Origin of the sequence: Streptomyces sp. NPDC002588 (assembly GCF_040295925.1) — a bacterium.
In the GTDB taxonomy this organism is placed as follows: Bacteria; Actinomycetota; Actinomycetes; order Streptomycetales; family Streptomycetaceae; genus Streptomyces.
In genome coordinates this window covers 56,659-113,251 of the sequence record NZ_JBEOWF010000015.1, presented here as the reverse complement: position 1 = coordinate 113,251, position 56,593 = coordinate 56,659, and the positions used below count along the sequence as shown (strand labels likewise).

Sequence of the window (56,593 nt, the reverse complement as noted above, 5' to 3'; positions counted from 1 at the left end):
GCGTGCGTAACCAGGGCAGGTGCGACGGTCAACAGTTGCGGCTGAGTAGCCAGGTCGACATGAATTCAGGAGAATTCTGCAACCGACCGCAAGGCCTAGCCAGTACAGAGGCAGGTTGTGTATGGCAGACTCGGCGGGCCACTACGACAGCGGCGTAGCGACGACTGCCTTCCGGGTGCTCGGGCCACTAGAGGTGAGCGGCAAGCTGGGGCCGATAAACGTGGCACCGGGGCGGCAAGAGGCCGTCCTCGGGGCGCTGGTGCTGCAACTGAACCGGGTGGTGGAGACGACCTACCTGGTGGATGTCATCTGGGCGCACGATCCGCCGAAGACCGCACGCACTCAGGTGCAGATCTGCATCTCCCGGCTCCGCAAGGCGCTGTCGGACGGGGGAGCCGACGCCACCATCGAGACCCGCGCCCACGGGTACATCCTGCGGGCACCGGAGGACACCACCGATATCGGCCACTTCCGTCGCCTGGCGACAGAGGCACATGACCTGGCTCGGGCCGGCCTGAAGGTCCGCGCAGTGGACACGCTCAGCGCGGCGGCAGGCCTGTGGCGGGGCCGGTGCCTGGCCGGCGTGCCCAGCGAAATCCTGGCCGGCGCGGCAGCCCAGTTGGACGAGAAGCGGCTGGAAGCGGTGGAGAGCTGTATGCGGCTGGAGCTGGAACTGGGCCGCCACGACCACCTGGTCGGCAAGCTGCAGCAGCTTGTCGCCAACCATCCGCTGCGTGAGCGGCTGCGGGGGCATCTCATGGTGGCGTTGTATCGCTCGGGCCGGCAGGCGGAGGCGTTGGACGCCTACCATCAAGGCCGCGCGTTGCTCACCGAGGAACTGGGCCTGGACCCGGGCAGGGAGCTGCGCGATCTGGCACAAGCGATCCTGACCCACGACCCCGACCTCGCACTGGCCGAACCGGCCGAGCCACATTTCATTGCGGCGGCACAACTCTCCGAGGCGGCGCAAGACCCTGGTCCCGATCTTGAACGGGTCGTCATCCCCCGGCAACTGCCCGCAGACGTCGGCGATCTCGTCGTTGACGACACGATCGTCTCGGCGGTCTGCGATGCCGTCACCGATGGACAGGAAAAGGGGCTGCTGAGCGTGGTCCTGGTCCTTGGCAGGCCCGGTGTCGGCAAGACCACGCTGGCCACGCATGTGGCGCACCGTCTTGCAACCGAGTACTTCCCGGACGGACAACTTTACTGCAATCTACGGGGGCCGGCCGGACTACCCGTCGACCCAGCGCAGGCGTTGGGCCGGTTCCTCCGGGCGTTGGGCATACCGGGCCAGGCCATCCCCGATTCGCTTGACGAGCGCGCGGAGATCTACCGCAGCCTGCTGGCGGATCGCCAGATCCTGGTGTTGCTGGATGACGCGGTGAGCGAGTCGCAGGTGGTGCCACTGCTGCCCGGAACCGGCAACAGCGCCGTGCTGGTCACCAGCCGCGGTCAACTCACGGCGTTGCCGGGAACGCGCCGGTTCGACTTGGAGCCCCTGGGCCCGGAACAGGCGGTCCGGTTCCTTGGACGGATCATCGGGGAGCATCGGGTCGAGGCCGAGACGGAGGCGGCGCGAGTCCTCATACGTTTGGTGGGCGGGCTGCCGCTCGCGCTGCGTATCATCGGCGCGCGCCTCGCTGCGCGCCCGCACTGGTCACTGACCTCCATGTGGCATCGGCTCGAGGACGAGCACCGCCGGTTGGACGAACTGGCACACGGCGTGCTTTCGATCCGGGCAAGTCTTTCGCTCAGCTACGACGGTCTGGCTGCGGCCGACCGTCGTTTGTTGTCCCTGCTCAGCCTGGCCGAGGGGACGGTGATTCCGAGTTGGCTGGGTGCCGCCCTGCTGGACGACCGCACGCGGCACCCCGCTGACCTGCTGGAACCGCTCATCGACATGCGCTTGCTCGACATCACCGCCATGGACCGGGACGGCGAGTTCCGGTACGGACTGTCGCAGATCGTGCGGACGTTTGCGCACGAGCGGCTGACCATGGAGATTCCCGAGTCGGAAAGCGCCGGAGCGGTGCGACGTATGGTCGGCGGCTGGATGGCGCTCGCGGAGCGGGCACACAAGGAGATCTACGGTGGCGCGTTCACGATCGTGCCGGGCCGGGCCGAACGATGGCATCCTCCGGAGGCTCGGGTCCGACGCTACCTCCGGGACCCGCTCGGGTGGCTGGAGCGGGAGCAGACCAGCCTGTCGAACGCGATCGAGCTGGCGGCCCGGTCCGGGCTGGACGAGTTGTGCTGGGAGCTGGCCACTACCCTGGCGACGCTGTTCGTGGTCAGGGGCAACCCAGACCTCTGGGAGCGGACGCATCGGGTAGCACTGACCGCCGTCCAGGAAGCGGGCAACGAACGCGGCCAGGGGGCGATTCTCGGCTCGCTGGGAACCCTGTACCTGCACCGGGGCGAGCACGAGGCAGCGGTCCCTTACCTCAATACCGCCCTGGAGATCTTCGACCGGGTCGGGGAAGCGAGCGGTCAAGCGCTGTGCCAGCGTGACCTGGCGCGCGTCGAGCGGCGCAGTGGTGACGACGATCGGGCACTGGCCCTCTACAAGAGCGCCGAGCGCAACTTCGTGCGGGCGCAGGACGTCATCGGCCGGGCGTACGTGCTTCGTGAGATGGCACATATCACGATGCTGCGAGCAGACTTCGCGCGAGCCCGTTCGTATCTCGACGAGGCCCTCGGGATCTGCCGGTCGACCGGCTTTGACCTAGGCCAAGCCCCCGTACTGAGGCGACTGGGCCAGATGCTGGTGTACCAAGGGCAGTACGAGGCGGCGCAACGGACCTTGCTCGAGGTTCTCGTCATGGTCAGGGAGAACGGTGACCTGGTCGGGGAGGGGTATGTGCTGCACGACCTCGGCATGGTCAATGTCCATCTGCGTCGCATGGAACAGGCCGTCCATTACTATTCGCAATCAGCCAGGGTTCGGGAGCGAACCCTGGACCACAATGGCGCCGCTGCCGTGCGGGCCGAAATCGCTGCCGTCCTGACGGGCCGATGATGTCGGCTGGACGGTGCCAGCCCTCACCAGAGCGACCAGCCGGATCGTCGGGACCAGCCCGCCATGCGCGATCAGGTCCGGGTCGTCGAACGCGGCGAACAGCGTCGCAGGTCAGCGTGCGCCTCTTCCTATTTCTCCGTCCACAGGCCGATCATTAAGCGGTGGATCGAGGCTGAAATGAGTGTGCTCCAGGCGGCCATCGCGGCTCCATGTCCACGTTATCTCTGTCTTATCGTGGCCCCGTCAAGCCGTGGATGCACTGAGAATGCCGGGCCGATAAGGGGATTCCGGATACTGGTTCCCGTTACCTCGGCGCGCCCCTTTGTGGAGACAGCCTTCAAGGAGTAATCCGATGACCGCAGTAACCCGGGATACGATCGCGTCCGCCTCTTTCGGCGTCCTGGAACCCGAACCACAGCGCAGCGCCGGGGCTCCCGCGACAGCAGCGGTGGACCTTGAAATGTTATGCCGCGGACATGATATGGGCCGGTTGGCCGGCCTTGAGTTCAGGGGTGCCGCACAAGAGGATCCCCGCAGGGGCCTGCGGGCACAGGCGGGAGTCGGTCAGTGATCCCATACTCGGAGATCCTGACCGCACTTGGGGTCGACCACATCCGCCTCGCCTACCACTACGCGGATATCGGCGACGTCGATGGATACGACTCACTCCTCGACACCGACGTGGAGATCGACGCCGCAGGCTTCCTCCACGGCAGCGGCCGGGCGCAGGTGCTGGACCGCGCCAAGCAACTGGTTCCACGACAGAACCGGCATCACATCCACGACATCATTGCGGACAGGCACCGCGTCGTCGTTGTGGGCACCGCCTGCACCCGGCAGCCGGAGGCCACTGTGGAATTCGCCGATGTTTTCACCCTGTCCCGCGACGCGCTGATTTTACGCCAGCGTCGCTACCTGGCCGTCAACGAAAGCAGCACCAGCACCCATGGAAGAGGGATACACCGATGAGCCACATGGTTCCCGACCCCGACCAGATCGAGTTAGGCACCATCGTGATTTCCGATCATGAACTGGTCACCGTTTCCCATGGAGAGAAGGCGCATGCCCCAACACCTCAGCCAACCGGCTCTGCGAGAAAGCTCTGGTGACTCGAAAGGTCCTGGCACCATGATTGCGGTCGAGGAAGGCTTGCCTGAATTCGGTAAATTATTGCGGACGCTGCGCACTGCCAAGAGCATGTCACTGGGTGAACTGGCGAAGAGAGTCAACTACACCAAGGGCCATCTGAGCCGAGTGGAGACCGGTGGGAAGCGGCCTTCGCGTGCGCTGGCCGCCTCCTGCGACCAGGTCCTGAACACCGGTGGCACCCTGGCTCGTGCCCTGCCTGACGACACGCGTCGGCCGGGGCTGGCCGGCGGGCAGTTGCGGCTGGCGCAACTACCGGTTCCGACGGCTTCGTTCGTCGGTCGCCAGGACGACATCGCGCTGCTCGACTTGTTGCTCGCTGATCGGCCCGGGCACGGTTCGGCGCCTCGTTCTCTGCTCATCACCGGTGCGCCAGGTGTGGGTAAGACCGCGTTGGCCCTGCACTGGGCCTCCCGGGTCGGCCACCGGTTCGACGACGGTGTCCTCTACGCCGACCTCGGAGGCTTCAGCGACGAGGAGGCGGAGTCGGCCACCATCTTGGAGGGCTTTCTCCTTGCGCTCGGTCTGACCCGTGATGCCATCCCCGCTGGTTTGAGCGAACGTGCTGGGGCGTACCGCAACCTGTTGGCTTCGCGTCAGGTGTTGGTCGTGCTCGACAACGTTGCCTCAACCGGTCAGGTTCGCCCGCTGATGCCCGGATTGGTAGGGGAATCTACACTGCTCATGACAAGTCGGCGCCTGCTGTCCGGTTTGGCCGTCCGTGAGGGAGTGCCCGCCCTGCCGCTGGCGGGTCTGCGGATGGGCGATGCCGTGGAGTTTCTCCGTTCGGCCGTGGCGAACCACACCGTCATGATGACGCCGAGGCTGGCCACCCGGCTGGCGCAACTCTGTGAGTGTCTGCCGCTCGCTCTCATAGCCGTCGTGCACCATCTGAGGTGCGCCCGGGAAGCCGACGTACCAGCTCTTGTGCAACGCCTGGAGAACGAGCACTCACGCCTGGACGCGCTGGCGGTCTTCGGCGATGCCTCCCTCTCGGTGCGCGACGTGTTCTGGCGCTTCTACCGCGCACTGCCCCGCTCGCTGGCCCGGGCGGTGCGGGTTCTGGGCTTGAGGGCGCCGGGCCGGGTGGACGCCGCTGTGGCCGCCGGCCTGCTCGGTATCACTCCGGACGCCGCGGGCGACCTGCTGCTTGCCCTGGCTGACGCAAACGTACTGATACCGCTGATCCACGGCGGTTACCGCTGGTCGCCGTTGCTGTGCACGTTCGCGGCCGCCGACCTGGTCAACCACGTCGAACCGGACAGCGGGCACTACTTCGCCACCGATTGGGAAACACCGTCGATCGCGAAGGCGCCGTCAGCGCGGGCGGGGACTTCCGCGGAGGAAGACGGCCAGCCCCTTCGCCTGGACTCGTGGGAGGGTACTGCAGGCTCGGTCTTCGAACAGACCAGAGGCCGAGCCCACACAGTCGTAGCGCGCGGGGCCGCACTTACGAGGCAACCATGGGGCCCGGACGACCCCTGGCGTGTCACGGCGATGTGATCCCGCCCGCGGTCGCCGACATCCGGGTGGTGAACCGGGCATCCAGCGCATCGGTTTCGCGCTCAGCGCGCTCGATGACCCGGCGCATCACCTCGACGGCCCGCAGGGGGTGCTGGCCGAAGCCGGTCTCTCCGGACAACAGCAGCGCGTCCGTGCCGCGGAGCACGGCGTTGGCGATGTCGGTCACCTCCGCGCGGGTGGGCCGGATGTTTTGGCGCATCGAGTGCAGAAACTGGGTGGCCACTATGGACAGGGCGTCGCTCTTGACGCACGCGGTCACGATCTCGTCCTGCGCGAACGGAACGTCCTCGTAAGGGATTTCCAGCCCCAAGTCGCCGCGGGCGACCATGAGGCCATCGAACGCATGGGCAAGGTCGCCGAGCGCAGCCAGCCCGGCGGGATGTTCCATCTTGCCGATCAGTATCGCGTCGGGGGTCAGCGCACGCAGGTCGTTGCCGTCCTGGGCCGAGTTGGCGAACGACAGGGCGATCGCGTCCACTCCCAGGCTCGCCGCGAACCGCAGGTCGTCGATGTCGCGGTCGTTCAATCCGTTCGGGATGTCGGTCGCACCCTGGATGGTCAGGCCCTGGCCGTTCCACACGGCCCCGCCGCTGACCACGACGCACCGTAGCTCACCAGGGCTCGACCGGAGGACCGACAGCTCGATGAGCCCGTCATCGAGGAGCACTGCAGTACCCGGGCGTACCAGATCGGCCCGCCATGGCAACCGCGACCGCACAGCATGATCCCCGAGGTTCCCGGCGTCGCCCTCACCGTGGGTGAGCACCACATGGTCTCCGTCAGCCCAGACCGCCTTCGCACCCGGCAGACCGGCGATGCGGTTCTTGCGCCCTTGCAGGTCTGCCATGAGCCGCACCGCGCGGCCGTGTTCGGCGGCTAGTTCGCGGACCAGGCCGACTGCCGTGGCGTGCAGTTCGTGGCTGCCGCTGACCATGCTGAAACGGAACATGTCGACGCCGCCGGCGATCATGTCTCTGATCCAGTCCCGGTTCGCGCTGTTCGCGCCCATCGTGGCGATGATTGCCGTGCGCCGTGGCAGGTGTGCCGGGTTCGGGCTCGGGATGGTCAGCCGTCCGTACATGAGGCACTCCTGGAGTCGGCGGTCGCGACGCCGCACGGGTGGTTGTCAGGGAGCAATGCGGCCCGGAGCCGCGCGCGCACGACTGAGGCCGGGGCGTCCGCGTCGATCTCCTCGATCGGGCAGATGTTCTGGAAGTAACGGGTGAGTTCGCGCCAGCCGGACCGGTAGTGATCGATGCGGGCTTCCAGCTGATGCAAGGTGTCGTCCTGCCGGGGCACGGTGGGGTGTCCGCACAGACCGCAGCGATCGGACGAGCCGGACGCGGGCAGACCGCAGGCCGTGCAGATGCGCCGCCCGTGGGCGCGGCGTAACGCCGTCGCCGACGATACGGACAGCAGCGTCACGGCCCGGATGCGTAGCTGTCGCTGCCGAACGACCTCGTGCCAGTCCGGGCATTCATCGCCGACGCGCGGATAGCCGTCGGCGATCACCGTTGTGCAACCGGGCGGCAGGTGGTCGAGGAAGTGGGCGAACTCGGCGACGACCAAGTCAATCGGCACCTGGTTGCGGTCAATCGCGGTCTTCAACTGCAAGCCCAGCGGCAGGCCTACCGAAGCGAGCCGATAGGCGTAGTCGCGCACCCCGAATCGCGTGATGTTCGGGTATTCGCGGCTGAGCGCCAGCACCGCCGTGGTCTTCCCGGCGCCAGGAGGCCCACTCACCAGGCTGATCTCACGCTGCTGGATCACTGCCCTGCCAGCTCCAGCTTGCGCCGTGTCAACATCTGCTCGAAGGAGTCTCTGACCTGCCGTGTCGATCTCAGCTCAGCCATCAGCGGGCTCAGCCGCGACTGTGCCTCCTCCGGGCTGATACCGGCGGGCAGGAGCGTGCCCATCTCCTCGGCGTTGCTCGGGCAGAGTGTCACCCAGCCCTCGACGGACAGCTTCAACGCGTACATGCCCTCCTGGCAGTACACCGGACAGGTGTCGCAGCGCGCCGACCGGTAAGTGCTGGCGTAGCTGCTCTTGAACCGCACCTGCACCTCTTCGGTGGTGAACCACCCGAACTCGGTACCACGGCGCTGCTGCCAGTCCCCGGAGCCGTAGCGCTGCTCGAAGGCGGCGACGATGTCGTCGAGCGGCACGAACTCGTCCAGCCAGAACTGGCGTGTCTCTTCGCTGAAGTAGAGGTCCAGCACGCTCACGTAGATCGTCCCGCCGGTCTCCCGGCGCATCTGGCGCGTGAAGTCGATGACCTTCTCGATCTCGTCGAGATTCCGGCGCATGGCCACCACATTGACCCCGACGTTCACCCCCGCCTCCAGTGCTGATCGGACCGCGGTGCGTGCCCGGTCGAAGTCGACCCGGCGTCCGCGCATGATCTGGTGGGACAGGTCAGGGTCCGTGCTGTCCAGAGACACCTTCATTACGTCGAGGTGCGGTGCGAGCCTGTCCAGTTGGCGCGGTAGGAATCGCCCGTTGGTGGTCATCTCCACCCGCTGGAAAATTCCGCGAGCGTGCTCGGCAATGATCGGCAGGTCCCTGTTCAGCGTTGGTTCGCCGCCAGTGAAGGAGATCGCGTTGAAACCTGCGGCAGCGATGTGCTCCAGGGTCCTGCAGTAGTCCTCCGTCGACAGTCGGTGGTTGCTGAAGCGTTCCGGGACGAAGTTCTCCATCCCTGTCTGCTTGGGGCAATACACACAGCTGAGGTTGCACCGGTCGGCGACCGATGCACGCACGTAACGAAGAGTCGGGTCTGGCTTGAGTTCTGCCTGCTTGGAGTTCATCTCGTCTCTCTTTGGATGCCGTAGCCGAGGACTCGGCCTGGAAATGGTCAGCGCACATCACAGGGCCGGCAGGTGGCAGCAACAATTCTGCGGTTGCTGCGGCGCCGTGGGCGAGATGTTGTCCGTTGTCTTTCCGGCCGGGAGTTTCGGCAACGGGCGACATACGTGTGCAGACGACGAATACGCCGGAAGTGGGCAAGGATGGTTCGCACTATGCGAGAAAACTTGGATACCAGAAGCGATGAACACACGTGCCAGTTCGCGCTGCCGACGGACGGACTACCGCTGGACACAGAACCGGGCATGTTGCGCGCCTACCGGGCCTCGGACGCACCGGCCCGCGTGTCCGGGATGAACGACGCAGATGTCCGCCGCTGGCTGCCCGTCCCGCGGCCCTACACCGAGGCCATGGCGCTGGATTGGTGCGTCAGGGAGGCCGAACAGCGACGCCGTACCGGAGACGGACTGCATTTGGCGATCGTGGATGAGCGGGACACGTTTCTCGGGGACATCTGCCTCAAACATACCGACTGGCGACTCGGCCAGACCGAGATCGGCTACTGGACGAGCCCACACGCACGCGGCCGCGGCATCGCGACCGCAGCCTGCCGCACGCTGTCCCAGTGGGCGTTGATGACCACTCATATCGTGCGGGTGGTGTTGGTCGCGGCGACGGGAAACATCGCCTCGCAACGCGTGGCGGAGCGGTGCGGCTTCAGCTATGAAGGAACGGCACGGTCGGGAGGCATCCTGTTCGACGATCGCACCGATCTCAAGGTCTACTCCCTGCTGCGGACGGACGTGCCGACGTGAGGAATTGAGCCCCTGGCCGTGCACGCCGGCTTTCAGAGTGCGGGATGTAGCGTTTCGTCGGTCAGCGGGCATCAGGGGAAGTGCGCGATGCGGGAGATCGTGAACGCGATCCTCTGCCAGAGCCGCGGTGCCGGCGCACCTGGAGGAGCAAGAGCGCGAGATCGCCGGACAGGCCGAGGCCGTGCGGGGACGCAGCGCGGAACTCATCGCGCAATTGGAGGAGTTCGCCGGGCTCGCCGAGGAGGTCCGCATCACCCGCAGGACCCTGCCGGCGATGCCTGATCCGTCCCCGCCGACGCCGCCGGCCACGAGGCTGCCGGACCATCCGGGCCTACCGGCAGACATGGCGGTGTTCGCCGCGGCCGACGCCCCGCTGCGGGGACGGGCGGTCTGCGAGGCGATGGATCTGGAGATCGCGTCCGGCAACGTCGACAACGTCCGGCTGAAGCTCGAGCGGCTGGTTGAACTCGGGATCCTGATCGAGCAAGGAGCAGGGGTTGTCCACCCGGCCGCGGCCGTAGCCACCCGGAGAGGCCACCACCAGCCCGACAGCCCCAGCTCCCAGAGCCAAACGGGCAGTACGTCACTTGCCACCCCCTCAGGCGATCACCCGGTCGGTGAAGGCAAGCTGGTGGTCCGGGCCGGCTCCCGCCGCGCGTTGCCGTCACGATCATGAGCGTCTCGCACGGCCGTTCGCATGGTCCGCGCGAGGTGCCGACTGTCGCGCACCACGCCGTTGACCACTGCCACAGCGTCTGTCCACGATCAAAGTGGAACGTGACCTTCGAAGAGACAACGGACAACGGCTAGCCCAGGCCAGATCATCGAGTGAAGGTGATCGGGTGAGCACCGACACTGCAGCGGACACGGACGGCACCGTGCCTGTGACAACAAATGACCTGCTGTTCGGACCGCCGGACATCGATCTGTGCGAAGGCTTCGCCCCCCGCGTTCGGCCACAGCACAATGCCGCCGAACCGATGGATGCGTCGGCGTGACGCGAGATCGACCGGCGCAAGAACCTGTCGCCGGCCGTGACTGCGACCGGGCGGGGCGACAAGATGGTGGCGGAGGAGAGCCTCAAGTTGGCTCCGGCGCCGCTGTGCACGTGGCACGGGCCAGCGGCATGCCGACCAGGCCCCGAGCGCTGTTGGTCGCCTCCGGCGGATCCGGTGACGTCGTCTCCGCGGTGGCTCTGGCCAGGTCGCGCGGCTACCGGGCACCAGTGTTCGCCGCACCGCTGTGGGAACGGGCCATCTTCGATCCGCGTCCTGGACCTCGTGGCGCGGCTGACATCGATCACCTGGACTGGACGCCCGGCGGTGCACGCATCGTGAGCCGTACCCGGCTGCCCGGCGGTTGGTCGCCATTGCCCGAGTTGGTCAGACGGACCGGCATCGAGCTCTACCTACTCGACGTGACCACCGGCGTACGGGGCTTGGCAACGCAACTGCGCGGCATCGTTCATCACACGGGTGCCGACCACCTTGAACTGGTCGACGCCGGTGGCGACATCGTCGCCCGAGGTGACGAGCCCGGCCTGGTCAGCCCCGCACTCGACGCAATGTTGCTTGCGGCGGCTGTGGACTGCGGCACTCAGGGCACCGTGACGGTGCTGGGTGCAGGTCTCGACGGTGAACTCACGCCGCGCGAACTCACGGCATCGGGTTCGGCACTGAAGTGGAGGACAGGCACAGTGATTTCCAGATCTGTCGCCGCCGACGTCTACCGTCAACTGGCCTGGTTTCCCAGCGAGGCCAGCCTACTGATGCTGCTCGCCGCGCAGGGCGTCACCGGCAAAGTAGATATCACCAGCGGCCGGGAACCCGTGGTGCTCGGGGCCGATGCGGCCTGCCCGGTCAGTATGGCCGTGTCCACCGTGGCCCATTTCAACCGCCTGGCCGACGCGGTGCGCAACACGACCGACTTCCCGACGGTGGACCGTATCCTCCGTGATCTGGGCTGCGTGTCAGAGTACGGTCTGGAAGTCGCCAAGCTGCGCCGGCGGTCGATGGCACCGCAGAAGCGGCCATGGGAAGAACACCGCCTCACTGACCTCCTGGGCGACGTTCACCCCGATGCCGACCACGTTGGTGTCCGGCGGATCTACCGCAAACTCGCGTTGACCAGCCGGCGAGAACACCAGGACCTCGTGAGCTGGCTCGCTGACCGGTACACACAGCATTTCATCAATCCCATGCTGTCCCTCTGCGCCCTGTGAATAGCGAACTCCGACTAGATCTGTAGGTGGTAACCCATGCAGCAGATGAAATGGCGGGAACTGGCTGGTGCCGGCACCCTTGGGCGGGAACGCCGGGTGATCATCGGTATTCCCAATGCCGGGCGGCTGCTGGACGAGGTGGTTGGCTTGATGGGCCGAACCATCGGGCTGGCCGGGGGCGATCGTGGGCTGTGGTACGAGTCCGACGAGTTCGTTGTGGTGTGCGCGCGGTCCACCGATCTCCCGCACCTGGCCGGCAGTGGGTTGGTGGATGTCATCCTCACCGGTTACGACTACGTTTTCGAGGCCAACGTAGAACTGGAGGAAATCTTCGACACCGGTTTCCAGCGATGCGTGATCGGCATCGTCGGGAAAACGACCCTAGGGGACTGGCGGCAGCGTCCAGAACTGCATGTGGCCACGCAGTACCCCGGTATTACCACCCAGTTTTTCAGTCAGTCGGGAATGCCGGACTGCCGACTTTTGCCGATCAGTGGTGCGGCCGAACTGTACGTTCGTTCAGGCTTGGTCGACGTCGCAGTGGATGCCTACATGACCGGCCAAACTGCGCACGCCAATGGCCTGGTGTTGCTTGACACCCTGTTCGCCACGTCCGGCCGGGTTTTCACCCGCCCGGGCTGGCAGTCCGAGCGAAAGAACATCGCCCATGCACTGGAAGTCCTGACCAATATATATACCATCGCTTGATGCTGACGCCTTTGGGTCACGGCCGACTGTCGGATTCGTCGGCAGAATCTGAATCCCATGCCTTCAAGCATCGTCAAAGGGGGAGCATTGATCGCCCATTTGCGTGAATTCTGATCACGGTGTCGGGCGGGTTCCGGGTGCTTTTTCTGGTTGCGGGCAGCGGTGATCTCCGGGTGGCCGTCCGATGCGGGGTCTCCGAGGTCTTTCGGGTCGTGGGCGAACAGGGCGGTCGCGTGGGTTACCGAGCCCTTGGGATTGTTGTCCGCTGGTGCGTGAGTGTGAGTCCGGTGCCTGCAAGGCGGCCGTCGATCAGGTCGGGGCGGAGTCGGATGTGGCGCCGGCCCCGGCGGAGGGTGCGTTCGAGGTGTTCATCGTCGGTGAAGACGGTGTTGGCCGGTGGGCCACGCCGTAACGGAGACCAGACGCCCTCGACCGGGTTCAAGTCCGATGCTTCTGAGGGCAGTTGAATGACAGCGAGCCAGTTGTGTTGCGCCGCACTGTCGCGCATTCCGGCGGCCCTGAGGGGCCCCGAAGCAGGGTCATCGCGTGATCGGGATCGGTCCGGGTTCGTCACGTGAGGCCGAGGGCCTGTAGGGGCCGGAGACAGTCGCGGCCGGTGCGGCGGAGGGCGGCGGCGATGTTGGTCTGGCCGTCCTTGCGGAAGACGCTGATGGCGAGGTCGCGCAGGGAAGCCACGGCGCGGGGCAGGGTGCCGGTGCGGACCTGGTCTCCTCGGTGAGGTAGCCGTCATGGACAGCCTGCGCCCCGCGTCAGCCCCCAGCGGCCGCAGTACTGGCTGCCGCAGCCGCGACACTTCCGGCCGGGCCCGGGATCGTCAAGGACTTCGTCAAGTCCCGCAAGCACGACTGGGACCAGGCCTGCTACCTGCCCGACCTCTCCGACACCACCGCCGTTCACCGCGTGGTCTCCCGCTTCGTCGAACTCCAGGAGGACACGCTGACGGGCGGCATCGTGCTGCGCGCCTTCGAACCGCTCCAGCGGGCGGCAGGCGAAGCCAGGGTTCAAGTCCACGCGCAAGTATGGGAAGTCCTTCTCCAGACCGGCGCGAACGCACGGCCGAGCGCCTCGCAGAGCTCTTGCGCTTGGCGCTGGCGAGCGGGTTCGGCGGAGACCGCAAGGACGACGGACACGCACAGACCACTGCCGAAGAACACAAGGGAAGGACCTGACACCATGACCGACCGGCGAGGAGTGGTGGCCAAACGCGCGGAGGACTTGGTGCCCGGCGTACCCTACGTCCGCGGCTGGAACCGCGCACGACGAAGCGCCGGCACTCTCGCCGATCAACTCGTGCTGCTCGGCCTGGACTCCGACTTTCCCGGGTAGCCGACGTGAACGTCTTTGGCGACGGCCTGGTGCAACTCGGGACCGTTCGCCCTGAAGCGGCCGAACTGCTGGCGAAGCTGATCGTGTCCGGGCTGCGAGCAGAGCTGCACGGTGCGACGGCTGAGATGCCTCCGGCCTCTAGGCGGGAAGCGCCTGCGGCATGAACCGCTCCTCAGGACCGAGTTGACCGCGGTCCGAGTTGTCCTAGAGCCCCTGTACGACATCGCTCCCCAGCGCTGTCGTAGGGGGCCTCTTGCTGTCCCGGCGAATTTGGGTGGGCTGCTGCTCGGCCGGGACCGGCGCCCCAGCGTCGCCGCCCGGACGAAGCAGCAGGCCGAAAGCCGCCATCCACTTGGGAAGCTCGGTGATGTCCGTGTCGCTGCGGGGTTGACCTGTGGTGGGAGGGTGTTACGCATTGGGCGGGTCCGTTGATTGCGAGTCCTGCCCCGTCGCCAGAGCCCATTACAGTTCGAAGGCGCCATAGGTTTGGCCCCAGGCTACCGCCAGCTGACGGAACCATCTTGTAGTCCATTTTTCCAAAGCACGATTGCGCGTAGTTCATCTGGCTGCGCCCCATATGTATTGGATCCGCGCCGAACGAAGTATTCGGGCTGCTTGTCGCGGGCGCCTGGTGTGACCAGGCCGTAGGGCGGTCTCTGTCCCGGTTGCACCTCCAGGATGAAGATCAGTTTCCCGTTAAGCCGGTACTCCTTGATCTCGAATTCGGGGGTCGGCTGGACCGTCGCGCGTACCAGGTTTCCGAACTCGTCGCGCATCCTGGTGCTGGATTTGTCTTCGGCGATGCCCGTGATCGTGACCTCGTCGCGGTGGATGCCGAAGACGATGGCACCGCCGTCGCCATTGGCGAACGCAGCCACTGTCTTGAGTGTGCGGCGGTCGTCCCTGGTGGGCAACATCTGCTTGAACTCCAGGCGTGGCCCTTCTCCCGAAGCAATAAGCGCCTCCACCGTGGCCACGGGGTCGACTGGTAGGTCAATCTCCACGTCGGCCCGCTGCAGGTCGCCTGTCCAAGCGGACGAAGGGTCGATGGAGCGGTAGTCGAGCCAGGTTGTCCCGCGCTTCAGCCAAAGCCATGCGTGTGCGGGGAGGCCATGGGGCAACGAAATGATGATGCAGCCGGGAGCGTCGACGCGTTGGACCGTGCGCCCCTTTTCCCCGTAGAGCTCGAGATCGACGCCCTGCACATCCTCGCCCTCAACGGTGACCTTGAGCTCGGTCGGGGTGATGTGCACGCTGCCAATCCAGGCGGCTTGGTCGGCTACGCGAACCGTGGCCAGGTCACTTGATGGAGTGCGCGCTCCGGCAAGCGCGAAGTCGGCCTCGAAGAATGCCCGCCAGGCGCTGTTCGGTTCTGGGAATGAAGGGGCGTCCCCGTCACCCACGAGCATCCCATGGGGCAACTGACGGTCCGCCCGGTCAGTCGGTGCGACCGTGTACTCGGTGACGGGGAATGTCAGCTGCGGTCGGTCACGGAGTGAGTACCCAGGCCGTCGTCCCTTGTTGACCAGACTCGCGGCTCCCGGCGCCCAGACTGTCAGCGGGCCAACCGTCATGCTCGTACAAGCCTCGCTAGAGCACAGCACCGCCAGGTTGGCGGCGGTCGTGCGGACGGCGACGAAGGCGTAGTCCTCATACATCCACACGGTCTCGGCCCAGTCCGGTGGTTCAGCGCCGACCAAAGCCCAGCAGTTGTGGACCACCCAGCGCACCCCTCGCCGCAGGGCTAGGACGCGGAGGTACACGTCCCTGCTCTCGCGGATGAGGGTGTTGGCAACGTCGTTGAGTTCTACGCTGAGTCCCCCCATGCTGGCCCCTCTCGTGCCCCTAGACGCCGTGGCCACCGTTGGTGCCCAGACTCTACGGGGCACCAACGCTTTCCGCCGGCGACGTCGGCAAGGCGCGGTGCGTAGCGGGAGGCATGAATCAGCGCGCAGCTCATCCGATCTTGACCAGGCCGTCAGAACTGGACCCACCGCGATGGCTGGAGGCATCTCCGCCCCTGGGCTGGGAAAACGTTGGAGGCACAGATACGCAGAGGCCCATTCGCGATCAGGTGAATGGGCCTCTGCCCCCGTGCAGGTGGCGGGATTTGAATAGGGAGCTTCGTCAGGTATCCCTGTGCCGTACGAAGGGGTCGGCTGTCCGACAGGGCGAAGGGGAAGTAGAGCGGCCAATTGACTACCTCAGTGAGGTGGTCCCGCAGAGCTCGAATGCCCGGCTCGATGTCCCGTAGACGTTCCTGCGTGAGTGGCGCTTCAACCGCCGATATCCGCCGAGAGGAGCCTGCCAAGCAGGCTCTGGGCCTGATGCACCCCGCTGCCGGCCGTACGTACCTCGGCTCTGCCAGATGATCGTGGATGCGAAAGCCTCACCCGAACGTGGGAGTACCCCACGACTCCTGGGCCGTGGTTCTTGTCCCAGTGCAGAACGAGGTCGCCGGGACGTACCTCGCGGACGAGTGCGTACGACCAGTACTCCTCAGCCCGGTCATTCACTTGGGGTGCGAGCATTTTGGTACCTATGTCTTCGCGGTTGGTGATCTCCAGCCAGTAGCGTTCGGCCGGGTCGTGTCTCCACCACCTGTTTACGGGCACCGTCTCCCCCTGACTAGCAGCCTCTGGGCCCTTGCAGATCTTTCCAGCTTCGCGGTGCAGGGCCGAGTGACCAGTCAAACTACCTGGATGGATCAGGCAATAGTGGCCGGAGTCAGTGCTGTAGGGGGCGTCGTGGTCGGCGCATTGGGTGCGGTGTTAGGCCCCCTGCTGACCCAGAGACGAAATCAAGATCACGAACGGAGCACCCTCACTGATCGAGATGTCCGGGAGGCTCTTGAGATTACGGCGCAACTGCGCACCGCGGGAGCCATGTGGGAACGCGACATGGGGCGGGTCCTGCGAGACGTCAGAGCAGGTCGTTCAGTTGACCTGAAAGAGTTCGATGACTCCATGCGATCCCTGGAGCAGGAGATGAGGCAGAGCGTGAACCGGCTTGTGGCTTACCGCTTGCACGTCTCCGCCCAGGTCAGCGGCCGTGTGTTCCTTCCTATGGGCGAGGCCGAAGACATGCTGCGGGAAGTAGTTTCCGACTCCCACGGATCGATGGATGCGTTGCAGCGGGAGATACCTGGTGCCATCAGAGAGGTTTGGTACATACGCCATGAACTGGACGAGATCCTAGTGCAGGAGGTATCGACCGCCTTCGGGGCAGCCATCACGACGCCGCCGTACCGGTTTCGTCGTCGGGCCTAGAGGCCACGACTTCTTCGTCCCGAAGCAACTTGGGTGGGGGTGCTGCCTTGGGCTGATGTGGCTCTCACCTGCACCGATGGTCCGCAGGCGTTCGCGATTGTTCGCCGTTGTGCGTGGGCGTTGTCACGCAGTTAGACACTCACCTGGTGCGGCTCGCGGTGCGTGGGACCAGCGCACGTCAACTCAGTTCTCCGGGTGCAGGCATAACACGTCCAGTGTGGCAGATCATCTCCGGGACCCCAGGCCAGAGCGGGGTGGGAGTGCTCACCCGTGGGCGTCGACTGTCAGCGTTGGTCGGCCTCGGACGGCCCAGGACTCGGTCAGCCCTCGACCGGCCGTGTCGGGGCAGCGGCGCCACCGCCTTTCACTCCAGCTGTACGGGTACGACCGGGAGCTGTTCCCTGTAGGGCCATGTGAAGGTGCGGTCGGGTTCAAGGTGAGCGTCCCCCCAGTGGATGGCATGGATGCCATTCTCGACGTCGGCTGTGAAGAACACACAGACCAACCTGGTGGAAGCTCCTAGCTCCTCGAACGCTTCGTGCAGCCCCAGGTACTCCTCGGTCGCCAGGTCCACACCGACGTCGAACAGGCCTTCCGGCGGCTGCGGCCCGTGTGCCCGGAACAGCCGGTGCCGAGTGGGCGACGCATTGGCGGGCAATCGGGCTCGGTCCAGGGGCCTCGGCCTGTCCGCGTACCGGAAGGGGAAGAGTGCGTGATCGTTGATCACCGCATACTCGTATCCGCGCACGTCGCGCACGGCCTCCCCCAGCTGCCGTGCCGTCTCCGCCAGGTGCTCGCGGACCAGCCCTGACAGGGCGACGCCGTAGGGACTTCGCTTCTTCAGCCCCGCAGCGAGATGCGCGGCATGAGCCTTCCCGTGCGCCTTGGCCAGTTGCACCGGGACCGCAGCGGCCAGCGCGCCGGCATGCCGCCCAAACCGCTCGACGGCCCAAGCCGACGGCCCTACCGGATAGCCACCCAACACCGACATGCAGTACTCCCCTCCCCCAGGTCCCACCTCTGAACTGTGTGACACGTACACGAAGGGCACGCAAGGGGGCGATCTGGCCATGACGCGGCCCCACGCGCTCGTTATTAGAACAGCCAACGGCTCACGGTCTCGCTGATCAGCGAGACCAACCGCGGATCCCCGCGACATAGCACATCGGATGCAGGATCTGCTGCATCGACTGCTCGGTGTCAGTCCCCTCTGCCATGCTCCGTAGTGCTATACCGAGAAATGACCCAGGGGGGTTCCGTGGCGAAGAAGACGCGACAGCAGACTCGAAAAAAGAAGCAGATAAAGGGGGTGGCAATCTATCACGACATGAAGGTCTACGAGAATTTCGAGCGCTGCGCCCTTCGAATTTTCGAGTGCGTCAGGCAGGCAGAGAAGAGTTCCCCCGGCGCTCCGCGTCTTCTCTACATCGACATCCAAGGACATAGAAATGAGGCTGGCGGATTCGACCACGACGCCTACGAGCTGATCACGAATTTCGCGCTGGAATTCCTTGGGGACTATCTAACAGAGATTAACACTCCGCTCTATCACGCCAAAAACCCGGGCAAGCAGCGCAACGACATTCCTGATATCTTGCGGATCAATCATCCGGATGACGGCAGTAAGTACGGATACGATGCCAGACTGCTAGGTGTTCAGCCTCGCGAAAAGAAGGCGGCCGACCGGAAGACGGCGCCAACCGTGCGGGCCATTGCCGAATATCTAGGCCTCGATGACGCCGCCTGCCTGGTGTGCTGGCGCAAGCCCGTAGAAAGGGCGCACGTAGTACCAAGTGCGCTGGGAGGTTCCATGGACGTGAGGAACTTCGCGCTGCTGTGCCCTGAGCATCATGCCGAGGCCCCAGACGTGGCTGACGCAGAGAGCTTCTGGGCGTGGATTGACTATGCCGAACTTAGAGATAGCCCGGACAAGTGGGTAGACGCACCTGACGAAGTGAAAGGCTTCCTTCGAAAGCGTAATGTCCAGATAGGGAAGGAACCTCGTGACCCCCTGCCCTTCTTCTCTGCCGTGAAGGATGAGCTGAGATCCCTCTACGGCTGGACGGATAGGGATCTCAGGGAGGCCGATTGGCCGGAACTTATGGACGAATTCCACCGCGTCTTGGATACTGCCACGGGCCGACACTTCTCTATCGATAAAAAGGTTTCCACCTACGCATGGGCCTACGACATCGCCTTGAGGCGAATTAGTGGAGATAATGGTCGGGTCGTACGTGATACTCCATGACGTAGGTCGGCGGAGTCTTAATGGCCAAGGCCTCTGCTGGGCCGCTGTCACTGAGCCTTTTCCAACCTCGGCTCGAGCGGGTGACGCGAAGGGTGAGAGTGGAAATGGCCCGCTGGACTTGGCGGCCACCCGCCGAACCGGGAGGAAGTGCCAGAGTAGCAGCGGTACGGGTTCAGCCCTGCGCCGCCTCCACCGCTGAGGCGACGAAGTGCGCGACCAGCCGCCGTCGGTCCTCCTGCCCCCAGGCGAGGACAAGCGCACTACGCGGCGCGTCGGCTACCGGAACATGAACGAGCGCCGGATGCTGTGGCCGGGCCAGCGAACGCGGCAGCACCGCAATCGCTCGTCCCAGCAGGACCATATGCGTCAGCTCAGCGCCGTCGGCGACCTCGGGACCGAACCCGGCGACGGGCTCGATACCGGGCACCCCGTTGCCGCGGACGCCCTTCCAGCGCGGCAGCGTCTCGTGGGCCAGGTCGGCGAGGGTCACCTCGCTGCGGCCGGCGAGCCGGTGGTCCGGCGGCAGGATCGCCACCCGACCCTCGACCATCAGGGTCTCGTGATCCAGCCCGGTCAGGTCGTCGAACGGCACGTACAACAGCGCCACGTCCGCCCGGCCGTCGCGCACGTGATCGGCGCGGTCGGTGGCCCCACCGAACAGGATGTCCACCTGGCGAGCGTCGGGCCGGCGAGAGTAGGCGGCCAGGATGCCCGACAGCAGATCCGCGTCCCCGCCGGGCTTGATCACCAAGCGCAGCCGGGTGTCCCGCTCGCCCGCCCGACGGGCCTTCTCGATGGCCGCCCCGACGGCGAGCAACGCATGCCGGCCGTGGTACTGCAGCGCCTCCCCGGCGGAGGTGAGGGCGACGTGCCGGCTGGATCGCTCCACCAGCGCCACCCCGAGCCGTTCCTCCAGCCGCCGTACCGCCTTGGACAAGGCGGGCTGCGCGATCCCCAGCCGCTGCGCCGCCCGGCCGAAATGGAGCTCCTCGGCGAGGGCGGCGAAGTACTCCAGTTCGCGGGTCTCCGCTTCGGCCATGCCGCCAGAATACTTCCCCAGTCATTCCTTGGAGGAATAGATCCAGAATCTACCGGCCTTGGACTTCACGAAGAACCACCAGTTCAATCGAGGCATGATTCACCACACGATGATTGTTGCCTTCGACGAACCGATTCCCTCGGACGAGCTCGACGAGTACCTGAAGGGGCTGGAAGAGCTGACTATGGGCACCGGCGCCTTCCAGTCCTTCGCCGCCCGCCACCACCTGCGTGTCCCCGGCGACGACCACGCCCCGGTGGCCGTCGCGTCCGCCGTCGTCCAGCTCGGACTGGCCGACCTCGACGCCCTCAACACCGCTTTCGCCCTCCCCGGCATCGGCGCGTTCATCAACAGCTGGCAGGCCCGTCGCCCGTACAAGGCGATATGGGTCAACCACGAGCCCCTCGCCTGACCCGTCACCCCGGCGGGGGTGCCCGCCCGACGCCGCTGGTGCAGTCAGCCTCTCTCAACCTGAAAGCGTTTAGCGCGCGTTGGGCAGTCCTGCGCAACGACGAAGCTCCTGGTAGACGGGTTCTCGACCAGGATGACCCGTGTCCGCCAGGAGCTTCGCGTGATTGTCTACTCATCGTCGATGGATCTCTCCAGCCGCACCCTGCGGTTTCTGACCGGGCAACTGGCTGCCCGGCGGAAGGAGATCGGGACACGGTGGCGTCGTCTGCCGGCCAGTCGCCAGGCCCTCCTTGCCCTGGCCCACCTGAGATGCGGCGACACCTATGCCCAGCTCGCCGCGGGATTCGGTATCGGAATCGCGACCGCATTCCGCTACATAGGCGAAGCCATCGAGGTCCTGTCCGCCATCGCCCCGACACTCACCGAGGCGATGGAGGTGATCCGCGCGAAGGCGTTCGTCATCCTTGACGGCACCCTGCTCCCGATCGACCGCATCGCAGCCGACACCCCGTACTACTCGGGGAAGCACAAACGCCACGGCATGAACGTGCAAGTCCTCACCGACCCGTTCGGACGCCTGCTCTGGGCCTCTCCCGCCCTGCCCGGCTCGACCCACGACCTCACCGCAGCCCGACAGCACGGAATCATCGCAGCCCTCACCGAGTCTGATCTCAAATGCTGGGCGGACAGGGCGTATCAGGGTGCAGGCGGGCCCGTCCGAGTTCCATTCCGAGGACGTCACCTGAAGAAATGGAAGCGCCTGCACAACAGCAGTCACGCCAAGATCCGCTGCCTCGGCGAGCAGGCGATGGCCACTCTCAAGGCCTGGCGCCTCCTGCGAAAGCTCCGTTGCAGCACCAACCGAATCACCGCCATCGTCAAGGCCGTCCTCGTCCTTCACCACGCCTCAACCTGAGGTTGAAAATGGCTCACTGTCAGGCGTCGTGGTTGGCGGCCTCTTCGAGTAGGTCCATGGCATGGTTGTGGAAGCGGCGTTCGGCGTCGCGGCACGGGGCGTTGAAGAAGGCTCGCTGAGCTTGGGCGAGATCGCAGTGCAGCAGGCCCATGGTCACGAATACGGCTTCCACTCCGTGGCACCCGTTGTCCTTGAGGAACTGCTGCAGTGTGTCGGGGTCGCCGGTTGCCTCCCAGACGGGTCGGGCGGTTTCCTGTATGGCGGCGATGCGCGCTGATCGTTCTGCGTCGAAGCCCACTGGGGTCCGCCTCTCTGGTTTGGCCCGCAGGCTATCGCCAGGTAGGCGGGGTGCGCTGGTCCGTTTAGGCGGCTTGGGCGGCGGGTGGATGGAGGGTGAAAGGCCTGTCGTCTCGCAAGAGCGCCCACAGGACATCGGCACGTCGGTGGGCGAGGGCGATGACGGCCTGGACGTGCTTGCAGCCCTCGGCCCGCTTCTTCACGTAGTAATCGCGGTTGGGGCCTTCGCGGGTGATGCTGGTCTGGGCGGAGAGGTAGAAGACGCGGCGGAGGCGAGGTGGCCTGCGTCGGCGTAGGTGCTCAGGTCACCGGCTGCGACGATGAACTCGGCTCCCAGGATGGGGCCCATGCCCGGCAGGGACTCGATGACGTGGGCTTGGGGGTGGGTGCGGAAGGTCTGCCGGATCTGCTGGTCGATGTGCTTGAGCCGGTCGTCCAGGGCGAGGATCTGCGTGGCGATGTCCGCGGCAATGCCGGCGGCGACGTCTTGGCGGGGCAGCGTGACGTGCTGGGTCCTGGCGACCTGCAGGGCGGTGGCGGCGACTGCGTCGGGGTTGCGGACGTTGCGGCCCTTGAGCCAGGCGGTGAGGCGGGCTTGGCCGTGTCGGCGTATGGCTGCCCGGGTCTGATGGCGGGTGAGCAGGATGAGTGCGCCTTTGTGATCGGCGTAGTCGAAGGCTCGTTCCAGTGCGGGGAAGATCCCGGTGAGCACGTCGCGGAGCCGGTTGAGCAAGCGGACCCGGTCGGCGATCAGATCGGTGCGGTGGGCGGTCAACAGAGCCAGATCGGCTGCCAGTTGGGCGGGGACTCTGATGAAGGTGAAGTCCCGCCGCAGCCGGGCCATGTCCGCGATCACGTAGGCATCCCGGGCGTCGGTCTTGGCTTCACCGCGGTAGGACCCGGACATCCGGTTGACCGTCCGGCCGGGCACGTAGATGGCCTGTTGGCCGTGGGCGGCGAGTAAGGCCAGCAACAGGGCGGACGCGGTACCGGCGATGTCAACGGCCCAGTGCACCTGGTCGGAGAGGGCAAGTATCTCGCCGAGGGCGGTCAGAATCGCGCTCTCGTCGTTGGCAACCTTCTTGCTCCAGATCGTTGCCCCGGTTTCGACGGGCGGTCGTCTTCAACGCCCTCGAATATGCAGTGGAGTTGGAGCACCTCACCTCCAACTCGCTGAGCCGCGTCCGGCGCAAGCGGGGCAAGCGGGCGGTGCACGAAGTCGACCGTCGTGTAGTGGTCAACCCGCGGCAGGCTCGGGAACTGCTCACGGCACTCACTTACGTGGGCGGCTACGAGCGGGCAAGCGGCCGGCGGCTGCGGGCTTTCTTCGGATGCCTGTACTACGCGGCCATGCGGCCGGGCGAGGTGCTCGGCCTCCGCCGCTCCGATTGCACGCTTCCGGCGAAGGGCTGGGGCCGTATCGAGTTGGCGGAGACGCGTCCAACGGCCGGGAAGGCGTGGACCGACTCCGGTGAGGCGCACGACCGGCGAGGGCTGAAGCAGCGGGTTCAGGGAGAGGTACGCATCGTGCCGATTCCGCCCCCGCTCGTGCGGCTGCTCCTCGACCACCTGGAGGAATTCGACACGGCGGAGGACGGCCGGCTGTTCTCCAGCGAGCGGGGCAACGTGATCGCGGCCTCTTCGTACTCCCGCGCATGGAAGCAGGCTCGGGAACTGGCGCTCGTTCCGGATCAGGTGTCCTCGGTCCTCGCCTTCCGGCCGTACGACCTTCGCCACGCGGGTGTCTCCCAGTGGCTCAACTCGGGAGTGCCCGCCCCTGAGGTCGCCGCTCGCGCCGGCCATTCGGTGGACGTCCTTCTGAAGATCTACGCCAAGTGCATCGACGGCCAGGAACAGGAGATGAACGACCGGATCATGCAGGGGCTCGGGGAGGACGACACGGAGAGCTGAAGGGAGTCACGACCAACGGACGGTAGCCCCGGAGCGATCCGGGGCTACCGTGTGTCCGGGCGGGCAGTACATCGCTCTCGACGCGCTGGACAGTTGATCGGTTATGGCTGACCGAGAGCCGTCAAGGTCGACGCCGGTTGTGCCAGGCTGTCCGTCATGGAGTATGCGAAGGTCCGGGGACTGACCTTGCCCGCACAACTGATGTCCCTGCTCGACCAGGGCCGGTGGCGCAATCCGGGCGACGCCGAGATGGCGAGACTCATCCCGTGGTTCGAGAGCCCGATCGACTTCCTCACAAGCACGGACCAGATGGAACGGGAGTCCGGATCGTTGGATACCTTCGACGATGATCGGTACGCCGCCTTTCTCCACGTGGCGCGGGGCAGCGGTCAGGAGACTCCGGTTGAACTGCCCTGGCTGGACGTCGAGAAGGCTTTCTTCATCGCGGTGAACCGCATAGTCGGCGATGACGTGGCCCTCGCCCTGGACTACCGCACCAACCCCGTTGACCCGCGGGTCGTGGGTAGCGACGTCTGGACGGCCCCTGTGTCGTACAAGTGGCGGATCGTGGCGCCTACCTTCTCTGCCTTCGTCGCCGCCCTGGGCCTTCAGAGTGCCGAGGGCGCGCTTGTCGTTGAAGAGCCTAAAGACGGCTGGTGACCTGCCGCGAAGCCTCTCAAGATCAACACGCTATTACAACGTGATCACTGGCAAACGGCTGCTTTCGGCGGCACCCGCCTGCACATACGCGAAGACCCCGTCCTCAGCGAAAGCGCTGATGGCGGGGTCTTTGGGCACCTCATACAGGGTGCCCCCGGCAGGATTCGAACCTGCGCACACGGCTCCGGAGGCCGTTGCTCTATCCCCTGAGCTACGGGGGCGTGTCGGGTGTTGAGCGCTTGCTCGTGGCGACGGGTAGAACACTACCAGCTCCCTCCGGGTGTTCATGAACGGGTTTCTGCGGGGTGGGAAGGGGTGCGCGTCGCCCGCAGGGGGTGGAAGTGGGGAAAACCCGGACGCGGTGGCCGGTCCCGACCTACTCTCGAGTTGTGCCAGGCGCGTCGGGTCGGGTGCTTGTTGTGGACGACAACAAGGTCATCCGGCAGCTGATCAGGGTCAATCTCGAGCTTGAGGGTCTCGAGGTCGTGACCGCCTCCGATGGTGCCGAGTGTCTGGATGTCGTTCATCAGGTGCGGCCCGACGTCGTGACTCTCGATGTCGTCATGCCGCGGTTGGACGGCCTGCGGACAGCCTCTCGGCTGCGTTCCGATCCTCGGACGCGTGATCTTCCCCTCGCGATCATCAGTGCGTGTACGCAGTACGAGGTCGAGGCCGGCCTCGAGGTCGGCGTCGACGCCTTCCTTTCCAAGCCCTTCGATCCAGACGAACTCGTCGACCTCGTACGGCAGTTGCTGACCGTGAAGCCGGGACAGGGGGAGGCACAGGGGCAGGAGAGTGGTGGTGGCGGTCTGGGTGTCGGGCTTGGGCTCGGGACCGTTCTCGGTGCCGGGGGTGGCGTCGGGGCGGGGCAGGGGAGTGGGGCGGCTGCGAGTGGAGGGCCGACCACCGCCGACTAGTGCCGCGGCACTGGTGCCGTTGCGTGATGGTCGGTTCGTCTGTGTCCGTGCCGGTCCACATCCCGGGACCTCGTCCAAACCTGCTCGCCTACCCACCCCCCTCCTCCCCTACGCTTGTCCCGTGACCCCCGTCGAGCTCTCCCGTACCGTGCTGTGCGCGGTGCGTCGTGCTGTCGATGCCGGGGAACTGAGTGTGGCCGTTCCTGCGCGGGCCGTCGTCGCGCCGCCGGGGCCCGGGGGCGCCGGGGACTACGCGACCAACATCGCCCTTCAGCTCGCCCGGCCGGCCGGGCAGTCGCCCCTGCGGGTCGCGGAGGTGCTGCAGCCCTATCTCGCCGGCGCCGACGGTGTCACCGGTGTCCGGATCACCGGACCCGGCTTCCTCAACATCAGCCTCGACCACTTCGCCGCCGCCTCCTCCCTCGTCACCCGGATCCTTGGTGAAGGGCTCCGCTACGGCCATGGCGACTCCCTCGCCGGCCGGGTCTACGAACTGCGCGTGCCCTACGAGGTGCGGGCCGAGGTGCTCGCCGACGCACTCGCACGGATCGTCGGCTCCCAGGGCGGGCGGGTCGCCGTTCGGCATCATGGGGCCGAGGCGGCACATGCCCGCCCCTGTGAGTCCGTCGACACCGCCCCCCTCGATCTCCGTCCCCACCCCGCTCCCGAGGACCCCGCCCCTCTCGGTCCGGACGCCGCCTGCTGGGCCCTGCTTCTCCCCGCTCCCCACGACCGGCCCCGCATCACCGCCGACCATCTGGTCCAGCGCGAGAGCAACCCCCTCTTCCGGGTCCGCTACGTCCACGCCCGTACCCGGGCCCTCACCCGCAACGCCGCCGACCTCGGGTTCACCGCCGACCCCGGCGCCGTGGACATGGAGCAGGGGGAAGGGGAGGGAGAGCTCTTCCCGTCACATACCTCCGCCGCCTCCTCGCTCCACCCCTCTCTCCACCACTCGCTCCATCCCTCTCTCCCCTCCGCTCCCCTTCTCCCGCTCCTCGCCGACCACCCCCGCGTCCTCGCCGGCGTCGCCCGCCTTCCGCGGCCGGAAGGCATCGCCGCCCCCTCGCGGCTCGCCCGGCACCTCGTCGATGTCGCCGATGCCACGCTGTCCTTCCTTCCCACCGTCCTTCCCCGCGGCGCGGAGAAACCCTCGGCCGCCCACCGTGCCCGGCTCGCGCTCGCCGAAGCCGCCGGGACGGTGCTGGCCGGCGGCCTGTCCCTGCTCGGTATCGACGCACCCGATCACCTCTGAAAGAGCACGCCCAAGATGAGCCGATCCGCACACCCCGCCGGGCCCCGCCACGCCGACGTCCTTCCCGAGGGCCACTACTCGGCTCCGCCCGCCGACCTCAACGCCCTCGACCCGAAGGTCTGGGCGCAGACCGTCGGCCGGGACCAGGAAGGCGTCGTCACCGTCGGCGGCGTCGACGTCAAGGCGCTCGCCGAGCGGCACGGCACGCCGGTGTACGTCCTCGACGAGACCGACTTCCGGGCCCGGGCGCGGGCCTGGCGCACCGCCTTCGGGGCCGAAGCCGACGTGTTCTACGCCGGAAAGGCGTTCCTGTCGCGGGCCGTGGTGCGGTGGCTGCACGAGGAGGGGCTCAACCTCGACGTCTGTTCCGGGGGTGAGCTCGCCACCGCCCTCTCCGCGGGGATGCCCGCCGAGCGCATCGCCTTCCACGGGAACAACAAGTCCGCGGAGGAGATCCGCCGGGCCGTCACCGCCGGTGTCGGGCGGATCGTGCTCGACTCCTTCCAGGAGATCGTGCGGGTCGCGCACATCGCGCGGGAGCTCGGCAGGCGGCAGCGGGTGCAGATCCGTATCACCGTGGGGGTGGAGGCGCACACGCACGAGTTCATCGCCACCGCCCACGAGGACCAGAAGTTCGGGATTCCGCTGGCCGGGGGGCAGGCGGCGGAGGCCGTGCGGCGGGCCCTTCAGCTGGACGGCCTCGAGCTGATCGGGATCCACAGCCACATCGGGTCGCAGATCTTCGACATGTCGGGGTTCGAGGTCGCCGCCCATCGCGTGGTCGGGCTGCTGAAGGACATCCGGGACGAGCACGGGGTCGAACTGCCCGAGATCGATCTCGGTGGCGGGCTCGGCATCGCCTACACGAGCGACGACGACCCGAGTGAGCCGCACGAGATCGCCAAGGCGCTCACCGAGATCGTGACGCGGGAGTGCGAGGCCGCGCGGCTGCGGACGCCGCGCATCTCCGTCGAGCCCGGGCGGGCCATCGTCGGGCCGACCGCCTTCACGCTCTACGAGGTCGGCACCATCAAGCCGCTCGACGGGCTGCGGACGTATGTCTCCGTCGACGGGGGCATGTCCGACAACATTCGTACGGCGTTGTACGACGCCGAGTACAGCGTCGCCCTCGTCTCCCGGACCAGCGACGCCGCGCCCATGCTCGCCAGGGTCGTGGGCAAGCACTGCGAGAGCGGGGACATCGTGGTGAAGGACGCGTTCCTGCCGGGGGATCTCGCGCCCGGCGACCTGATCGCCGTACCCGCCACCGGGGCGTACTGCCGGTCCATGGCGAGCAACTACAACCATGTGCTGCGGCCGCCGGTCGTGGCCGTGGCCGACGGGGAGTCCCGGGTCATCGTCCGGCGGGAGACCGAGGAGGATCTTCTGCGGCTCGACGTCGGCTGACGCGACCCCGCGCCACAGGGGACGGGGCGGCGGAAGATCTCCTGTTCCGCGGGCCGGTGAGAATGAAATACATATCTCACAATCCGGACCAGGGATAGAAACCCCGGTCCGGTGAGTGAGACTGGACCAACCGTAGACGGTATGAGGAAACGAGGTCGGATGATGCGTACGCGTCCGCTGAAGGTGGCGCTGCTGGGCTGTGGAGTGGTCGGCTCAGAGGTGGCGCGCATCATGACGACGCACGCCGAAGACCTCGCCGCCAGGATCGGAGCGCCGGTGGAGCTCGCGGGCGTCGCGGTCCGGCGGCCCTCCAAGGTGCGCGAAGGCATCCCGGCGGACCTCGTCACCACCGACGCCACCGCCCTCGTCAAACGCGGGGACATCGACGTCGTCGTGGAGGTCATCGGGGGGATCGAGCCCGCCCGGACCCTCATCACCGCCGCCTTCGAGCACGGTGCCTCCGTCGTCTCCGCCAACAAGGCGCTGCTGGCCCAGGACGGGGCCGCCCTGCACGCGGTGGCCGAGCAGAACGGCAAGGACCTCTACTACGAGGCCGCCGTCGCCGGCGCCATCCCGCTGATCCGGCCGCTGCGCGAGTCCCTGGCCGGTGACAAGGTCAACCGGGTGCTCGGCATCGTCAACGGCACGACCAACTTCATCCTCGACAAGATGGACAGCACGGGCGCCGGCTATCAGGAGGCCCTCGACGAGGCCACCGCCCTCGGTTACGCGGAGGCCGACCCGACCGCCGACGTGGAAGCGTTCGACGCCGCCGCCAAGGCCGCCATCCTCGCCGGGATCGCCTTCCACACGCGCGTGCGCCTCGACGACGTCTACCGCGAGGGCATGACCGAGGTGACGGCGGCCGACTTCGCCTCCGCCAAGGAGATGGGGTGCACCATCAAGCTGCTCGCCATCTGCGAGCGGGCGGCCGACGGAGGATCCGTCACCGCGCGCGTGCACCCCGCCATGATTCCGCTGACCCATCCGCTCGCCTCGGTGCGCGGGGCGTACAACGCCGTGTTCGTGGAGTCGGACGCGGCCGGTCAGTTGATGTTCTACGGCCCCGGCGCGGGCGGTGCTCCCACCGCCTCCGCCGTGCTCGGCGACCTCGTCGCCGTCTGCCGCAACCGGCTCAGCGGGGCAACGGGGCCCGGCGAGTCGGCGTACGCCGCCCTGCCGGTGTCGCCCATGGGCGATGTTGTCACCCGGTATCACATCAGCCTCGACGTAGCGGACAAGCCGGGCGTTCTCGCTCAGGTGGCCACCGTCTTCGCCGAGCACGACGTATCGATCGATACGGTGCGGCAGCAGGGACGACAGGACGGGGGCGGCGACGCCTCCCTGGTCGTCGTCACCCACCGCGCGTCCGACGCCTCCCTCACCGGGACCGTCGAGGCGCTGCGCAAGCTCGACACCGTGCGGGGTGTCGCCAGCATCATGCGGGTTGAAGGAGAGTAACCAGCAATGACCCACCAGTGGCGCGGAATCATCGAGGAGTATCGGGACCGGCTGCCGGTATCCGACAACACGCCGGTCGTGACGCTCCGTGAGGGCGGCACGCCCCTCGTGCCCGCGCAGGTGCTCTCCGAGCGCACGGGCTGCGAGGTCCACCTGAAGGTGGAGGGCGCCAACCCGACCGGGTCCTTCAAGGACCGCGGTATGACCATGGCCATCAGCAGGGCCAAGGAGGAGGGCGCGAAGGCCGTCATCTGTGCCTCCACGGGCAACACCTCCGCCTCCGCCGCCGCCTACGCGGTCCGTGCGGGCATGGTGTCCGCGGTGCTGGTGCCGCAGGGCAAGATCGCGCTCGGCAAGATGGGGCAGGCCCTCGTGCACGGCGCGCAGATCCTCCAGGTCGACGGCAACTTCGACGACTGCCTCACCCTCGCCCGCCAGCTCAGCGACAACTACCCCGTCGCGCTGGTCAATTCGGTCAATCCGGTGCGTATCGAGGGACAGAAGACCGCCGCGTTCGAGATCGTGGACATGCTGGGCGACGCCCCGGACATCCATGTCCTGCCGGTCGGCAACGCGGGCAACATCACCGCGTACTGGAAGGGCTACAAGGAGTACGCCGCCGACGGCATCGCCCGGAGGACCCCTCGTATGTGGGGCTACCAGGCCTCCGGATCCGCCCCGATCGTGCGCGGCGAGATCGTCAAGGACCCGTCGACCCTCGCCACCGCGATCCGGATCGGCAACCCCGCGTCCTGGCAGTTCGCGCTGGCCGCGCGGGACGAGTCCGGCGGTCACATCGACGAGGTGACGGACCGTGAGATCCTGCGCGCCTACCGGCTGTTGGCCGCTCAGGAGGGCGTCTTCGTGGAGCCCGCGTCCGCCGCGTCGGTGGCCGGTCTGCTGAAGGCCGCCGAGCAGGGCAAGGTCGACCCGGGGCAGCGCATCGTGTGCACGGTCACCGGCAACGGGCTGAAGGACCCGGGCTGGGCCACCGAGGGCGCGCCGCGGCCCGTGGTCGTCCCGGTCGACGCCGCAACGGCCGCCGGTCGCCTCGGTCTGGCCTGAGAGCGCACGGCGCGGCGCCCGTGGGGTTAACCCCGTAAGGGGTGCACGGGGGGCTTACGACACGCATCGTGCGCCTCCTGTGCGCCCTATGTCGCCGCAGAACCTTCCTTCGATAGGCTGTACTGAACCCGCCCGCCGCATATGCCGCAGCGCCGCGTCGCCCTCGCGGCCCCAGGGTTCTCACATACGTATCGATTGTCAGTGTCGAACAACATTGTCGAATGCCGGTGCCGATGTCGGTGTCGAACACATTCGACAGTCCCGCAGCTCAAGGAGAGTCATCGAGAGATGGCCGGTCCCGCCTTCCGCGCCGCCCCCGTCCGGGTGCGCGTCCCCGCCACCAGCGCCAACCTCGGCCCGGGCTTCGACGCCTTCGGCCTCGCGCTGGGGCTCTACGACGACGTCGTCGTCCGGGTGGCCGACTCCGGGCTGCACATCGACATCGCGGGCGAGGGCAGCGAGACCCTGCCGCGTGACGAGAAGCACCTCCTCGTACGGTCCCTGCGCACCGCCTTCGACGCGCTGGGCGGCCAGCCCCGCGGCCTGGAGATCGTCTGCGCCAACCGCATCCCGCACGGCCGGGGCCTCGGCTCCTCCTCCGCCGCGATCTGCGCCGGCATCCTGGCCGCGCGCGCGGTGACCATAGGCGGCGAGAGCAGGCTCGACGACGCCGGACTTCTCGAACTCGCCACCGAGATCGAGGGGCATCCGGACAATGTCGCGGCCTGTCTGCTCGGCGGTTTCACCCTGTCCTGGATGGAGGCGGGAGCCGCGCGGGCGATCAGGATGGAGCCCGCCGATTCCATCGTTCCGGTGGTTTTCGTACCCGGAAAGCCGGTTCTGACCGAGACGGCGCGCGGCCTGCTCCCGCGCTCCGTCCCGCACGTCGACGCCGCCGCCAACGCGGGCCGCGCGGCCCTGCTCGTCGAGGCCCTGACCAGGCGCCCCGAGCTGCTGCTGCCCGCCACCGAGGACCGTCTCCACCAGGAGTACCGAGCCCCCGCCATGCCGGAGAGCGCCGCCCTGGTGGAGCGGCTGCGCGCCGACGGGATCCCCGCCGTGATCTCGGGCGCGGGACCCACCGTGATGGCGCTGGCCGACGCGGGCACGGCCGACAAGGTCGAGGCTCTGGCGGGCGCCGACTGGGCGGCGAACCGGCTGGCCCTGGATGTGCAGGGCGGGAGCGTTCTTCCGCTCGCGCCCACCGGCAGCGGCGACATTTAGTGCGCGGTTGCCGGATTTCGAGAGGGGGAATGTTTGTTGGATCCGGTAGTGTTAATCTCAAGTCTGCACCCGACCCCACCATGGCGAGGTGCTTCGTGTCCCCGTCAGGGACAGACATTCCTCCGGGAGCTCCCCAAGCCGCACTGCGTTCCGTACGTCGTATCTGGGCAGTACGCCGTACACCGGCGCTGAGCGGACCACGGGGCACGCTCCGGAATCGGTGCTACCACGCCACGTGACACTGGGTGTCACGGCTCGTCGGGGAAGCGCCATCACCAGCAAATTTCCTCCGCCGCATAGGGCGGACCACCGCCCCGGCTTCGCCGCACCAAGGACCGAAGTCGGACAGCACAACCGGTCGCCGAGCCAGACAGGCCGACGTCCGCTCCAGGGAAGGACCCTTCGTGAGCGACACCACCGATCTGATGGGCGCACGTGTCGAGGAGACCGCTGCCGCGCCCGCCACGGACGCCTCCGCGCCTGCCAGCGGTGCCGGCTCCCGGCGGCGCCGCGGTACCGGCCTCGAGGGCATGGTGCTGGCCGAGCTGCAGCAGGTCGCATCCGGCCTCGGTATCAGGGGCACCGCGCGTATGCGCAAGAGCCAGCTGATCGAGGTCATCAAGGAGGCGCAGGCGGGAGGGGGTGCCGCCCCGGCCAAGGCCGAGGCCCCCGCCGAGACCAAGCCCAAGCGCCGCGCAACCTCCAAGGCCCGCACGGGTGACGCGGCCGCCGAGAAGGCGGAGGCCTCCAAGGCCGAGGCGCCCGCCGAGAAGGCCGTGGCCCAGCAGCAGATCGAGATCCCCGGCCAGCCGGCCAGCAATGACGCTCCGGTCGAGCGCCGCCGCGCCCGCCGCGCCACCGCCGAGGCGGGCAGCCCCGAGGCGAGCCCCGAGACGGTCGTGGCCGAGGCCAAGAGCGAGCCCAAGGCCGAGACGCCCGCGCAACCGCAGGCCGAGGCCAGGGCCGCGGACGCCGCCGAGGCCGAGGGCCGCCGCCAGGGCCGCCGCGAGCGCGGCCGTGACCGGGGCGACCGCCCCGACCGTGGAGACCGCCCCGACCGTGGTGACCGCCCCGACCGCGGTGACCGCCGCGGCAAGGGCGACGACCAGCAGGGCGGCCAGCAGCAGCGCGGCCAGCAGACCCAGCAGCAGAACCGCCAGGACCGCAACGCCGGTCCGCAGGACGACGACGACTTCGACGGCGGACGCCGTGGCCGTCGCGGCCGCTACCGGGACCGCCGTGGCCGCCGCGGGCGTGACGAGATCGGCGCCCCCGAGCCGCAGCTCGCGGACGACGACGTCCTGATCCCCGTCGCGGGCATCCTGGACATCCTCGACAACTACGCCTTCATCCGGACCTCCGGCTACCTCCCGGGCCCGAACGACGTGTACGTCTCCCTGGCCCAGGTCCGCAAGAACGGCCTGCGCAAGGGTGACCACATCACCGGCGCGGTCCGTCAGCCGAAGGAGGGGGAGCGGCGTGAGAAGTTCAACGCCCTCGTCCGCCTGGACTCCGTCAACGGCATGGCGCCCGAACACGGCCGTGGCCGCCCGGAGTTCAACAAGCTGACCCCGCTCTACCCGCAGGACCGCCTCCGCCTGGAGACGGACCCGGGCGTGCTGACCACCCGGATCATCGACCTCGTGTCGCCGATCGGCAAGGGCCAGCGTGGTCTGATCGTGGCCCCGCCGAAGACCGGCAAGACCATGATCATGCAGGCGATCGCCAACGCGATCACCCACAACAACCCCGAGTGCCACCTGATGGTCGTCCTCGTCGACGAGCGTCCGGAAGAGGTCACCGACATGCAGCGGTCGGTGAAGGGCGAGGTCATCTCCTCGACCTTCGACCGCCCGGCCGAGGACCACACCACGGTCGCCGAGCTCGCCATCGAGCGCGCCAAGCGGCTGGTGGAGCTGGGCCACGACGTGGTCGTGCTGCTCGACTCGATCACGCGTCTGGGCCGTGCGTACAACCTCGCCGCCCCGGCCTCCGGCCGCATCCTCTCCGGTGGTGTCGACTCGACCGCCCTGTACCCGCCGAAGCGCTTCTTCGGTGCGGCCCGCAACATCGAGGACGGCGGCTCGCTGACCATCCTCGCCACCGCCCTGGTGGACACCGGGTCCCGCATGGACGAGGTGATCTTCGAGGAGTTCAAGGGCACCGGCAACATGGAGCTCAAGCTCGACCGGAAGCTCGCCGACAAGCGCATCTTCCCCGCGGTGGACGTCGACGCGTCCGGCACCCGCAAGGAGGAGATCCTGCTCGGTGCCGAGGAGCTGGGCATCGTGTGGAAGCTGCGCCGGGTGCTGCACGCGCTCGACCAGCAGCAGGCGATCGAGCTGCTCCTCGACAAGATGAAGCAGACCAAGTCGAACGCCGAGTTCCTGCTGCAGATCCAGAAGACGACGCCGTCGCCGGGCAACAACGACTGACGACAGGCAAAGTCCTGGTGAAGGGCCGCTCCCACTGCGGGGGCGGCCCTTCGTCATGTCGGTGGGCGTTGTTACGATCACGCCCTTCGGACGGCTATTCGAGGCCGTACCGATTTGCGACTTCCTGATCCCGAGGGGGGACTCGAGTGGGAACACCCACGCCTGCGAGCGGTCGGCACAGACGCCGGATACGCCTGGCCCTGCCCATCGCCGCGGCCGGTCTGGCCGCCGCCGTCGCCGGTGCGTTGCTGACCACGTCCGCGGACGCGGCCACCGCATCGCCGAAACCCAGCCAGAGCGCGCCGACGGCCGCCGAGCTCGAGGCGCGCATGGCCACCGCGCTGGCCGGTGACGACACCGCGGGGGAGACCTCGAAGGCCGCCCTCAGCGCGAGCACGGGGTCCGCGAGCGTCGACCCGAAGATCATCGGTGGCACCACCACGACCATCACCAACGCGCCGTGGATGGCCCAGCTCTGGTACGGCGACGACCGGGGCACCACCACGACCAGCGACGACATCGGCTTCTTCTGCGGGGGCGCGGTCATCGCCCCGACGAAGATCCTGACCGCCTCGCACTGCGTCGCGGGCTACAACTGGAAGGCCCACGGCGCCGTCATCACCGGCACCGCGCAGCTGCTGTCCGAGGACTCCAGCGGCAACATCGACCTGCACGGCGGCACCGCCAGCGGTGTCTGGCGGCAGTGGAACCACCCGTCGTACAACGAGAACACCATCGACAACGACCTCGCCGTCCTGACGCTGCCGAACCCGGTCAAGGCGAAGCCGATCCCGATGACGACCTCCGGTGACACCGCTTCGTACACGGCCGGCACCACCGCGAAGGTCTACGGCTGGGGCCGCACCAGCTCCACCAGCCAGGACATCTCGGACGTCCTGAAGACGGCCGACCTGCCGATCCAGTCCAACGCCACCTGCTCGGGCTACTACGGTTCCGACTTCATCGCGAACCACATGGTGTGCGCGGGCCAGCCCGCCACCGGCTCGGACACCGGCACCACCTCCGCCTGCAACGGCGACTCCGGTGGCCCGCTGGTGGTCGGCGGCAAGGTCGTGGGCGTGGTGTCCTGGGGCGTGAAGGACTGCGTGGAGGCGGGCGCGTACAGCGTGTTCACCAAGCTCACCACGTACGTCTCGGCCGCCTATCCGCGAGTCGACGACACCAACATCAGCGGTGACCACAAGGCCGACGTGTTCGTGCGCAACTCCTCCACGAAGACGGGCTACGAGCTGGACTCCAAGGGCACCTCGCTGGCCGCCCGCCAGTCCTGGGGCTCGTTCAACGGCTGGAACCTGATCCTGCAGACGGACCTCGACCGGGACGGCTACCAGGACTTCATCCGGCGCCGCAGCTCCGACGGCGACGTCTTCTGGTGGCATTACGTGCCGTCCACGAACTCGTGGAGCAGCAAGCTCATCGGCGACAACTGGAAGACCCGGCTGCAGATCGTCGCCCCCGGTGACGTCACCGGCGACCAGCTGCCGGACGTGCTCTCCGTCGACTCGGCGGGCGTCCTGTGGATCTACCCGGGCAAGGGCAACGGCACGTTCGCCTCGCGGGTGCGGTTCGGCGGGGGCTGGAACCAGTACAACCTGCTGCGCGGCCACGGCGACTTCAGCAACGACGGCCGTACCGACCTGATCGCCCGCAACAAGAGCACCGGCGCGGTCTACCTCTACAAGGGCACCGGCAAGGCCGGCTCGGCCGCGTTCTCGGCCCGCGTCAAGGTGCGGACGTGGAGCAGCTCGACGTACAACGCCTTCGACGCCGTCGGTGACGTCAACGGCGACGGCAAGGCCGACTTCCTGGCCCGTACGCCCGGCGGCACGCTCTATCTGTACAAGGGGACCGGAAAGGCCACCAGCGAGATCTTTGCCACAAGGGTGTCGCTCGGTACCAGTTTCAAGCAGTACGACCTCTTCGGCTGAGCTCGGCCGAAAACGCAGGTGAGCGGGGTACGCCTCGCTCACCCGCGCACGCTCTGTGCCTGATCTGCCCGAGATCGGGCACAGAGCGTTGTGCAACCCTGTCCCGAGTTTCCCCGTCTGACCTGGCGGAGTGACGATGGTGAGGTCGCACGAGAACAGAGGAGCACATGGCCGCCGAGAGCACACCGGAGCCCGGCATACCGGGCGGCGCCGACAGCGGTAAGGGACCGCGCCACCGCAGACAGCGGGGAAGGCGCAAGGGGCTGCTGGTCATGGCATGGACGGCCGCGGGCATCATCGTGCTGGGCGGCACCGGCGCGGGCTATCTCTACTTCAAGCTCAACGGCAACATCAAGAGCGTCGACATCGACCAGGCGCTGGGCAGCGCCCGGCCCACGAAGATCGACGACGGCTCGGAGAACATCCTCGTCCTCGGCTCGGACAGCCGCTCCGGCTCGAACAAGAAGCTCGGCGGCGGCACCGACGACGGCAGCGCCCGCTCCGACACGGCGATGATCATCCATGTGTACAAAGGCCACAAGGCCGCGAGCGTGGTCTCCATCCCCCGTGACACCCTCATCGACCGTCCCGCCTGCACGGACACCAAGGGCGACAAGCACGACGCCGCGTCCGCGGTGATGTTCAACACGGCGTACTCGACGGGCGGCGCCGCCTGCGCGGTCAAGACGGTCGAGTCGATCACCGGCATCCGGATGGACCACTATCTCGAGGTCGACTTCTCCGGCTTCGAGAAGCTGATCGACGAACTGGGCGGGGTGGAGGTCACCACCACCAAGGCGATCGACGACCCCGACAGTCACCTGAAGCTCAAGGCAGGCACGCACACCCTCGACGGGCAGCAGGCCCTCGGTCTGGTCCGCACCCGGCACGGCGTCGGCGACGGCTCCGACCTCGGCCGCATCCAGCTCCAGCAGGCCTTCATCAAGGCGCTGGTCGACCAGGTGAAGCACGTCGGCGTCCTGACCAGCCCGAAGAAGCTGTACGACCTCGCCGACACCGCGACCAAGGCGGTGACCACCGACTCCGACCTCGGCTCGGCCAACTCCCTGATGTCCTTCGCGAACGGGCTGAAGGGCATCAGCGCCTCGAAGATGCACATGGTCACGATGCCGGTCGAGTACGACCCGGCCGACCCCAACCGCGTCATCGTCCTCAAGTCCAAGGCCAAGCAGGTCTGGACGGCCCTGAAGAACGACGAGCAGATCCCGAAGTCGGCCACGAAGGGCAACGCGACGGGCGAGGCGGCGGGGGTCGTGACGTCGTCGTCGTAGACGGCTGCCGACGGCCCGCGGGGCGTCAGGAGAGCCAGCGCTCGCTGTGGCGGTGGCGGCCCAGGCCGACGGCCGAGAACTCGTCCTCGCCGGCCGGGGCGGCCACGCCGAGGCGGCGCAGGGCCTGCGAGATCGGGCTGCCCGCGGGCGGGAAGGGGTCGTCCTCCCCGACGTCCAGCGGCCCCAGCACGAGCCGGCCTCCGGCCCACACGGCGGCCCGCTGTTCGCCCACCCCGCCGAAGAAGTCGGCCTCCACGAAGGCCACCGGGCCCGCCGCCGACCAGGCGGCCAGACGGCCGTCGAAGCCGCCCGGGAGCCAGTGGAAGCCCAGCGGGCGCGTGGCGTCGCCGTTCGTGACGGAGTCGAACAGGTCCTCCGTCATCGGCAGCAGCGACAGGCCCTGCGCGAGCGGCGCCGAACGCGCGGCGGGTACCTCCCGCGCGATGTCCCGCAGCACGTCGGGGCCGGTGATCACGGCCCGCAGCGAGTAACTCATCCCCGTATCCTCCCGCTCCCGGTCCCCCGGGAATAGTTCGCCGCCCGCCCCGGTTTTGGGGGATGCGGCCAGTCCTGGCAGACTGGTACGTCGGCTCCGGTTCACGCTCTCGTATCCCGCGACGGCGACCCGGCGCCCTCCCGAAACTAGGAGACACCTTGAAGCGCGAGATCCACCCCGAGTACGTCGAGACGCAGGTCAGCTGCACCTGTGGCGCCTCGTTCACCACCCGCAGCACGATCGAGAGCGGTTCCATCCGCGCCGACGTCTGCTCCGAGTGCCACCCGTTCTACACGGGCAAGCAGAAGATCCTCGACACCGGTGGCCGTGTGGCCCGCTTCGAGGCCCGCTTCGGCAAGGCTGCCGCCGGCTCCAAGAAGTAGCGAGCCCCATTTCGCCGGTCCACGGTCGCGCCCCGCTCGGGGTGCGCCCGGGACCGGCGTTTTTGGTCGTTCGCCTTCCCTTTTTTCCGCGCAGCACAGCAGTACAGGAGCCCACCATGTTCGAGGCCGTCGAGGAGTTGGTCGGAGAACACGCCGACCTGGAGAAGAAGCTCGCCGACCCGTCGGTGTTCGCCGACCAGGCGAACGCGCGCAAGCTGAACAAGCGTTACGCCGAGCTCACCCCGATCGTCGCCACGTACCGCTCCTGGAAGCAGACCGGCGACGACATCGAGACCGCGCGCGAGTTCGCCGCCGACGACCCCGACTTCATCGCCGAGGTCAAGATCCTGGAGAAGCAGCGCGAGGAACTGACGGAGAAGCTGCGGCTCCTCCTCGTGCCCCGGGACCCGTCCGACGACAAGGACGTCATCCTGGAGATCAAGGCGGGGGCGGGCGGCGACGAATCGGCCCTGTTCGCCGGTGACCTCCTGCGCATGTATCTCCGGTACGCCGAGCGCGTCGGCTGGAAGACCGAGATCATCGACGCCACCGAGTCCGAACTCGGCGGCTACAAGGACGTCCAGGTCGCCGTGAAGACCAAGGGCGGCCAGGGCGCCACCGAGCCCGGGCAGGGGGTCTGGGCGCGGCTGAAGTACGAGGGCGGCGTGCACCGCGTGCAGCGGGTGCCGGCGACGGAGTCCCAGGGCCGTATCCACACGTCGGCGGCCGGTGTTCTGGTGACCCCCGAGGCCGAGGAGGTCGACGTCGAGATCAACCCGAACGACCTCCGCATCGACGTCTACCGTTCCTCCGGGCCCGGCGGACAGTCCGTCAACACCACCGACTCCGCCGTGCGCATCACGCACATCCCCACCGGAGTCGTCGCCTCCTGCCAGAACGAGAAGAGCCAACTGCAGAACAAGGAGCAGGCGATGCGTATCCTGCGCTCCAGGCTCCTCGCGGCGGCGCAGGAGGAGGCGGAGCGGGAGGCCGCCGACGCCCGCCGCAGCCAGGTCCGCACCGTCGACCGCTCCGAGAAGATCCGCACGTACAACTTCCCGGAGAACCGCATCTCGGACCACCGCGTCGGCTTCAAGTCGTACAACCTGGACCAGGTCCTGGACGGCGACCTCGACGCGGTGATCCAGGCCTGCGTCGACGCGGACTCGGCCGCGAAGCTCGCGGCCGCATAAGAGGCGTACGAGGCGTAAGAGGCACCCACGGACAGACAAGTACGACACGGAGGACTTGCGTGCAGCACTCATTTGGGGGGCGACCCCCAAGCACCCGCAGTCTGCTGCTCGCTGAGGTAGCTCAGGCCACCCAGCGGCTGGCCGACGCCGGCGTGCCCTCGCCGCGCAACGACGCGGAGGAGCTCGCCGCGTTCGTGCACGGCGTGAAGCGCGGCGAACTCCACTCCGTGCGGGACTCCGACTTCGACGCCCGCTACTGGGAGGTCATCGCCCGGCGTGAACAGCGCGAGCCGCTGCAGCACATCACCGGGCGGGCCTACTTCCGTTACCTGGAGCTCCAGGTCGGCCCGGGTGTCTTCGTCCCGCGGCCCGAGACCGAGTCGGTCGTCGGCTGGGCCATAGACGCCGTACGCGCCATGGACGTCGTGGAGCCCCGCATCGTCGACCTGTGCACGGGCTCCGGTGCCATCGCGCTCGCCCTCGCCCAGGAGGTCCCTCGCTCGCGGGTGCACGCCGTGGAGCTGTCCGAGGACGCCCTCGTGTGGACACGCAAGAACATGGAGGGGTCCCGGGTGGACCTGCGCCAGGGCAACGCCCTGGACGCCTTCCGTGACCTCGACGGCCACGTCGACCTGGTCGTCTCCAACCCTCCGTACATCCCCCTCACCGAATGGGAGTACGTCGCTCCCGAGGCGCGGGACTACGACCCCGACATGGCCCTGTTCTCCGGTGAGGACGGCCTCGACCTCATCCGGGGTCTGGAACGCACCGCGCACCGGCTCCTGCGCCCGGGCGGTGTCGTCGTGATCGAGCACGCCGACACCCAGGGCGGCCAGGTGCCGTGGATCTTCACCGAGGAGCGGGGCTGGGCCGACGCGGCCGATCACCCGGACCTCAACAACCGCCCCCGCTTCGCGACCGCCCGCCGGGCGATGCCGTGAACACCCACCAGACTTCCGTCCAGCAGTACGTGCACGAGGAGGCCCGCTAGACATGGCTCGGCGATACGACACCAACGACGCGACCGACCGTGTGACCGGTCTGCGCGAGGCCGCGTCCGCCGTCCGCCGTGGCGAGCTCGTCGTCCTTCCGACCGACACCGTCTACGGCATCGGGGCCGACGCGTTCTCCAAGGAGGCAGTCGGCGATCTGCTCGAGGCCAAGGGCCGGGGCCGCAACATGCCCACCCCCGTCCTCATCGGCTCCCCGAACACCCTGCACGGGCTGGTCACGGACTTCTCCGAGCTGGCCTGGGAACTGGTCGACGCCTTCTGGCCGGGTGCGCTCACCCTCGTCGCCAAGCACCAGCCGTCGCTGCAGTGGGACCTGGGCGACACCCGGGGCACGGTTGCCGTGCGCATGCCACTGCATCCGGTCGCCATCGAACTGCTGACCGAGGTCGGCCCGATGGCGGTCTCCTCGGCGAACCTCACGGGTCACCCCGCACCGGAGAACTGCGACTACGCGCAGGAGATGCTCGGCGACTCCGTCTCCGTCTACCTCGACGGCGGCCCGACCCCGGGCAACGTCCCCTCCTCGATCGTCGACGTCAGCCGCGAGATCCCGCTGCTGCTGCGCGAGGGGGCGATCTCCGCGGACGAGCTGCGGAAGGTCGTACCCGACCTCGAGGTGGCGAATTGACAGCCCCTGACGCGGGGCGTGGCATAGGCAACGGGGAAAGTGCCGCGGAGATCACGACCACGTTCGTCGGGCTTCCGCGCGACAGCTTCCGCATCCTCCACGTCAGCACCGGCAACGTCTGCCGCTCGCCGATCACCGAGCGGCTGACCCGGCATTTCGTGTCGCAGCGGCTCGGGATCCTGGGCGGCGGGCTGATCGTGGAGAGCGCGGGCACCTGGGGCCACGAGGGCGCGCCGATGGAGGCCAACGCGGAGACCGTGCTGGCCGACTTCGGCGCGGACGCCTCCGGGTTCGTCGGCCGTGAACTGCTCGACGAGCACGTCATCATGGCCGACCTGGTCCTGACCGCGACCCGCGACCACCGCGCCCAGGTCATCTCCATGGGCCACTCGGCGGGCCTGCGGACCTTCACCCTCAAGGAGTTCACCCGCCTGGTCAACGCGATCGACCCGGCGACCCTGCCTCCCTTGGAGGAGGGTGTGGTGATGCGGGCGCGGGCGTTGGTGCGGGCGGCTGCGGCGTTGCGGGGGTGGCTGCTGGCGCCGACGTTGGAGGCGGACGAGGTGTATGACCCGTACGGGGCGCCGTTGCCGTTCTTCCGTTCGATCGGGGATGAGATACATCAGGCGCTGGATCCGGTGGTGACGGCGCTCACGGGGGTTCCGGCGCGGATGTAGGCGGGCCGGGGTGGGCCGGTGGACGGAGTCCGCCGCAGCGGCCCGCTGCCTGTGAGGCCCTCCGGGGCCGAGCGGTGCGAGGGACGCGTCTGGGACCGGGTCCCGGCGACCCTGCCCCCCTTGGAGGAGGGTGTGGTGATGCGGGCGCGGGCGTTGGTGCGGGCGGCGGCGTTGCGGGGGTGGCTGCTGGCGCCGACGTTGGAGGCGGACGAGGTGTACGACCCGTACGGGGCGCCGTTGCCGTTCTTCCGTTCGATCGGGGATGAGATACATCAGGCGCTGGATCCGGTGGTGACGGCGCTCACGGGGGTTCCGGCGCGGATGTAGGCGGGCCGGGGTGGGCCGGTGGACGGAGTCCGCCGCAGCGGTCCGCTGCCTGTGAGGCCCTCCGGGGCCGAGCGGTGCGAGGGACGCGTCTGGGACCGGGTCCCGGCGACCCTGCCTCCCTTGGAGGAGGGTGTGGTGATGCGGGCGCGGGCGTTGGTGCGGGCGGCTGCGGCGTTGCGGGGGTGGCTGCTGGCGCCGACGTTGGAGGCGGACGAGGTGTACGACCCGTACGGGGCGCCGTTGCCGTTCTTCCGTTCGATCGGGGATGAGATACATCAGGCGCTGGATCCGGTGGTGACGGCGCTCACGGGGGTTCCGGCGCGGATGTAGGCGGGCCGGGGTGGGGTCGTTCGGAGGGGCGTGCGGTGCTGTCGGCTGTGCCCGTCTCGGCTACAGCGGCAGACACAGGGCACAGCCACCCGCCGCGGCCTACATTGGACATACGTCACCGTCGACGCCCCGGAGTCCGTCATGTCGGTCACTCATGCCCCTGCCGCGGTCGATGTCCTGCGTCGGCAGGATCCGGAGATGGCCGAGATCGTGCTGGGGGAGGGGGAGCGGCAGGCGTCGACGCTGCAGCTGATCGCCGCCGAGAACTTCACCTCGCCCGCCGTGCTGGCCGCGCTCGGCTCGCCGCTCGCCAACAAGTACGCGGAGGGGTATCCGGGGGCCCGTCATCACGGCGGCTGCGAGATCGTGGACGTCGCGGAGCGGCTCGCCGTGGAGCGGGCCAAGGCGTTGTTCGGGGCCGAGCACGCCAATGTGCAGTCCCATTCGGGGTCGTCGGCGGTGCTCGCCGCGTATGCCGCGCTGCTGCGGCCCGGTGACACCGTGCTCGCGCTCGGGCTGCCGTACGGCGGCCATCTCACCCACGGCTCGCCGGCCAACTTCTCCGGGCGCTGGTTCGACTTCGTGCCGTACGGGGTGGACGCGGAGACCGGCCTGATCGACTACGAGCAGGTGCGGACGCTCGCCCGCAGTCATCGGCCCAAGGCGATCGTGTGCGGGTCCATCTCCTATCCGCGCCACATCGACTACGCGTTCTTCCGGGAGGTCGCCGACGAGGCCGGCGCCGCGCTCATCGCCGACGCGGCCCATCCGATCGGACTGGTCGCGGGGGGAGCGGCGCCCAGCCCGGTGCCGTACGCCGACGTCGTCTGCGCGACCACGCACAAGGTGCTGCGGGGCCCGCGCGGCGGAATGCTGCTGTGCGGGCACGAGCTGGCGGAGCGGGTCGACCGGGCGGTGTTCCCCTTCACCCAGGCCGGTGCGCAGATGAACACCATCGCCGCGAAGGCGGTCGCGTTCGGGGAGGCGGCGACACCGGCGTTCTCCGCGTACGCCCATCAGGTGGTCGCCAATGCGAGGGTTCTCGCGCGGCGGCTGGCGGAGCAGGGGCTCGCGGTGACGACCGGGGGGACGGACACGCATCTCATCACCGTCGACCCGGCACCCCTCGGTCTCGACGGGCGGGCCGCGCGCGGGCTGCTCGCGGCCGCCGGCATCGTCCTGGACTGCTGTGCCCTACCTCACGCCGACGCCCGCGGGCTGCGGCTGGGCACGGCCGCGGTGACCACGCAGGGCATGCGGGAGCAGGAGATGCCGGGCGTCGCGGCGCTCGTCGGGAGTGTGCTGCGCGGTCAGGTGGAGGGGAAACGGGCACGTGAGGAGGTGCGAGAACTGGCCACGGCCTTTCCGCCGTATCCCGGGTGAAACGGGGTAGACGCAGACCCGTACGCCCCCCTGCGCACCCGAACTCACAGCCACACGTGCAACCATCGTCGCTACCCGGATGTCCCCACACATATGCGCCGCGTGTGAGTCGATCGCTAGGGTGTGGGGCTGAGATGGCCAGCGAGACCTGTGGGGAAGCCCGTGCGTGAATACCTGCTGACGCTCTGCATCACGGCCGCGGTGACGTATCTGCTGACAGGGCCGGTACGGAAGTTCGCGATCGTGGCCGGAGCGATGCCGGAGATCAGGGCCCGTGACGTGCACCGGGAACCCACTCCGCGGCTCGGCGGGATCGCCATGTTCTTCGGGCTGTGCGCGGGTCTGCTGGTCGCGGACCACCTGACGAACCTCAACGAGGTCTTCGAGAAGTCGAACGAGCCCCGGGCGCTGCTCTCCGGCGCGGCGCTCATCTGGCTGATCGGCGTTCTGGACGACAAGTTCGAGATCGACGCCCTGATCAAGCTGGGCGGCCAGATGATCGCCGCGGGCGTGATGGTCATGCAGGGTCTGACGATCCTGTGGCTGCCCATCCCGGGTGTCGGCACGGTCGCGCTCACCCAGTGGCAGGGCACCCTGCTGACCGTCGCACTGGTCGTCATCACGATCAACGCGGTGAACTTCGTCGACGGTCTCGACGGCCTCGCGGCCGGAATGGTGTGCATCGCGTCGGCCGCGTTCTTCATGTACGCCTACCGCATCTGGTACTCGTACGGCATCGAGGCCGCCGCCCCCGCCACGCTGTTCGCGGCGATCCTGATGGGTATGTGCCTGGGCTTCCTGCCGCACAACATGCACCCCGCGCGGATCTTCATGGGCGACTCGGGCTCGATGCTGATCGGGCTGGTGCTGGCCGCGGGCGCGATCTCCGTCACGGGCCAGGTCGACCCGGACCTGATGAACCTGTACACGAACTCCGAGCGCAGTTCGGTCCACCAGATGGTGCCGGTCTACATCCCGCTGGTGATGCCGCTGACGATCATCGCGATCCCGGCCGCCGACCTGATCCTGGCGATCGTCCGCCGTACCTGGCGCGGCCAGTCGCCGTTCGCCGCCGACCGCGGGCATCTGCACCACCGGCTGCTGGAGATCGGCCACTCGCACAGCCGCGCGGTGCTGATCATGTACTTCTGGTCGGCGCTGATCGCGTTCGGCACGCTCACCTACTCGGTGAACGCGGGCGCCATGTGGATCGTCCTCGGCGTGGTGATCCTCAGCGCGATCGGCCTCGTGCTGCTCCTGCTGCCGCGCTTCACGCCCCGTACCCCGCGCTGGGCCGAGGCGTTCGTGCCGCCGCGCTACCGCCGCCGCCGGGCCGCCGGCCTCGCGGCCGAGGCCGCGGTCGCCCTCTCCGGGGAGGCGGGCGAATCCGAGCCGCAGCCGCGTACGCCCGTGGTGGTCGGGGTCTCCGGGGTCAATGGAGCGACCGCCGTGGGCCCTCGTTCGCGGTCGGCAAGGTAAGAATCTGACTAGAGCATTGCCAAGTCGTGGGGGAGTGGTCGCCGGGCAAAGCTCCCCAATACCAGACATGTCGGCGCTGTTTCTGCACAGACGCGCACTGTCACTCTCATGTGTGACAGCGAGCACAGCATCCAGGTAAAGACCTCATCAAATAGTTTGTGATACGGTTCACGAGAACCCCGGACGCAGCCGAAGGACCGTGGTGCGACGGACCTTCGGAGCGAGGTAGGCGTGAGGTCTTTCGCCCCTCGGACCGGGACTACGCTCGTCCATGACGACACCCCTGCCCCCATTGAATGCGGAGTTGCCGCCATGCCGTCCAACGACGTCCGGATCCTGGCCCAGGCCGCCGTGCCCACTGTCGCCGTCGGTGCGATCGCCGCCGTCGTCAGCGGTGTGGTCGCGGGCGGCAAAGGAGCCATCGGAGCCGTCGTCGGCACGGTGATCGTGATCGCGTTCATGGGGATCGGTCTCTACGTCCTGCAGCGCACCGCCAAATCACTTCCGCAGCTGTTCCAGGCCATGGGCCTGATGCTCTACGCGGCGCAGCTCCTGCTGCTGTTCGTCTTCATGGCCGCGTTCAAGAACACCACGCTGTTCAACCCCCGGGCCTTCGCCGTCACGCTCGTCGTCGCCACCCTCGCGTGGATCGCCGCCCAGACGCGCGCCCACATGAAGGCCAAGATCCTTTACGTCGAACCCGATTCGGCCGCTTCTGCCACCTCCTCGAAGAGTGAGAAGTCCGAAAAATCGGGGCACTCGTCGTGAGGGGTAGGGCCGGGATAAAGACGTCTGAGAGATCCTGCTATCGTCCGGTGCCAACTGCGGCATCGCGGGCGCGGGCATCCGAGCTGACGCCTGCTCAATCGCGAGGCGAGATGCCCCCAAGCCGCCCCCACATCCGAAACACCAGTCCCGTGCCGAAACGCGGCCGAACGCCGCGCCGACACAACGAGGTTGCCGTACCTATGCGCCACGACGAAGGAGCCCGCGGTGAGTGCTGACCCGACGCAGGTGCTCGCTTTCGAGACCGACTGCCACCTGTTCGACGGTTGTGGCTTCCCGGCTCCGGGCCTGCACTCGTTCCTGTTCGAGCCGCTCTTCGGCGATGCGGACGGCAACTCGTACTTCAACAAGACGATGCTGCTGGCACTGCTCGGCTCGATCATCATCGTCGGCTTCTTCTGGGCCGCGTTCGCCCGCCCGAAGGTCGTCCCCGGCAAGCTCCAGATGGTCGCCGAGGCCGGCTACGACTTCGTCCGCCGCGGCGTCGTCTACGAGACCATCGGCAAGAAGGAAGGCGAGAAGTACGTCCCGCTCGTCGTCTCGCTCTTCTTCTTCGTCTGGATGATGAACCTCTGGTCGATCATCCCGATCGCCCAGTTCCCGGTCACCGCGATCATTTCCTACCCCGCGGTCCTCGCCGGCATCGTCTACATCGTGTGGGTGTCGCTGACCTTCAAGCGCCAGGGCTTCGTCGGCGCCTGGAAGAACTTCACCGGCTACGACAAGTCCCTCGGCGCGGTCCTCCCGCTGTCGATGACGATCGAGCTGTTCTCGAACCTCCTCGTGCGGCCCTTCACTCACGCCGTCCGACTCTTCGCGAACATGTTCGCCGGTCACACCCTCCTGCTGCTCTTCACGATCGCCAGCTGGTACATGCTGAACGGCATCGGCATCGCCTACTCCGCCGTCTCGTTCGTGATGGTCCTCGTGATGACGGCCTTCGAGCTCTTCATCCAGGCCGTGCAGGCCTATGTCTTCGTCCTGCTGACCTGCAGCTTCATCCAGGGCGCGCTCGCCGAGCACCACTGAGCCGGCCCGAACCCCAACCAGACATCCGGTGGCCAACCCCCACCGGTCCTTGAAAGAGAAGGAAGAACCGGCATGTCCGCTCTCCACGAGACCCTTGCTGCCGTCCAGATCAAGGGCAACCTCGGCTCGATCGGTTACGGCCTCGCCGCGATCGGCCCGGGCGTCGGCGTCGGCATCATCTTCGGTAACGGCACCCAGGCGCTCGCCCGTCAGCCCGAGGCTGCCGGTCTGATCCGCGCCAACCAGATCCTCGGCTTCGCCTTCTGTGAGGCGCTCGCCCTGATCGGTCTGGTCATGCCGTTCGTCTACCCGACCTCCTGATCCGTCGGACCGCCCCTTTCGACGAAAGGCACTGATATGAGCCCCCTGGTTCAGCTGGCGGCTGAGGAAGCGGAAAACCCGCTCATCCCGCCGATTCCGGAGCTCGTGATCGGCCTGATCGCCTTCGTCATCGTCTTCGGCTTCCTCGCCAAGAAGCTCCTCCCGAACATCAACAAGGTTCTGGACGAGCGCCGCGAGGCGATCGAGGGCGGTATCGAGAAGGCAGAGGCCGCTCAGACCGAGGCCCAGAGCGTGCTCGAGCAGTACAAGGCTCAGCTCGCCGAGGCCCGCCACGAGGCCGCGCGCCTGCGCCAGGAGGCTCAGGAGCAGGGCGCCACGCTCATCGCCGAGATGCGCGCGGAAGGCCAGCGGCAGCGCGAGGAGATCGTCGCCGCCGGTCACTCGCAGATCGAGGCCGACCGCAAGGCCGCCGCGTCCGCGCTGCGTCAGGACGTCGGCAAGCTCGCCACCGAACTGGCCGGCAAGCTCGTCGGCGAGTCCCTCGAGGACCACGCCCGCCAGAGCCGCGTCATCGACCGCTTCCTCGACGAGCTCGAGGAGAAGGCCGAGGCGTCGCGATGAACGGAGCGAGCCGCGAGGCCCTGGCAGCCGCACGTGAGCGTCTCGACGCGCTGACGGACTCCACGTCCGCGGACGCGGGTACGCTCGCCGACGAGCTGGCCGCCGTCACCGCGCTGCTCGACCGCGAGGTCGGCTTGCGCCGGGTTCTCACCGACCCGGCGCAGGCCGGTGAGGCCAAGGCCCAGCTTGCCCAGCGTCTGCTCGGCGGCCAGGTCAGCGGCACCACCGCCGACCTGGTGGCCGGTCTGGTGCGCTCCCGCTGGTCGCAGTCGCGCGACCTGGTGGACGCGCTGGAGGAGCTGGCGAACATCGCCGACCTCACCGCCGCCCAGAAGGCCGGCGCGCTGGACGACGTCGAGGACGAGGTGTTCCGCTTCGGGCGGATCGTCTCCTCCTCCACCGAGCTGCGTGCCGCACTGACCGACCGGAAGGCCACCGCCCCGGCCAAGGGCGAGCTGCTGCGCAGCCTGCTCGGCGGCCGTGCCGACGCGGCCACCGTGCGGTTGGTGACGCGCCTTGTGGCCGCGCCGCGTGGACGTAGCCTGGAAGCGGGACTCGAGTCCCTGTCCAAGCTCGCCGCTGAGCGTCGCGACCGCGTCGTGGCCGTCGTCACATCGGCCGTGCCGCTGAGCGACACGCAGAAGCGACGCCTCGGCGCCGCCCTCGCGAAGCTCTACGGCCGCCAGATGCACCTGAACCTCGACGTGGACCCCGACGTCGTCGGCGGAATCCGGGTGCAGGTCGGCGACGAAGTGATCAACGGCTCCCTCGCGGACCGCCTCGAGGACGCCGCCCGCCGCATGGCGAGCTGACAGCAACGCAATAACGCAGCAGTACGTACGCAAGCGGCCCTGGTTGGGCCGTGCAGAAGAATCCTGGGGGTCGCCCCCAGACCCCCTAAGAAACTTCGGGCCCAACAAGGAGAGCAGGGAACCCAGATGGCGGAGCTCACGATCCGGCCGGAGGAGATCCGGGACGCGCTGGAGAACTTCGTCCAGTCGTACAAGCCGGACGCGGCCTCGCGCGAGGAGGTCGGTACGGTCACCCTTGCCGGCGACGGCATCGCGAAGGTCGAGGGTCTTCCCTCGGCCATGGCCAACGAACTGCTGAAGTTCGAGGACGGCACCCTCGGTCTCGCGCTCAACCTCGAAGAGCGTGAGATCGGTACCGTCGTGCTCGGCGAGTTCAGCGGCATCGAGGAGGGGCAGCCGGTCACCCGTACCGGCGAGGTCCTCTCCGTCGCGGTGGGCGAGGGCTACCTCGGCCGCGTCGTCGACCCGCTCGGCAACCCGATCGACGGCCTCGGCGAGATCGAGACGTCCGGCCGCCGCGCCCTGGAGCTGCAGGCTCCGGGCGTCATGGCCCGTAAGTCGGTGCACGAGCCGATGGAGACCGGCTACAAGGCCGTCGACGCGATGACCCCGATCGGCCGTGGCCAGCGTCAGCTGATCATCGGTGACCGCCAGACCGGCAAGACCGCCCTGGCCGTCGACACGATCATCAACCAGCGCGACAACTGGCGCTCCGGTGACGTGAACAAGCAGGTCCGCTGCGTCTACGTCGCCATCGGCCAGAAGGGCTCGACCATTGCCTCCGTGCGTGGTGCCCTCCAGGAGGCCGGCGCGCTGGAGTACACGACCATCGTCGCCGCCCCGGCGTCCGACCCGGCCGGCTTCAAGTACCTGGCGCCGTACACCGGCTCGGCCATCGGCCAGCAGTGGATGTACGAGGGCAAGCACGTCCTGATCATCTTCGACGACCTGTCGAAGCAGGCCGACGCCTACCGCGCCGTGTCGCTGCTGCTGCGCCGCCCGCCGGGCCGCGAGGCCTACCCGGGCGACGTCTTCTACCTGCACTCCCGTCTGCTGGAGCGCTGCGCGAAGCTCTCCGACGAGCTGGGCAAGGGCTCGATGACCGGTCTGCCGATCGTCGAGACCAAGGCCAACGACGTCTCGGCGTTCATCCCGACCAACGTCATCTCCATCACCGACGGCCAGTGCTTCCTGGAGTCCGACCTGTTCAACGCCGGTCAGCGTCCGGCCCTGAACGTCGGTATCTCGGTCTCCCGCGTCGGTGGCTCCGCCCAGCACAAGGCCATGCGGCAGGTCTCCGGCCGCCTCCGCCTCGACCTCGCCCAGTACCGCGAGCTGGAGGCGTTCGCAGCCTTCGGTTCCGACCTGGACGCCGCGTCGAAGTCGCAGCTGGAGCGCGGGCAGCGTCTGGTCGAGCTGCTCAAGCAGCCTCAGTACCAGCCGATGCCGACCGAGGACCAGGTCGTCTCCGTGTGGGCCGGTACCACCGGCAAGATGGACGACGTCCCGGTCGCCGACATCCGCCGCTTCGAGAAGGAGCTCCTGGAGTACCTGCACCGCAAGGAGCAGGGCCTCATGACCTCCATCAAGGAGGGCGCGAAGATGTCGGACGACACCCTCACCGCTGTTGCCGACGCCATCGCCGAGTTCAAGAAGCAGTTCGAGACCTCGGACGGCAAGCTTCTCGGCGAGGACGCCCCGGCCGCGGCCAAGTGACGTAAGGAAGGGACCTGACTCATGGGAGCCCAGCTCCGGGTCTACAAGCGTCGCATCCGATCCGTCACCGCGACCAAGAAGATCACCAAGGCGATGGAGATGATCGCCGCCTCGCGTGTCGTCAAGGCGCAGCGCAAGGTGGCGGCCTCCACGCCGTACGCGACCGAACTCACCCGCGCGGTCACGGCGGTCGGCACCGGCTCGAACACGAAGCACCCGCTGACCACCCAGGCCGAGACGGTCGTGCGGTCCGCGGTGCTGCTCCTGACGAGCGACCGCGGTCTCGCCGGCGCCTTCAACTCCAACGCCATCAAGGCCGCGGAGCAGCTGACGGAGCGCCTCGAGGCCGAGGGCAGGCAGGTCGACACGTACATCGTCGGCCGGCGTGGTCTCGCGCACTACAACTTCCGTGAGCGCAAGGTCGTCCAGTCGTGGTCGGGCTTCACGGACGAGCCGACGTACGCGGACGCCAAGAAGGTCGCGGCCCCCCTGATCGAGGCCATCGAGAAGGACACGGCGGACGGCGGCGTGGACGAGATCCACATCGTCTTCACCGAGTTCGTCTCGATGATGACGCAGACGGCCCTCGACGACCGTCTGCTGCCGCTCAGCCTCGACGCTGTGACATCAGCGGCTGGCGCCGCGGGTGCCAAGGAGGCGAAGCCGCAGGGCGAGATCCTTCCGCTCTACGACTTCGAGCCCTCGGCGGAGGACGTCCTCGACGCCCTTCTGCCGCGCTATGTGGAGAGCCGCGTCTACAACGCTCTCCTCCAGTCGGCAGCCTCGAAGCACGCCGCCACGCGGCGCGCGATGAAGTCGGCGACCGACAACGCCGGAGAGCTCATCGAAACGCTCTCCCGCCTTGCCAACGCGGCCCGCCAGGCCGAAATCACCCAGGAAATCAGCGAGATCGTCGGTGGCTCCGCAGCCCTGGCCGACGCGACCGCGGGGAGTGACAGGTAATGACGACGACAGTTGAGACGGCCGTTGCCACGGGCCGCGTCGCCCGGGTCATCGGCCCGGTCGTCGACGTGGAATTCCCCGTCGACGCCATGCCGGAGATCTACAACGCCCTTCACGTCGAGGTGGCCGACCCGGCCCAGGACGGCGCGAAGAAGACGCTGACCCTGGAGGTCGCCCAGCACCTGGGTGACGGCCTGGTCCGCACGATCTCGATGCAGCCCACCGACGGTCTGGTCCGCCAGGCCCCGGTCACCGACACCGGCACGGGCATCACCGTCCCGGTCGGCGACTTCACCAAGGGCAAGGTGTTCAACACCCTCGGTGAGGTGCTGAACGTCGACGAGAAGTACGACGGCGAGCGCTGGTCCATCCACCGCAAGGCCCCGAACTTCGACGAGCTCGAGTCGAAGACCGAGATGTTCGAGACCGGCGTCAAGGTCATCGACCTGCTCACCCCGTACGTCAAGGGCGGCAAGATCGGTCTGTTCGGCGGCGCCGGCGTCGGCAAGACGGTGCTCATCCAGGAGATGATCTACCGCGTCGCCAACAACCACGACGGTGTCTCCGTGTTCGCCGGTGTCGGCGAGCGCACCCGTGAGGGCAACGACCTCATCGAGGAGATGGCGGACTCGGGCGTCATCGACAAGACCGCCCTCGTCTTCGGCCAGATGGACGAGCCCCCGGGCACCCGTCTGCGGGTGGCCCTCGCGGGTCTGACCATGGCGGAGTACTTCCGCGATGTGCAGAAGCAGGACGTGCTGTTCTTCATCGACAACATCTTCCGCTTCACCCAGGCCGGCTCCGAGGTCTCGACCCTGCTCGGCCGGATGCCCTCCGCGGTGGGTTACCAGCCGAACCTGGCCGACGAGATGGGTCTCCTCCAGGAGCGCATCACCTCGACCCGTGGTCACTCGATCACCTCGATGCAGGCGATCTACGTCCCCGCGGACGACCTGACCGACCCGGCCCCGGCCACCACCTTCGCCCACCTCGACGCGACGACGGTGCTCTCCCGTCCGATCTCCGAGAAGGGCATCTACCCGGCCGTGGACCCGCTGGACTCCACGTCCCGCATCCTGGACCCGCGCTACATCGCGGCGGACCACTACGCCACGGCGATGCGCGTCAAGACGGTCCTGCAGAAGTACAAGGACCTCCAGGACATCATCGCGATCCTCGGTATCGACGAGCTCGGCGAGGAGGACAAGCTCACCGTCCACCGTGCCCGTCGTGTGGAGCGCTTCCTGTCCCAGAACACCCACGTCGCCAAGCAGTTCACCGGCGTCGACGGGTCGGACGTGCCGCTGGACGAGTCGATCACCGCGTTCAACGCGATCATCGACGGCGAGTACGACCACTTCCCGGAGCAGGCGTTCTTCCTGTGCGGCGGCATCGAGGACCTCAAGGCCAACGCCAAGGAGCTGGGCGTCTCCTGAACTCGAACCTCTGAGTTCTGAGCTCTGAGTTCGTGTGAGGGGGCGGGCGCGTCCCGCCCCCTCTTCCACGCCCACGCTGCATTGCCTGGGGGACAACCCCCAGACCCCCAGCCGAAAAGCCGGGGAGCGGCCCCCGGCAAATTGTTGCCCGGAGCCCCACTAGACTTGTAACCAACACCCGGCGAGGCCGCCGGGTGGTGACCCGAGGAGCCACCTTGGCTGCTGAGCTGCACGTCGCGCTGGTCGCGGCCGACCGAGAGGTCTGGTCCGGCGAGGCCACCCTGGTCGTCGCGCGCACCACGTCCGGCGACATCGGCGTCATGCCCGGTCACCAGCCGCTGCTCGGTGTGCTGGAGTCGGGCCCGGTGACCATCCGTACGAGTGATGGTGGAACGGTCGTCGCCGCGGTGCACGGCGGTTTCATCTCGTTCGCGGACAACAAGCTGTCGCTGCTGGCCGAGATCGCCGAGCTGTCGGACGAGATCGACGTCCAGCGCGCGGAGCGCGAGCTCGAGCGCGCGAAGGCGGAGGGCGACGCCGCCGCCGAGCGCCGCGCGGACGTACGACTGCGTGCGGCGGCCACGCGCTGACAACCCGGCGCGGAGCTCTGTGACGTCACTCAGCCGCGGTCGGCACCGGAGGAATCCGGAGCCGACCGCGGCTGAGGCAGATATGGATGTTTTTTCCGTTCCGTGACCTAAATTTACCTGTGTTCGGCATCTAGGAGACGAGGAGGTCGGTGTCGATGGTCCTCGCTCTGACTGTGTGCGGAATCGTCGTGGCCCTGGTGGTGCTGGGGTTGTTCGTCTTCGGTCTGCGCCGCAGACTCATCCAGCGCTCCGGCGGCACCTTCGACTGTTCCCTGCGCTGGGACGTCCCCGAGAAACCGGACCCGAGCGGAAAAGGCTGGAGCTACGGAGTCGCCCGCTACAATGGCGACCGCATCGAGTGGTACCGCGTCTTCTCCTACGCCTACCGCCCCCGCCGGGTCCTGGAGCGTGCCTCCATCGAGGTGGCCGGCCGCCGGCTGCCCGACGGTGAGGAGGAGTTGGCGCTGCTGTCCGACGCGGTGATCCTCGCCTGCACCCACCGGGGCACCCGGCTCGAACTCGCCATGAGCGAGGACGCGCTGACCGGTTTCCTCGCCTGGCTGGAGGCGGCCCCGCCCGGTCAGCGGGTCAACGTCGCCTGACATACCGGGCGTTGTAAGTCCTGTTGGCTGACCACGACTGTGCGGGGTTCGGGTCCCGAGGTCACCGTGATGTTGACGGGCGAGGCGGTCAGAAGGACCGAGATCGCCGCTCCGGTGAACACCCCGGCGGTCGCCGCCATGGGCCGGGGCTGCCGGTTGCCCCCGCGGGACCGGACGGACCTGTTGTTGTGCCTGCGCTTCAACGCTTACCCCCGAGTGAGCCGTGCCGTTCACTGTTGAGACACACATCGTGCCCGGTCACAGGCCTTCTCCCACCGGCCGATCGGCCTGCCGGTCGGGGCCGATCGGCCCGGTGCCGCGTACGCCGGGGGCGCGAGGGGCGCGCGGAAATGGTCCGCCGCGGACCGGCCCGGAGGCCGGCCGCGGCGGGGGCGCGGAAGGGGCGGAGGATCAGCCCAGCCCGCTGTTGATGGCGCTCACCAGCTCTCCGTTGCTGGTGTCACCGCTGAACTCCCAGAAGAACGCGCCGCCGAGACCCTGGGTCTTGGCCCACGCCATCTTCGTACCGATGGTGGCCGGGGTGTCGTACGACCACCAGTTGCTGCCGCAGTGCGCATAGGCCGTGCCGGCGATGGTGCCGGTGGCCGGGCAGGACGTCTTGAGGACCTTGTAGTCCTCGATGCCCTGCTCGTAGGTGCCCGCCGCGGCCCCGGTGGCGGTGCCGCCCGGGGCGTCCTGGGTGACGCCGGTCCAGCCGCGGCCGTAGAAGCCGATGCCGATGAGCAGCTTGCTCGCCGGGACCCCCTTCGCCTTGAACTTGGCCATCGCGTCGGCCGTGGTGAAGCCGGCCGTCGGGATGCCGCTGTAGGAGGTGAGCGGGGAGTGCGGGGCGGTCGGGCCCTGGGCGGCCCAGGCGCCGAAGAAGTCGTACGTCATCACGTTGTACCAGTCGACGTAGCTCGAGGCGCCCGCGTAGTCGGCGGCGTCGATCTTGCCGCCGGTGGAGCCGTCGGCCGTGGTGGCCGCAGTGACCAGGTTGCCCGTGCCGAACTTGGCGCGCAGGGCCTGCATCAGGTTCTTGTAGGCCGCCGCCCCGCTGGTGTCACAGGACAGACCGCAGGCGTTCGGGTACTCCCAGTCGATGTCGATGCCGTCGAAGACGTCGGCCCAGCGCGGGTCCTCGACCAGGTTGTAGCAGGACTGGGCGAAGGCGGCCGGGTTCGCCGCGGCCTGGGCGAAGCCGCCGGACCAGGTCCAGCCGCCGAAGGACCACAGGATCTTGATGTTCGGGTACTTGGCCTTCAGTTCGCGCAGCTGGTTGAAGTTGCCGCGCAGCGGCTGGTCCCAGGTGTCGGCGACACCGCTGACGGACTGGTCGGCGGTGAAGGCCTTGTCGTAGTCGGCGTAGGAGTCGCCGATCGCGCACTGGCCGTTGGTCACGTTGCCGAAGGCGTAGTTGATGTGCGTGATCTTGGCGGCGGACCCGGAGGTCACCAGGTTCTTGACGTTGTAGTTACGGCCGTAGATGCCCCACTCGGTGAAGTAGCCGAGCTTGACCTTGGAGCCCGTGGTCGGGGGATTGGTGCCGCCGGTGGTGTGGACGGCGACCGCGCCGCTGACCGGGCCCGTCTGGTCGGCGGTGTCACGGGCCTGGACGGTGTAGGAGTAGTCGGTGCCGGCCGTGAGGCCGGTGTCCGTGTACGAGGTCGTCGTCACGGTGGCGATCTTGGCGCCGTCGCGCAGGACGTCGTAGTTCTTGACGCCCTTGTCGTCGGTGGCGGCGGACCAGGCCAGTGTCGCCGAGGTGTCGGTGACGCCGGAGGCGGTGGGGGTGCCGGGCGCCGAGGGGGCGGCGTCGCCCGGGACCGTCGTGCCGTCGCAACTGTCGTTGTTCAGCTTGCAGTTGGAGGGCGAGCCGGTGCCCGCGCCGTTGAAGCCGAAGGAGACGGAGGCGCCGGGGGCGATCGAGCCGTTGTAGGACTTGTTCTTGGCGGTCCAGTGGGTGCCGGAGGAGGTGACGTCGGCGTCCCAGGCGGAGGTGACGGACGTGCCCGAGGGGAAGTCCCACTCCACCGTCCATGAACTGATGGCGGTGGTACCGGTGTTCTGCACCGTCCACTTGCCCTCGAAGCCGGTGCCCCAGTCCTGGGTCTTCGTGTAGGTGGCGGTGGCGGTCGTCGCGGCCTGGGCGGGGCTCGCGAGGCCGACCAGTCCGGCCAGCGGGAGCAACAGCGTCGCGAATCCTGCCGCGGCTCTGTGTCTGAAGCGCATTCCGCGCCTCCTATGGGGAGTTGGGGGGCGCGACTGAGCCTTCACGCCCACGTTGCCGCGAGAATAGAAAGGTCTGGACCATGGGTCAATAGGTCTGGACCACCACCGGGCAACGCCGGACTTTAAACCTCTAGATCCCCAACTCCTGTGCCAATACGGCGGCTTGGACCCGGCTGCGCAGTGCCAGCTTGCCCAGCAACCGGCTGACGTGCGTCTTGACCGTCGCCTCCGCCATGTCGAGCCGCTCGGCGATCCCCGCGTTGGACAGGCC

The 56,593-nt window shown here is 67.9% G+C and carries 53 protein-coding genes, 1 tRNA gene and 5 pseudogenes (1 of these 59 cut by a window edge); 45 read left to right on the top strand and 14 right to left on the bottom strand.

Going from position 1 to position 56,593, the window contains the following annotated elements; genetic code table 11:
- The first annotated feature begins 121 nt into the window (after window positions 1-121).
- The 4 genes from ABT057_RS19160 (at window position 122) to ABT057_RS19145 (ending at window position 5,671) form a co-directional block, all read left to right on the top strand.
- Window positions 122-3,022: an AfsR/SARP family transcriptional regulator gene (locus tag ABT057_RS19160; RefSeq protein WP_352344246.1), complete on the top strand. Its 2,901-nt coding sequence runs from the start codon at window positions 122-124 to the stop codon at window positions 3,020-3,022.
- Window positions 3,023-3,589: 567 nt separating this feature from the next.
- A complete protein-coding gene (locus ABT057_RS19155) occupies window positions 3,590-3,991 on the top strand; it encodes a nuclear transport factor 2 family protein (RefSeq protein WP_352344245.1) in 402 nt (133 codons plus the stop codon).
- Window positions 3,988-4,131, top strand: a complete 144-nt coding sequence (locus ABT057_RS19150; protein ID WP_352344244.1) for a hypothetical protein — start codon at window positions 3,988-3,990, stop codon at window positions 4,129-4,131. The genes ABT057_RS19155 and ABT057_RS19150 overlap by 4 nt, the downstream gene beginning before the upstream one ends.
- Before the next feature lie 19 nt (window positions 4,132-4,150).
- The gene (locus ABT057_RS19145) at window positions 4,151-5,671 is read left to right on the top strand and encodes a helix-turn-helix domain-containing protein (RefSeq protein WP_352344243.1); all 1,521 of its coding nucleotides are present in this window, start codon (window positions 4,151-4,153) and stop codon (window positions 5,669-5,671) included.
- Here ABT057_RS19145 and pyk read toward each other — a convergent pair.
- From pyk to ABT057_RS19130, 3 genes are read right to left on the bottom strand one after another with little or no spacing between them, the layout of a single operon-like run.
- On the bottom strand, window positions 5,658-6,773 hold the full coding sequence (gene pyk / locus ABT057_RS19140) for a pyruvate kinase (protein ID WP_352344242.1): 1,116 nt from the start codon (window positions 6,771-6,773) through the stop codon (window positions 5,658-5,660). The two genes, ABT057_RS19145 and pyk, sit on opposite strands and share 14 nt — an antisense overlap.
- Window positions 6,758-7,462 (bottom strand): nucleoside/nucleotide kinase family protein, encoded by a 705-nt coding sequence (locus ABT057_RS19135; RefSeq protein WP_352344241.1) that lies wholly within the window; start codon window positions 7,460-7,462, stop codon window positions 6,758-6,760. The genes pyk and ABT057_RS19135 overlap by 16 nt, the downstream gene beginning before the upstream one ends.
- Window positions 7,459-8,499: a radical SAM protein gene (locus ABT057_RS19130; RefSeq protein WP_352344240.1), complete on the bottom strand. Its 1,041-nt coding sequence runs from the start codon at window positions 8,497-8,499 to the stop codon at window positions 7,459-7,461. Before ABT057_RS19130 ends, ABT057_RS19135 begins: the two co-directional genes overlap by 4 nt.
- A gap of 303 nt (window positions 8,500-8,802) precedes the next feature.
- On the opposite strand from ABT057_RS19130, the gene ABT057_RS19125 reads away from it, so the two are divergent.
- The 5 genes from ABT057_RS19125 to hisG all read left to right on the top strand — a co-directional run bounded on the left by ABT057_RS19125 (window position 8,803) and on the right by hisG (window position 12,241).
- Window positions 8,803-9,312, top strand: a complete 510-nt coding sequence (locus ABT057_RS19125) for a GNAT family N-acetyltransferase (protein WP_352344239.1) — start codon at window positions 8,803-8,805, stop codon at window positions 9,310-9,312.
- 127 nt (window positions 9,313-9,439) lie between these two features.
- Window positions 9,440-9,988, top strand: a complete 549-nt coding sequence (locus ABT057_RS19120; RefSeq protein ID WP_352344238.1) for a hypothetical protein — start codon at window positions 9,440-9,442, stop codon at window positions 9,986-9,988.
- Between the two features lie 166 nt (window positions 9,989-10,154).
- Window positions 10,155-10,310: a hypothetical protein gene (locus tag ABT057_RS19115; RefSeq protein ID WP_352344237.1), complete on the top strand. Its 156-nt coding sequence runs from the start codon at window positions 10,155-10,157 to the stop codon at window positions 10,308-10,310.
- A gap of 128 nt (window positions 10,311-10,438) precedes the next feature.
- Window positions 10,439-11,533: a DUF1152 domain-containing protein gene (locus ABT057_RS19110; RefSeq protein WP_352344236.1), complete on the top strand. Its 1,095-nt coding sequence runs from the start codon at window positions 10,439-10,441 to the stop codon at window positions 11,531-11,533.
- 36 nt (window positions 11,534-11,569) lie between these two features.
- Window positions 11,570-12,241 carry an ATP phosphoribosyltransferase gene (gene hisG / locus ABT057_RS19105; protein WP_352344235.1) on the top strand — a complete coding sequence of 224 codons (672 nt, stop codon included), beginning with the start codon at window positions 11,570-11,572 and terminating at the stop codon, window positions 12,239-12,241.
- A gap of 238 nt (window positions 12,242-12,479) precedes the next feature.
- Here hisG and ABT057_RS49210 read toward each other — a convergent pair.
- Both ABT057_RS49210 and ABT057_RS19100 read right to left on the bottom strand, forming a co-directional pair.
- A pseudogene (locus ABT057_RS49210) lies at window positions 12,480-12,761 on the bottom strand (IS630 family transposase); the annotation flags it as partial.
- Between the two features lie 50 nt (window positions 12,762-12,811).
- The gene (locus ABT057_RS19100) at window positions 12,812-12,937 is read right to left on the bottom strand and encodes a hypothetical protein (RefSeq protein WP_352344234.1); all 126 of its coding nucleotides are present in this window, start codon (window positions 12,935-12,937) and stop codon (window positions 12,812-12,814) included.
- 96 nt (window positions 12,938-13,033) lie between these two features.
- Between ABT057_RS19100 and ABT057_RS19095 the strand changes: the two are divergent.
- Both ABT057_RS19095 and ABT057_RS19090 read left to right on the top strand, forming a co-directional pair.
- Window positions 13,034-13,264: pseudogene (locus tag ABT057_RS19095) on the top strand (ATP-grasp domain-containing protein); the annotation flags it as partial.
- Between the two features lie 171 nt (window positions 13,265-13,435).
- Complete coding sequence (locus ABT057_RS19090) at window positions 13,436-13,588, top strand: hypothetical protein (protein ID WP_352344233.1); 153 nt, start codon at window positions 13,436-13,438, stop codon at window positions 13,586-13,588.
- 497 nt (window positions 13,589-14,085) lie between these two features.
- On the opposite strand, the gene ABT057_RS19085 is transcribed toward ABT057_RS19090, so the two are convergent.
- The gene (locus ABT057_RS19085) at window positions 14,086-15,414 is read right to left on the bottom strand and encodes an AlbA family DNA-binding domain-containing protein (RefSeq protein WP_352344232.1); all 1,329 of its coding nucleotides are present in this window, start codon (window positions 15,412-15,414) and stop codon (window positions 14,086-14,088) included.
- Window positions 15,415-16,290: 876 nt separating this feature from the next.
- Here ABT057_RS19085 and ABT057_RS19080 point away from each other — a divergent pair.
- Entirely contained in the window at window positions 16,291-16,857 is a 567-nt protein-coding gene (locus ABT057_RS19080) for a hypothetical protein (RefSeq protein WP_352344231.1), read from the top strand.
- A gap of 364 nt (window positions 16,858-17,221) precedes the next feature.
- Here the strand turns inward: ABT057_RS19080 and ABT057_RS19075 are convergent, their stop codons facing one another.
- Window positions 17,222-17,848, bottom strand: coding sequence for a hypothetical protein (locus ABT057_RS19075; protein ID WP_352344230.1), 627 nt, complete (start codon window positions 17,846-17,848; stop codon window positions 17,222-17,224).
- A gap of 267 nt (window positions 17,849-18,115) precedes the next feature.
- On the opposite strand from ABT057_RS19075, the gene ABT057_RS19070 reads away from it, so the two are divergent.
- Window positions 18,116-19,105 carry an HNH endonuclease signature motif containing protein gene (locus tag ABT057_RS19070; protein ID WP_352344229.1) on the top strand — a complete coding sequence of 330 codons (990 nt, stop codon included), beginning with the start codon at window positions 18,116-18,118 and terminating at the stop codon, window positions 19,103-19,105.
- A gap of 172 nt (window positions 19,106-19,277) precedes the next feature.
- Here the strand turns inward: ABT057_RS19070 and ABT057_RS19065 are convergent, their stop codons facing one another.
- Window positions 19,278-20,144 (bottom strand): LysR family transcriptional regulator, encoded by an 867-nt coding sequence (locus ABT057_RS19065; RefSeq protein WP_352344228.1) that lies wholly within the window; start codon window positions 20,142-20,144, stop codon window positions 19,278-19,280.
- A gap of 94 nt (window positions 20,145-20,238) precedes the next feature.
- On the opposite strand from ABT057_RS19065, the gene ABT057_RS19060 reads away from it, so the two are divergent.
- Window positions 20,239-20,556: a hypothetical protein gene (locus ABT057_RS19060; protein WP_352344227.1), complete on the top strand. Its 318-nt coding sequence runs from the start codon at window positions 20,239-20,241 to the stop codon at window positions 20,554-20,556.
- Window positions 20,557-20,715: 159 nt separating this feature from the next.
- Window positions 20,716-21,471 (top strand): transposase family protein, encoded by a 756-nt coding sequence (locus tag ABT057_RS19055; RefSeq protein WP_352344226.1) that lies wholly within the window; start codon window positions 20,716-20,718, stop codon window positions 21,469-21,471.
- Window positions 21,472-21,490: 19 nt separating this feature from the next.
- Here ABT057_RS19055 and ABT057_RS19050 read toward each other — a convergent pair whose 3' ends face one another.
- Window positions 21,491-21,769 carry a hypothetical protein gene (locus ABT057_RS19050; protein ID WP_352344225.1) on the bottom strand — a complete coding sequence of 93 codons (279 nt, stop codon included), beginning with the start codon at window positions 21,767-21,769 and terminating at the stop codon, window positions 21,491-21,493.
- Window positions 21,770-21,833: 64 nt separating this feature from the next.
- Window positions 21,834-22,876, bottom strand: a pseudogene (locus ABT057_RS19045) (IS110 family transposase); the annotation flags it as partial.
- Between ABT057_RS19045 and ABT057_RS19040 the strand changes: the two are divergent.
- Both ABT057_RS19040 and ABT057_RS19035 read left to right on the top strand, forming a co-directional pair.
- Window positions 22,870-23,679 (top strand): annotated as a pseudogene (locus ABT057_RS19040) (tyrosine-type recombinase/integrase); the annotation flags it as partial. The pseudogenes ABT057_RS19045 and ABT057_RS19040 overlap by 7 nt on opposite strands.
- Window positions 23,680-23,835: 156 nt before the next feature.
- On the top strand, window positions 23,836-24,339 hold the full coding sequence (locus tag ABT057_RS19035; RefSeq protein WP_352344224.1) for a hypothetical protein: 504 nt from the start codon (window positions 23,836-23,838) through the stop codon (window positions 24,337-24,339).
- A 149-nt stretch (window positions 24,340-24,488) separates the two neighbouring features.
- Here the strand turns inward: ABT057_RS19035 and ABT057_RS19030 are convergent.
- A tRNA-Arg gene (locus tag ABT057_RS19030) sits at window positions 24,489-24,560 on the bottom strand.
- Between the two features lie 189 nt (window positions 24,561-24,749).
- On the opposite strand from ABT057_RS19030, the gene ABT057_RS19025 reads away from it, so the two are divergent.
- The 9 genes from ABT057_RS19025 to ABT057_RS18985 all read left to right on the top strand — a co-directional run bounded on the left by ABT057_RS19025 (window position 24,750) and on the right by ABT057_RS18985 (window position 37,344).
- Window positions 24,750-25,256 (top strand): response regulator, encoded by a 507-nt coding sequence (locus ABT057_RS19025; protein ID WP_502973942.1) that lies wholly within the window; start codon window positions 24,750-24,752, stop codon window positions 25,254-25,256.
- Window positions 25,257-25,377: 121 nt separating this feature from the next.
- On the top strand, window positions 25,378-26,511 hold the full coding sequence (gene nrtL, locus ABT057_RS19020) for an ArgS-related anticodon-binding protein NrtL (protein ID WP_352344222.1): 1,134 nt from the start codon (window positions 25,378-25,380) through the stop codon (window positions 26,509-26,511).
- A 15-nt stretch (window positions 26,512-26,526) separates the two neighbouring features.
- Complete coding sequence (gene lysA / locus ABT057_RS19015; protein ID WP_352344221.1) at window positions 26,527-27,918, top strand: diaminopimelate decarboxylase; 1,392 nt, start codon at window positions 26,527-26,529, stop codon at window positions 27,916-27,918.
- A gap of 162 nt (window positions 27,919-28,080) precedes the next feature.
- Window positions 28,081-29,379, top strand: a complete 1,299-nt coding sequence (locus ABT057_RS19010; RefSeq protein WP_352344332.1) for a homoserine dehydrogenase — start codon at window positions 28,081-28,083, stop codon at window positions 29,377-29,379.
- A 6-nt stretch (window positions 29,380-29,385) separates the two neighbouring features.
- Window positions 29,386-30,444, top strand: a complete 1,059-nt coding sequence (thrC, locus tag ABT057_RS19005; RefSeq protein WP_352344220.1) for a threonine synthase — start codon at window positions 29,386-29,388, stop codon at window positions 30,442-30,444.
- A gap of 288 nt (window positions 30,445-30,732) precedes the next feature.
- Window positions 30,733-31,668 carry a homoserine kinase gene (thrB, locus tag ABT057_RS19000; protein WP_352344219.1) on the top strand — a complete coding sequence of 312 codons (936 nt, stop codon included), beginning with the start codon at window positions 30,733-30,735 and terminating at the stop codon, window positions 31,666-31,668.
- Window positions 31,669-32,072: 404 nt separating this feature from the next.
- Window positions 32,073-34,103 carry a transcription termination factor Rho gene (gene rho / locus ABT057_RS18995; RefSeq protein ID WP_352344218.1) on the top strand — a complete coding sequence of 677 codons (2,031 nt, stop codon included), beginning with the start codon at window positions 32,073-32,075 and terminating at the stop codon, window positions 34,101-34,103.
- A 146-nt stretch (window positions 34,104-34,249) separates the two neighbouring features.
- The gene (locus ABT057_RS18990; protein WP_352344217.1) at window positions 34,250-36,052 is read left to right on the top strand and encodes a trypsin-like serine protease; all 1,803 of its coding nucleotides are present in this window, start codon (window positions 34,250-34,252) and stop codon (window positions 36,050-36,052) included.
- A 167-nt stretch (window positions 36,053-36,219) separates the two neighbouring features.
- Complete coding sequence (locus ABT057_RS18985; protein WP_352344216.1) at window positions 36,220-37,344, top strand: LCP family protein; 1,125 nt, start codon at window positions 36,220-36,222, stop codon at window positions 37,342-37,344.
- A gap of 25 nt (window positions 37,345-37,369) precedes the next feature.
- Here the strand turns inward: ABT057_RS18985 and ABT057_RS18980 are convergent, their stop codons facing one another.
- The gene (locus tag ABT057_RS18980; protein ID WP_352344215.1) at window positions 37,370-37,840 is read right to left on the bottom strand and encodes a hypothetical protein; all 471 of its coding nucleotides are present in this window, start codon (window positions 37,838-37,840) and stop codon (window positions 37,370-37,372) included.
- 158 nt (window positions 37,841-37,998) lie between these two features.
- Between ABT057_RS18980 and rpmE the strand changes: the two genes are divergently transcribed.
- The 19 genes and pseudogenes from rpmE to ABT057_RS18885 all read left to right on the top strand — a co-directional run bounded on the left by rpmE (window position 37,999) and on the right by ABT057_RS18885 (window position 54,090).
- Window positions 37,999-38,223 (top strand): 50S ribosomal protein L31, encoded by a 225-nt coding sequence (gene rpmE / locus ABT057_RS18975; protein ID WP_352344214.1) that lies wholly within the window; start codon window positions 37,999-38,001, stop codon window positions 38,221-38,223.
- A gap of 116 nt (window positions 38,224-38,339) precedes the next feature.
- A complete protein-coding gene (prfA, locus tag ABT057_RS18970; protein ID WP_352344213.1) occupies window positions 38,340-39,416 on the top strand; it encodes a peptide chain release factor 1 in 1,077 nt (358 codons plus the stop codon).
- A 101-nt stretch (window positions 39,417-39,517) separates the two neighbouring features.
- Entirely contained in the window at window positions 39,518-40,357 is an 840-nt protein-coding gene (gene prmC / locus ABT057_RS18965) for a peptide chain release factor N(5)-glutamine methyltransferase (RefSeq protein WP_352344331.1), read from the top strand.
- A 52-nt stretch (window positions 40,358-40,409) separates the two neighbouring features.
- A complete protein-coding gene (locus ABT057_RS18960) occupies window positions 40,410-41,057 on the top strand; it encodes an L-threonylcarbamoyladenylate synthase (protein WP_352344212.1) in 648 nt (215 codons plus the stop codon).
- Window positions 41,054-41,734, top strand: a complete 681-nt coding sequence (locus ABT057_RS18955; protein ID WP_352344211.1) for an arsenate reductase/protein-tyrosine-phosphatase family protein — start codon at window positions 41,054-41,056, stop codon at window positions 41,732-41,734. The genes ABT057_RS18960 and ABT057_RS18955 overlap by 4 nt, the downstream gene beginning before the upstream one ends.
- A gap of 18 nt (window positions 41,735-41,752) precedes the next feature.
- Window positions 41,753-42,061: a hypothetical protein gene (locus tag ABT057_RS18950; RefSeq protein WP_502973939.1), complete on the top strand. Its 309-nt coding sequence runs from the start codon at window positions 41,753-41,755 to the stop codon at window positions 42,059-42,061.
- Window positions 42,062-42,163: 102 nt separating this feature from the next.
- Window positions 42,164-42,391: pseudogene (locus ABT057_RS18945) on the top strand (protein-tyrosine-phosphatase); the annotation flags it as partial.
- 141 nt (window positions 42,392-42,532) lie between these two features.
- The gene (glyA, locus tag ABT057_RS18940; RefSeq protein WP_352344210.1) at window positions 42,533-43,774 is read left to right on the top strand and encodes a serine hydroxymethyltransferase; all 1,242 of its coding nucleotides are present in this window, start codon (window positions 42,533-42,535) and stop codon (window positions 43,772-43,774) included.
- Window positions 43,775-43,936: 162 nt separating this feature from the next.
- Window positions 43,937-45,253: an MraY family glycosyltransferase gene (locus ABT057_RS18935; RefSeq protein ID WP_352344209.1), complete on the top strand. Its 1,317-nt coding sequence runs from the start codon at window positions 43,937-43,939 to the stop codon at window positions 45,251-45,253.
- 312 nt (window positions 45,254-45,565) lie between these two features.
- Window positions 45,566-46,021, top strand: a complete 456-nt coding sequence (locus tag ABT057_RS18930; protein ID WP_352344208.1) for a Cg1360 family ATP-synthase-associated protein — start codon at window positions 45,566-45,568, stop codon at window positions 46,019-46,021.
- A gap of 225 nt (window positions 46,022-46,246) precedes the next feature.
- Window positions 46,247-47,068, top strand: a complete 822-nt coding sequence (atpB, locus tag ABT057_RS18925) for a F0F1 ATP synthase subunit A (protein WP_352344207.1) — start codon at window positions 46,247-46,249, stop codon at window positions 47,066-47,068.
- A 72-nt stretch (window positions 47,069-47,140) separates the two neighbouring features.
- On the top strand, window positions 47,141-47,389 hold the full coding sequence (locus ABT057_RS18920) for an ATP synthase subunit C-like protein (protein ID WP_352344206.1): 249 nt from the start codon (window positions 47,141-47,143) through the stop codon (window positions 47,387-47,389).
- A gap of 36 nt (window positions 47,390-47,425) precedes the next feature.
- On the top strand, window positions 47,426-47,971 hold the full coding sequence (locus ABT057_RS18915; protein WP_352344205.1) for a F0F1 ATP synthase subunit B: 546 nt from the start codon (window positions 47,426-47,428) through the stop codon (window positions 47,969-47,971).
- Entirely contained in the window at window positions 47,968-48,783 is an 816-nt protein-coding gene (locus tag ABT057_RS18910) for a F0F1 ATP synthase subunit delta (RefSeq protein ID WP_352344204.1), read from the top strand. The genes ABT057_RS18915 and ABT057_RS18910 overlap by 4 nt, the downstream gene beginning before the upstream one ends.
- 126 nt (window positions 48,784-48,909) lie before the next feature.
- The gene (gene atpA / locus ABT057_RS18905; protein WP_352344203.1) at window positions 48,910-50,499 is read left to right on the top strand and encodes a F0F1 ATP synthase subunit alpha; all 1,590 of its coding nucleotides are present in this window, start codon (window positions 48,910-48,912) and stop codon (window positions 50,497-50,499) included.
- Between the two features lie 21 nt (window positions 50,500-50,520).
- Window positions 50,521-51,462, top strand: a complete 942-nt coding sequence (locus tag ABT057_RS18900; protein WP_352344202.1) for a F0F1 ATP synthase subunit gamma — start codon at window positions 50,521-50,523, stop codon at window positions 51,460-51,462.
- Window positions 51,462-52,898 (top strand): F0F1 ATP synthase subunit beta, encoded by a 1,437-nt coding sequence (gene atpD, locus ABT057_RS18895; RefSeq protein WP_352344201.1) that lies wholly within the window; start codon window positions 51,462-51,464, stop codon window positions 52,896-52,898. Before ABT057_RS18900 ends, atpD begins: the two co-directional genes overlap by 1 nt.
- Before the next feature lie 215 nt (window positions 52,899-53,113).
- Window positions 53,114-53,488: a F0F1 ATP synthase subunit epsilon gene (locus ABT057_RS18890; RefSeq protein ID WP_053850769.1), complete on the top strand. Its 375-nt coding sequence runs from the start codon at window positions 53,114-53,116 to the stop codon at window positions 53,486-53,488.
- A gap of 155 nt (window positions 53,489-53,643) precedes the next feature.
- A complete protein-coding gene (locus tag ABT057_RS18885; protein ID WP_352344200.1) occupies window positions 53,644-54,090 on the top strand; it encodes a DUF2550 domain-containing protein in 447 nt (148 codons plus the stop codon).
- Between the two features lie 411 nt (window positions 54,091-54,501).
- Here the strand turns inward: ABT057_RS18885 and ABT057_RS18880 are convergent, their stop codons facing one another.
- Both ABT057_RS18880 and ABT057_RS18875 read right to left on the bottom strand, forming a co-directional pair.
- Window positions 54,502-56,322 carry a glycosyl hydrolase family 18 protein gene (locus ABT057_RS18880; RefSeq protein WP_352344199.1) on the bottom strand — a complete coding sequence of 607 codons (1,821 nt, stop codon included), beginning with the start codon at window positions 56,320-56,322 and terminating at the stop codon, window positions 54,502-54,504.
- A 130-nt stretch (window positions 56,323-56,452) separates the two neighbouring features.
- Window positions 56,453-56,593 carry the end of a response regulator gene (locus ABT057_RS18875; protein WP_352344198.1) on the bottom strand. It continues 510 nt past the right edge of the window, so the window shows 141 of its 651 coding nt (coding positions 511-651); the start codon falls outside the window, past its right edge — the gene reads right to left on this strand; its stop codon occupies window positions 56,453-56,455.

Coding starts and splice junctions, on each gene's coding strand:
- ABT057_RS19160 (WP_352344246.1), top strand. CDS start 122: ATGGCAGACTCGGCGGGCCACTACGACAGCGGCGTAGCGACGACTGCC.
- ABT057_RS19150 (WP_352344244.1), top strand. CDS start 3,988: ATGAGCCACATGGTTCCCGACCCCGACCAGATCGAGTTAGGCACCATC.
- ABT057_RS19145 (WP_352344243.1), top strand. CDS start 4,151: ATGATTGCGGTCGAGGAAGGCTTGCCTGAATTCGGTAAATTATTGCGG.
- pyk (WP_352344242.1), bottom strand. CDS start 6,773: ATGTACGGACGGCTGACCATCCCGAGCCCGAACCCGGCACACCTGCCA.
- ABT057_RS19130 (WP_352344240.1), bottom strand. CDS start 8,499: ATGAACTCCAAGCAGGCAGAACTCAAGCCAGACCCGACTCTTCGTTAC.
- ABT057_RS19125 (WP_352344239.1), top strand. CDS start 8,803: ATGTTGCGCGCCTACCGGGCCTCGGACGCACCGGCCCGCGTGTCCGGG.
- ABT057_RS19110 (WP_352344236.1), top strand. CDS start 10,439: ATGCCGACCAGGCCCCGAGCGCTGTTGGTCGCCTCCGGCGGATCCGGT.
- hisG (WP_352344235.1), top strand. CDS start 11,570: ATGCAGCAGATGAAATGGCGGGAACTGGCTGGTGCCGGCACCCTTGGG.
- ABT057_RS19090 (WP_352344233.1), top strand. CDS start 13,436: ATGACCGACCGGCGAGGAGTGGTGGCCAAACGCGCGGAGGACTTGGTG.
- ABT057_RS19085 (WP_352344232.1), bottom strand. CDS start 15,414: ATGGGGGGACTCAGCGTAGAACTCAACGACGTTGCCAACACCCTCATC.
- ABT057_RS19080 (WP_352344231.1), top strand. CDS start 16,291: ATGGATCAGGCAATAGTGGCCGGAGTCAGTGCTGTAGGGGGCGTCGTG.
- ABT057_RS19075 (WP_352344230.1), bottom strand. CDS start 17,848: ATGTCGGTGTTGGGTGGCTATCCGGTAGGGCCGTCGGCTTGGGCCGTC.
- ABT057_RS19065 (WP_352344228.1), bottom strand. CDS start 20,144: ATGGCCGAAGCGGAGACCCGCGAACTGGAGTACTTCGCCGCCCTCGCC.
- ABT057_RS19060 (WP_352344227.1), top strand. CDS start 20,239: ATGATTCACCACACGATGATTGTTGCCTTCGACGAACCGATTCCCTCG.
- ABT057_RS19035 (WP_352344224.1), top strand. CDS start 23,836: ATGGAGTATGCGAAGGTCCGGGGACTGACCTTGCCCGCACAACTGATG.
- lysA (WP_352344221.1), top strand. CDS start 26,527: ATGAGCCGATCCGCACACCCCGCCGGGCCCCGCCACGCCGACGTCCTT.
- ABT057_RS19010 (WP_352344332.1), top strand. CDS start 28,081: ATGCGTACGCGTCCGCTGAAGGTGGCGCTGCTGGGCTGTGGAGTGGTC.
- thrC (WP_352344220.1), top strand. CDS start 29,386: ATGACCCACCAGTGGCGCGGAATCATCGAGGAGTATCGGGACCGGCTG.
- thrB (WP_352344219.1), top strand. CDS start 30,733: ATGGCCGGTCCCGCCTTCCGCGCCGCCCCCGTCCGGGTGCGCGTCCCC.
- ABT057_RS18985 (WP_352344216.1), top strand. CDS start 36,220: ATGGCCGCCGAGAGCACACCGGAGCCCGGCATACCGGGCGGCGCCGAC.
- ABT057_RS18980 (WP_352344215.1), bottom strand. CDS start 37,840: ATGAGTTACTCGCTGCGGGCCGTGATCACCGGCCCCGACGTGCTGCGG.
- prfA (WP_352344213.1), top strand. CDS start 38,340: ATGTTCGAGGCCGTCGAGGAGTTGGTCGGAGAACACGCCGACCTGGAG.
- ABT057_RS18960 (WP_352344212.1), top strand. CDS start 40,410: ATGGCTCGGCGATACGACACCAACGACGCGACCGACCGTGTGACCGGT.
- glyA (WP_352344210.1), top strand. CDS start 42,533: ATGTCGGTCACTCATGCCCCTGCCGCGGTCGATGTCCTGCGTCGGCAG.
- ABT057_RS18930 (WP_352344208.1), top strand. CDS start 45,566: ATGCCGTCCAACGACGTCCGGATCCTGGCCCAGGCCGCCGTGCCCACT.
- ABT057_RS18920 (WP_352344206.1), top strand. CDS start 47,141: ATGTCCGCTCTCCACGAGACCCTTGCTGCCGTCCAGATCAAGGGCAAC.
- ABT057_RS18915 (WP_352344205.1), top strand. CDS start 47,426: ATGAGCCCCCTGGTTCAGCTGGCGGCTGAGGAAGCGGAAAACCCGCTC.
- ABT057_RS18910 (WP_352344204.1), top strand. CDS start 47,968: ATGAACGGAGCGAGCCGCGAGGCCCTGGCAGCCGCACGTGAGCGTCTC.
- atpA (WP_352344203.1), top strand. CDS start 48,910: ATGGCGGAGCTCACGATCCGGCCGGAGGAGATCCGGGACGCGCTGGAG.
- ABT057_RS18900 (WP_352344202.1), top strand. CDS start 50,521: ATGGGAGCCCAGCTCCGGGTCTACAAGCGTCGCATCCGATCCGTCACC.
- atpD (WP_352344201.1), top strand. CDS start 51,462: ATGACGACGACAGTTGAGACGGCCGTTGCCACGGGCCGCGTCGCCCGG.
- ABT057_RS18885 (WP_352344200.1), top strand. CDS start 53,644: ATGGTCCTCGCTCTGACTGTGTGCGGAATCGTCGTGGCCCTGGTGGTG.
- ABT057_RS18880 (WP_352344199.1), bottom strand. CDS start 56,322: ATGCGCTTCAGACACAGAGCCGCGGCAGGATTCGCGACGCTGTTGCTC.